The 56,270-nt window shown below is 74.1% G+C and carries 53 protein-coding genes (1 of these 53 running past the window's edge); 16 read left to right on the forward strand and 37 right to left on the reverse strand.

The annotated features are described in order from the left end of the window. Window positions 1-127: 127 nt before the first annotated feature. The 4 genes from ABZ452_RS30845 to ABZ452_RS30860 form a co-directional block, all read right to left on the reverse strand. Window positions 128-412, reverse strand: coding sequence for a GlsB/YeaQ/YmgE family stress response membrane protein (locus ABZ452_RS30845; protein ID WP_091269914.1), 285 nt, complete (start codon window positions 410-412; stop codon window positions 128-130). 261 nt (window positions 413-673) lie between these two features. Next, on the reverse strand, window positions 674-961 hold the full coding sequence (locus ABZ452_RS30850) for a GlsB/YeaQ/YmgE family stress response membrane protein (protein ID WP_357950471.1): 288 nt from the start codon (window positions 959-961) through the stop codon (window positions 674-676). A 247-nt stretch (window positions 962-1,208) separates the two neighbouring features. Next, window positions 1,209-3,086 carry a translation elongation factor 4 gene (gene lepA / locus ABZ452_RS30855; RefSeq protein WP_357950474.1) on the reverse strand — a complete coding sequence of 626 codons (1,878 nt, stop codon included), beginning with the start codon at window positions 3,084-3,086 and terminating at the stop codon, window positions 1,209-1,211. Window positions 3,087-3,209: 123 nt separating this feature from the next. Continuing rightward, complete coding sequence (locus ABZ452_RS30860) at window positions 3,210-3,746, reverse strand: DUF4240 domain-containing protein (protein ID WP_357950477.1); 537 nt, start codon at window positions 3,744-3,746, stop codon at window positions 3,210-3,212. A gap of 62 nt (window positions 3,747-3,808) precedes the next feature. On the opposite strand from ABZ452_RS30860, the gene ABZ452_RS30865 reads away from it, so the two are divergent. Beyond that, the gene (locus tag ABZ452_RS30865; protein WP_357950610.1) at window positions 3,809-4,780 is read left to right on the forward strand and encodes an aminoglycoside phosphotransferase family protein; all 972 of its coding nucleotides are present in this window, start codon (window positions 3,809-3,811) and stop codon (window positions 4,778-4,780) included. 175 nt (window positions 4,781-4,955) lie between these two features. Next, complete coding sequence (gene rpsT, locus ABZ452_RS30870; RefSeq protein ID WP_151464914.1) at window positions 4,956-5,222, forward strand: 30S ribosomal protein S20; 267 nt, start codon at window positions 4,956-4,958, stop codon at window positions 5,220-5,222. A gap of 220 nt (window positions 5,223-5,442) precedes the next feature. On the opposite strand, the gene ABZ452_RS30875 is transcribed toward rpsT, so the two are convergent. From ABZ452_RS30875 to ABZ452_RS30890, 4 genes are all read right to left on the reverse strand, one after another. Continuing rightward, window positions 5,443-5,898 carry a hypothetical protein gene (locus ABZ452_RS30875; RefSeq protein WP_357950479.1) on the reverse strand — a complete coding sequence of 152 codons (456 nt, stop codon included), beginning with the start codon at window positions 5,896-5,898 and terminating at the stop codon, window positions 5,443-5,445. After that, window positions 5,895-6,875, reverse strand: coding sequence for a DNA polymerase III subunit delta (gene holA, locus ABZ452_RS30880; protein WP_357950482.1), 981 nt, complete (start codon window positions 6,873-6,875; stop codon window positions 5,895-5,897). The genes ABZ452_RS30875 and holA overlap by 4 nt, the downstream gene beginning before the upstream one ends. A gap of 148 nt (window positions 6,876-7,023) precedes the next feature. Next, window positions 7,024-9,375, reverse strand: a complete 2,352-nt coding sequence (locus ABZ452_RS30885) for a ComEC/Rec2 family competence protein (RefSeq protein ID WP_357950484.1) — start codon at window positions 9,373-9,375, stop codon at window positions 7,024-7,026. Window positions 9,376-9,461: 86 nt separating this feature from the next. After that, window positions 9,462-10,250 (reverse strand): ComEA family DNA-binding protein, encoded by a 789-nt coding sequence (locus ABZ452_RS30890; protein WP_357950487.1) that lies wholly within the window; start codon window positions 10,248-10,250, stop codon window positions 9,462-9,464. A 403-nt stretch (window positions 10,251-10,653) separates the two neighbouring features. Here ABZ452_RS30890 and ABZ452_RS30895 point away from each other — a divergent pair, with 403 nt between their 5' ends. After that, window positions 10,654-11,289 (forward strand): class I SAM-dependent methyltransferase, encoded by a 636-nt coding sequence (locus ABZ452_RS30895; protein ID WP_357950490.1) that lies wholly within the window; start codon window positions 10,654-10,656, stop codon window positions 11,287-11,289. Window positions 11,290-11,331: 42 nt separating this feature from the next. On the opposite strand, the gene ABZ452_RS30900 is transcribed toward ABZ452_RS30895, so the two are convergent. The 7 genes from ABZ452_RS30900 to pepN all read right to left on the reverse strand — a co-directional run bounded on the left by ABZ452_RS30900 (window position 11,332) and on the right by pepN (window position 18,402). Continuing rightward, window positions 11,332-12,054, reverse strand: a complete 723-nt coding sequence (locus tag ABZ452_RS30900) for an alpha/beta fold hydrolase (RefSeq protein WP_357950492.1) — start codon at window positions 12,052-12,054, stop codon at window positions 11,332-11,334. Window positions 12,055-12,115: 61 nt separating this feature from the next. Beyond that, a complete protein-coding gene (locus ABZ452_RS30905; RefSeq protein ID WP_357950495.1) occupies window positions 12,116-12,901 on the reverse strand; it encodes an SDR family oxidoreductase in 786 nt (261 codons plus the stop codon). 241 nt (window positions 12,902-13,142) lie between these two features. Continuing rightward, window positions 13,143-13,994 (reverse strand): DegV family protein, encoded by an 852-nt coding sequence (locus tag ABZ452_RS30910; RefSeq protein ID WP_357950498.1) that lies wholly within the window; start codon window positions 13,992-13,994, stop codon window positions 13,143-13,145. Between the two features lie 48 nt (window positions 13,995-14,042). Further along, window positions 14,043-14,672: a histidine phosphatase family protein gene (locus tag ABZ452_RS30915; protein WP_357950500.1), complete on the reverse strand. Its 630-nt coding sequence runs from the start codon at window positions 14,670-14,672 to the stop codon at window positions 14,043-14,045. Further along, window positions 14,669-15,073 carry a ribosome silencing factor gene (gene rsfS, locus ABZ452_RS30920; RefSeq protein ID WP_030503099.1) on the reverse strand — a complete coding sequence of 135 codons (405 nt, stop codon included), beginning with the start codon at window positions 15,071-15,073 and terminating at the stop codon, window positions 14,669-14,671. Before rsfS ends, ABZ452_RS30915 begins: the two co-directional genes overlap by 4 nt. Window positions 15,074-15,183: 110 nt before the next feature. Next, complete coding sequence (gene nadD, locus ABZ452_RS30925; protein WP_357950504.1) at window positions 15,184-15,780, reverse strand: nicotinate-nucleotide adenylyltransferase; 597 nt, start codon at window positions 15,778-15,780, stop codon at window positions 15,184-15,186. Between the two features lie 105 nt (window positions 15,781-15,885). Then, on the reverse strand, window positions 15,886-18,402 hold the full coding sequence (gene pepN / locus ABZ452_RS30930; protein ID WP_357950507.1) for an aminopeptidase N: 2,517 nt from the start codon (window positions 18,400-18,402) through the stop codon (window positions 15,886-15,888). 66 nt (window positions 18,403-18,468) lie between these two features. Here pepN and ABZ452_RS30935 point away from each other — a divergent pair, with 66 nt between their 5' ends. Then, a complete protein-coding gene (locus ABZ452_RS30935) occupies window positions 18,469-18,687 on the forward strand; it encodes a DUF397 domain-containing protein (RefSeq protein WP_357950510.1) in 219 nt (72 codons plus the stop codon). A gap of 10 nt (window positions 18,688-18,697) precedes the next feature. On the opposite strand, the gene ABZ452_RS30940 is transcribed toward ABZ452_RS30935, so the two are convergent. After that, window positions 18,698-19,087: a hypothetical protein gene (locus ABZ452_RS30940; protein WP_357950513.1), complete on the reverse strand. Its 390-nt coding sequence runs from the start codon at window positions 19,085-19,087 to the stop codon at window positions 18,698-18,700. A 312-nt stretch (window positions 19,088-19,399) separates the two neighbouring features. Between ABZ452_RS30940 and ABZ452_RS30945 the strand changes: the two genes are divergently transcribed. After that, on the forward strand, window positions 19,400-20,647 hold the full coding sequence (locus ABZ452_RS30945) for a cytochrome P450 (RefSeq protein WP_357950515.1): 1,248 nt from the start codon (window positions 19,400-19,402) through the stop codon (window positions 20,645-20,647). Window positions 20,648-20,655: 8 nt separating this feature from the next. On the opposite strand, the gene ABZ452_RS30950 is transcribed toward ABZ452_RS30945, so the two are convergent. The 5 genes from ABZ452_RS30950 to ABZ452_RS30970 form a co-directional block, all read right to left on the reverse strand. Next, window positions 20,656-21,114 (reverse strand): hypothetical protein, encoded by a 459-nt coding sequence (locus ABZ452_RS30950; RefSeq protein WP_357950517.1) that lies wholly within the window; start codon window positions 21,112-21,114, stop codon window positions 20,656-20,658. A gap of 1 nt (window position 21,115) precedes the next feature. Beyond that, on the reverse strand, window positions 21,116-23,563 hold the full coding sequence (locus ABZ452_RS30955) for a molybdopterin oxidoreductase family protein (RefSeq protein ID WP_357950519.1): 2,448 nt from the start codon (window positions 23,561-23,563) through the stop codon (window positions 21,116-21,118). 3 nt (window positions 23,564-23,566) lie between these two features. Next, a complete protein-coding gene (locus ABZ452_RS30960) occupies window positions 23,567-24,097 on the reverse strand; it encodes an HPP family protein (RefSeq protein ID WP_357950522.1) in 531 nt (176 codons plus the stop codon). 63 nt (window positions 24,098-24,160) lie between these two features. Continuing rightward, the gene (locus ABZ452_RS30965; protein WP_357950524.1) at window positions 24,161-25,339 is read right to left on the reverse strand and encodes a zinc-dependent alcohol dehydrogenase; all 1,179 of its coding nucleotides are present in this window, start codon (window positions 25,337-25,339) and stop codon (window positions 24,161-24,163) included. After that, window positions 25,336-25,977, reverse strand: a complete 642-nt coding sequence (locus ABZ452_RS30970; RefSeq protein WP_357950527.1) for a cyclase — start codon at window positions 25,975-25,977, stop codon at window positions 25,336-25,338. The genes ABZ452_RS30965 and ABZ452_RS30970 overlap by 4 nt, the downstream gene beginning before the upstream one ends. A 141-nt stretch (window positions 25,978-26,118) precedes the next feature. Between ABZ452_RS30970 and ABZ452_RS30975 the strand changes: the two genes are divergently transcribed. Continuing rightward, a complete protein-coding gene (locus ABZ452_RS30975) occupies window positions 26,119-27,228 on the forward strand; it encodes a glycosyltransferase family 2 protein (protein ID WP_357950529.1) in 1,110 nt (369 codons plus the stop codon). A gap of 88 nt (window positions 27,229-27,316) precedes the next feature. Here the strand turns inward: ABZ452_RS30975 and ABZ452_RS30980 are convergent, their stop codons facing one another. Genes ABZ452_RS30980 through ABZ452_RS30990 form a run of 3 tightly spaced genes read right to left on the reverse strand, consistent with a single transcriptional unit; the run spans window position 27,317 to window position 29,242 of the window. After that, entirely contained in the window at window positions 27,317-27,967 is a 651-nt protein-coding gene (locus tag ABZ452_RS30980) for a DUF3618 domain-containing protein (RefSeq protein WP_357950532.1), read from the reverse strand. Next, a complete protein-coding gene (locus tag ABZ452_RS30985) occupies window positions 27,964-28,428 on the reverse strand; it encodes a phage holin family protein (protein WP_357950535.1) in 465 nt (154 codons plus the stop codon). The genes ABZ452_RS30980 and ABZ452_RS30985 overlap by 4 nt, the downstream gene beginning before the upstream one ends. Before the next feature lie 31 nt (window positions 28,429-28,459). After that, complete coding sequence (locus ABZ452_RS30990; RefSeq protein ID WP_357950538.1) at window positions 28,460-29,242, reverse strand: hypothetical protein; 783 nt, start codon at window positions 29,240-29,242, stop codon at window positions 28,460-28,462. Window positions 29,243-29,441: 199 nt separating this feature from the next. On the opposite strand from ABZ452_RS30990, the gene ABZ452_RS30995 reads away from it, so the two are divergent. After that, window positions 29,442-29,924: a DUF4383 domain-containing protein gene (locus ABZ452_RS30995; RefSeq protein ID WP_357950541.1), complete on the forward strand. Its 483-nt coding sequence runs from the start codon at window positions 29,442-29,444 to the stop codon at window positions 29,922-29,924. Window positions 29,925-30,045: 121 nt separating this feature from the next. Continuing rightward, complete coding sequence (locus tag ABZ452_RS31000) at window positions 30,046-30,705, forward strand: DUF6766 family protein (RefSeq protein WP_357950543.1); 660 nt, start codon at window positions 30,046-30,048, stop codon at window positions 30,703-30,705. A 9-nt stretch (window positions 30,706-30,714) separates the two neighbouring features. Here ABZ452_RS31000 and ABZ452_RS31005 read toward each other — a convergent pair whose 3' ends face one another. The 11 genes from ABZ452_RS31005 to ABZ452_RS31055 all read right to left on the reverse strand — a co-directional run bounded on the left by ABZ452_RS31005 (window position 30,715) and on the right by ABZ452_RS31055 (window position 43,707). Beyond that, window positions 30,715-31,164: a GNAT family N-acetyltransferase gene (locus ABZ452_RS31005; protein ID WP_357950545.1), complete on the reverse strand. Its 450-nt coding sequence runs from the start codon at window positions 31,162-31,164 to the stop codon at window positions 30,715-30,717. 70 nt (window positions 31,165-31,234) lie between these two features. After that, the gene (gene obgE, locus ABZ452_RS31010; RefSeq protein ID WP_357950547.1) at window positions 31,235-32,698 is read right to left on the reverse strand and encodes a GTPase ObgE; all 1,464 of its coding nucleotides are present in this window, start codon (window positions 32,696-32,698) and stop codon (window positions 31,235-31,237) included. An 89-nt stretch (window positions 32,699-32,787) separates the two neighbouring features. Further along, the gene (rpmA, locus tag ABZ452_RS31015; RefSeq protein WP_357950550.1) at window positions 32,788-33,045 is read right to left on the reverse strand and encodes a 50S ribosomal protein L27; all 258 of its coding nucleotides are present in this window, start codon (window positions 33,043-33,045) and stop codon (window positions 32,788-32,790) included. Window positions 33,046-33,056: 11 nt separating this feature from the next. Beyond that, entirely contained in the window at window positions 33,057-33,371 is a 315-nt protein-coding gene (gene rplU, locus ABZ452_RS31020) for a 50S ribosomal protein L21 (protein WP_357280013.1), read from the reverse strand. Between the two features lie 188 nt (window positions 33,372-33,559). Further along, window positions 33,560-34,033, reverse strand: a complete 474-nt coding sequence (locus ABZ452_RS31025; protein WP_357950553.1) for a hypothetical protein — start codon at window positions 34,031-34,033, stop codon at window positions 33,560-33,562. Window positions 34,034-34,148: 115 nt separating this feature from the next. Further along, window positions 34,149-37,142: an Rne/Rng family ribonuclease gene (locus ABZ452_RS31030; protein WP_357950556.1), complete on the reverse strand. Its 2,994-nt coding sequence runs from the start codon at window positions 37,140-37,142 to the stop codon at window positions 34,149-34,151. A 131-nt stretch (window positions 37,143-37,273) separates the two neighbouring features. Further along, on the reverse strand, window positions 37,274-37,993 hold the full coding sequence (locus ABZ452_RS31035; RefSeq protein WP_357950613.1) for a TIGR03936 family radical SAM-associated protein: 720 nt from the start codon (window positions 37,991-37,993) through the stop codon (window positions 37,274-37,276). A 245-nt stretch (window positions 37,994-38,238) separates the two neighbouring features. After that, window positions 38,239-39,615: a type VII secretion-associated serine protease mycosin gene (mycP, locus tag ABZ452_RS31040; protein WP_357950559.1), complete on the reverse strand. Its 1,377-nt coding sequence runs from the start codon at window positions 39,613-39,615 to the stop codon at window positions 38,239-38,241. A 10-nt stretch (window positions 39,616-39,625) separates the two neighbouring features. Beyond that, window positions 39,626-41,089, reverse strand: coding sequence for a hypothetical protein (locus ABZ452_RS31045; protein ID WP_357950561.1), 1,464 nt, complete (start codon window positions 41,087-41,089; stop codon window positions 39,626-39,628). 13 nt (window positions 41,090-41,102) lie between these two features. Then, entirely contained in the window at window positions 41,103-41,543 is a 441-nt protein-coding gene (locus ABZ452_RS31050) for a hypothetical protein (RefSeq protein ID WP_357950563.1), read from the reverse strand. 178 nt (window positions 41,544-41,721) lie between these two features. Further along, the gene (locus ABZ452_RS31055; protein ID WP_357950566.1) at window positions 41,722-43,707 is read right to left on the reverse strand and encodes a TIGR03960 family B12-binding radical SAM protein; all 1,986 of its coding nucleotides are present in this window, start codon (window positions 43,705-43,707) and stop codon (window positions 41,722-41,724) included. A 217-nt stretch (window positions 43,708-43,924) separates the two neighbouring features. On the opposite strand from ABZ452_RS31055, the gene ABZ452_RS31060 reads away from it, so the two are divergent. Both ABZ452_RS31060 and ABZ452_RS31065 read left to right on the forward strand, forming a co-directional pair. After that, window positions 43,925-45,592 carry a hypothetical protein gene (locus tag ABZ452_RS31060; RefSeq protein ID WP_357950568.1) on the forward strand — a complete coding sequence of 556 codons (1,668 nt, stop codon included), beginning with the start codon at window positions 43,925-43,927 and terminating at the stop codon, window positions 45,590-45,592. 88 nt (window positions 45,593-45,680) lie between these two features. Next, window positions 45,681-47,150, forward strand: coding sequence for a cryptochrome/photolyase family protein (locus ABZ452_RS31065; RefSeq protein ID WP_357950571.1), 1,470 nt, complete (start codon window positions 45,681-45,683; stop codon window positions 47,148-47,150). Window positions 47,151-47,154: 4 nt separating this feature from the next. Here ABZ452_RS31065 and ABZ452_RS31070 read toward each other — a convergent pair whose 3' ends face one another. Both ABZ452_RS31070 and ileS read right to left on the reverse strand, forming a co-directional pair. Beyond that, window positions 47,155-47,856: a lysophospholipid acyltransferase family protein gene (locus tag ABZ452_RS31070; protein ID WP_357950574.1), complete on the reverse strand. Its 702-nt coding sequence runs from the start codon at window positions 47,854-47,856 to the stop codon at window positions 47,155-47,157. Between the two features lie 129 nt (window positions 47,857-47,985). Then, the gene (ileS, locus tag ABZ452_RS31075) at window positions 47,986-51,132 is read right to left on the reverse strand and encodes an isoleucine--tRNA ligase (RefSeq protein ID WP_357950576.1); all 3,147 of its coding nucleotides are present in this window, start codon (window positions 51,130-51,132) and stop codon (window positions 47,986-47,988) included. 363 nt (window positions 51,133-51,495) lie between these two features. On the opposite strand from ileS, the gene ABZ452_RS31080 reads away from it, so the two are divergent. From ABZ452_RS31080 to sigJ, 6 genes are all read left to right on the forward strand, one after another. Next, window positions 51,496-52,515, forward strand: coding sequence for an ArsR family transcriptional regulator (locus tag ABZ452_RS31080; protein ID WP_357950579.1), 1,020 nt, complete (start codon window positions 51,496-51,498; stop codon window positions 52,513-52,515). Between the two features lie 139 nt (window positions 52,516-52,654). Further along, window positions 52,655-53,665 (forward strand): ABC transporter ATP-binding protein, encoded by a 1,011-nt coding sequence (locus tag ABZ452_RS31085; protein ID WP_357950582.1) that lies wholly within the window; start codon window positions 52,655-52,657, stop codon window positions 53,663-53,665. Beyond that, window positions 53,662-54,432: an ABC transporter permease gene (locus ABZ452_RS31090; RefSeq protein ID WP_357950584.1), complete on the forward strand. Its 771-nt coding sequence runs from the start codon at window positions 53,662-53,664 to the stop codon at window positions 54,430-54,432. The genes ABZ452_RS31085 and ABZ452_RS31090 overlap by 4 nt, the downstream gene beginning before the upstream one ends. 11 nt (window positions 54,433-54,443) lie before the next feature. Then, window positions 54,444-55,229, forward strand: coding sequence for an ABC transporter permease (locus ABZ452_RS31095; protein WP_357950587.1), 786 nt, complete (start codon window positions 54,444-54,446; stop codon window positions 55,227-55,229). Between the two features lie 125 nt (window positions 55,230-55,354). After that, window positions 55,355-55,795, forward strand: coding sequence for a carboxymuconolactone decarboxylase family protein (locus ABZ452_RS31100; RefSeq protein ID WP_357950590.1), 441 nt, complete (start codon window positions 55,355-55,357; stop codon window positions 55,793-55,795). Next, window positions 55,792-56,270, forward strand: the 5' portion of a protein-coding gene (gene sigJ, locus ABZ452_RS31105) for an RNA polymerase sigma factor SigJ (protein WP_357950593.1). 406 nt of this gene lie beyond the right edge of the window; the window shows 479 of its 885 coding nt (coding positions 1-479); its start codon is at window positions 55,792-55,794; its stop codon lies off the right edge, out of view. The genes ABZ452_RS31100 and sigJ overlap by 4 nt, the downstream gene beginning before the upstream one ends.

The raw sequence follows: 56,270 nt of genomic DNA on the forward strand, positions 1-56,270 counted from the left end.
CCGCGCTAAGTCGACCCCCCGCGGCCGGGGGGGGGGGGGGGGCGGGGGGGGGGCAGTTGGGGCTCCGCGGGGGGGGCGCCCCCCGGTTGTGGCGGCGCCCCCCCGCCGGCGCACTTGGGGGATGGGGTCAGTAGCGCGAGACGCCGCGGCGGCGCCCCACACCGGCCACCAGGGCCACGCCGATGGCGGCGAACAGGACCTGCAGCAGCAGCTCCCGCCAGTCGATGCCGGCCGTGTCGGCGAAGCCCGACGCCCGGGCGACGATCGTGCCCAGCAGCGCGGCGCCGACGCCGATCAGCATGTGCAGCCACATCGGCATGTTCTGGCGGCCCGGGACGACCAGGCGGCCCAGAGCGCCGACGATCAGACCAACGATGAGCGCGGTGATGATGCCCCAAACGGTGAGCTCCACGGTCGCCCTCCTTCTTCTGAATGAGTCACACGATGTCGTGTGGTTCCTGTCGTGACCGCTAAGTTCCCGACCCGCCGAAAATCCAAACCGACTCCGGTGACGAATTGCTCGCAACGGCTCTGAGCTGGCATTTCCTGGCCGGATCCGGGCGCGGGGAAAGGGTTTTGCCGACCCTTGGCGGCTGACCGCGTTCAATGCCCGAACGCCAGCGGGCGCCCGACCTGTCGGTCGGGCGCCCGCTGAGGCGCTTGGCGAGGTGCGTCAGTAGCGCGAGACGCTGCGGCGGCGACCCACGCCGGCCACCAGGGCCACGGCGATGGCGGCCAGCACGACCTGGACCAGCAGCTCCATCCAGTCGATGCCGGAGGTCTCGGTGGCGATGCCCATGGCGCGGGCCAGGACGGTGCCCAGCAGCGCGGCGCCGACGCCGATCAGCATGTGCAGCCACATCGGCATGTTCTGGCGGCCCGGCACGACCAGGCGGCCCAGCGCGCCCACGATCAGACCAACGACGAGCGCGGTGATGATGCCCCAGACGGTGAGGTCCACGGTCTTCTCCTTCTAAGAAGTTTCACACGGTCTGTGTGGTTCCTGTCGTGACCGCTAAGTTCCCGACCCGCCAAAAAACGAAACCGGCCCACCCTCGGGCCGCCGCGCGCCGTTTCGCGCCCCCCACGGTGATCGCGCAGGTGGGAGCGGTCCCGGGCCGCCCGCCCGGAAGAAAAAAATCTCCGGGTACGCGGAACGGCCGGCCCCCCGCCCGTGCGGGGAGCCGGCCGTCGTCGGCGCGGAGGCGTTACTTCTTGCCGGCGGCCTTGCCGTCGCCGGAGTCCGAGGAGAGCGCGGCGATGAAGGCCTCCTGGGGAACCTCGACCCGGCCCACCATCTTCATCCGCTTCTTGCCCTCCTTCTGCTTCTCCAGCAGCTTGCGCTTCCGGCTGATGTCACCGCCGTAGCACTTGGCGAGCACGTCCTTGCGGATGGCGCGGATGGTCTCCCGGGCGATCACCCGGCTGCCGATGGCCGCCTGGATGGGCACCTCGAACTGCTGGCGCGGGATCAGCGTGCGCAGCTTCGCCGCGATCGTCGTGCCGTAGTTGTACGCCTTGTCCTTGTGCACGATCGCGCTGAACGCGTCCACCGGCTCGCCGTGCAGCAGGATGTCGACCTTGACCAGGTCGGACGCCTGCTCGCCGGAGGGCTCGTAGTCCAGCGACGCGTAGCCCTTGGTGCGGCTCTTGAGCTGGTCGAAGAAGTCGAAGATGATCTCGGCCAGCGGCAGGGTGTAGCGCAGCTCCACCCGGTCGGCGGAGAGGTAGTCCATGCCCATCAGGCTGCCCCGGCGGCCCTGGCACAGCTCCATCACCGCGCCGACGTAGTCGTTCGGGGTGAGCACGGTGGCCCGCACCGTCGGCTCGTACACCTCGGCGATCTTGCCGGTCGGGTACTCGCTCGGGTTGGTCACCACGATCTCCTCGCCGTCCTCCTGCATGGCGCGGTAGACCACGTTCGGCGCGGTGGAGATGAGGTCGAGGTTGAACTCCCGCTCCAGCCGCTCGCGGATGATCTCCAGGTGCAGCAGGCCGAGGAAGCCGCAGCGGAAGCCGAAGCCGAGCGCGCCCGAGGTCTCCGGCTCGTAGACCAGGGCGGCGTCGTTGAGCTTGAGCTTGTCCAGCGCCTCACGGAGGTTCGGGTAGTCGGACCCGTCGATCGGGTAGAGGCCGGAGTAGACCATCGGCTTCGGGTCCTTGTAGCCGCCGAGGGCCTCCTTCGCCGGGTTGGCGTTGATGGTGACCGTGTCACCGACCCGGGACTGGCGGACATCCTTCACGCCGGTGATCAGGTAGCCCACCTCGCCGACGCCGAGCGCGTCGGCCTTCACCATCTCCGGGGAGATGACGCCGATCTCCAGCAGCTCGTGGACGGCGCCCGTGGACATCATCTTGATCCGGTCCCGGGCGCTGATCAGCCCGTCGATCACCCGGACGTAGGTGACCACGCCGCGGTAGACGTCGTAGACCGAGTCGAAGATCATGGCGCGGGCCGGGGCGTCGGCCTTGCCGACCGGCGGCACGAACTGCCGGACGATCTCGTCGAGCAGGTGCGGCACGCCCTCACCGGTCTTGCCGGAGACCCGGATGCAGTCCGCCGGGTCGCCGCCGATCAGGTGGGCCAGCTCCTCGGCGTACTTCTCCGGCTGGGCGGCCGGCAGGTCGATCTTGTTGAGCACCGGGATGATGTGCAGGTCGTTCTCGAGCGCCAGGTAGAGGTTGGCCAGCGTCTGCGCCTCGATGCCCTGGGCGGCGTCGACCAGCAGGATGGCGCCCTCGCAGGCCGCCAGCGACCGGGACACCTCGTAGGTGAAGTCCACGTGGCCCGGGGTGTCGATCATGTTGAGCACGGCGGACTCGCCCGCCCGGTCACCCTCCCGGATGGTCCACGGCATCCGGACGGCCTGGCTCTTGATGGTGATGCCGCGCTCGCGCTCGATGTCCATCCGGTCGAGATACTGGGCGCGCATCTGCCGGGGGTCGACCACGCCGGTGAGCTGCAGCATCCGGTCGGCCAGGGTCGACTTCCCGTGGTCGATGTGAGCGATGATGCAGAAGTTCCGGATGCGCGCCGGGTCGGTGGCACCAGGAGCGTTCGCGCCGGGATCGAGCGTCGGTGGCACAGCGGTCCGTTCTGGTCGGCTGACGTGAGCGGGCCGGCGCGCCGCCGGCCCCCTCTATGCTCCCACGTCGCCCGGGGCGCGCCGGTGCTCCCCCGGCACTCCTCCGGCGTCACTCCTCCGGCGTCACTCCTCGGGCGGCTCGACGAAGAGCGCGGCGAGCTTCGGCAGGTGGCGTCGCGCCTCGTCCTCGTCGTCGAAGTCCCAGAAGTCGTTCAGGTCCGGCGCCCGGACCGGCTCGCGGTCCGCCGGCAGGTCGGCCGCGGTGGCCTTCCGGTACGCCTCCCACGGCACCGCCAGCATGTCCTCGCACTCGAACTCCTCGCCGCTGAGCGCGGCGGCCCGGACCTGCGGCAGCTCCGCGAGGGAGTCCGGCTCGGCGACCGCCCGGGCGAACACGGCCCGGCCCTGGGTCATCAGCCAGCCCCGGAAGTGTTCGAAGCCGTCGTCCGAGGCGCCGCCGTTGATCAGGTACGCCGCGCCCCACAGGTCGACCTTGTACGACGCGGCGAGCACCCGCTGCTGGTGGTGGGCGTACCCGACGATCTCCTCCGGGTCCCGCTCGGCCAGCAGGGCGACCGCGCGGGCGGCGACCGCCGCGGGCTCGCCCCCGCCCCCGGCCCGGGCGCTGTCGATCAACTGCCAGAACTCGTCGGTCCTCATGGCCTCGCAGTCTGGCAGAGCGCACCGACGTCCCGGTGCGGCAACATGGGCGGGTGCCCGCCATGTCCCTGCCCCCGGTGCCGTACGACGCCACGGCCGACCGGCCGGACTGGGCCGAACTGCCGGCCGGGCTGCGTGCCGCGCTGGCCGCCCGGCTCGGCGGCACCCCGGTGACGGTCCGCCCGGCCGGGGCGGGCTTCACCCGCGGCTTCGCCGCCGTGCTCGCCGGCCCGTCCGGCGAGCCGGTCTTCGTCAAGGCGGCGGCCCTGGCCGCACAGCGGCACCTGGTCGACTGGTACGCCCACGAGGCCGCCGTCCTGGCCCGGCTGCCCGCCGGCCTGCCCGTCCCCCGCCCGCGCTGGGCGCTCACCGAGGCCGGCTGGTACGCGCTCGCCCTGGACGCGGTCGACGGGCACACCCCCCGGCTGCCCTGGGACCCGACGGAGCTGGACGCCACCCTCACCGCGTACGCCGAGGTGGCCACCGCGCTCGCCGCGCCGCCCGCGGACCTCGTCGCGCTCCGGCTGCCGCGCCTCGCCGACCTGGCCCGCGACGACATCCTCTGGTGGGGCGAGGTGGCCGCCGGCCGGGAACCCGCGCCGGCGCTGCCGCCCTGGGCCCCGCTGCCCGGGCTGGTCGCGCTGGAGTCCCGCCTCCCGGGGTACGCCGACGCCGCCCCCGGCCTGGCCCACTGCGACCTGCGGGTGGACAACGTGCTGCTGGACGCCGCCGGCCGGGCGTGGATCTGCGACTGGAACTGGCTCTGCCACGGGCCGGCCTGGTTCGACCTGGTCAGCCTGCTGATCACCGCACACGCCAGCGGCCTCGACGCGGACGCCGCCTTCGCCGGCCACCCGGCCGCCGCGGGCGCCCCGACCGACGCGCTGGACGTGACCCTCGCCGCACTCGCCGGCTACTTCCTCACCGGCGCCGCCGCCGGCCCGTCCACCGCCTCGCCGCACATCCGCGCACACCAACGCTGGAGCGGCGAGCAGGCGCTGTCCTGGCTCGGCGCCCGCCAGGGCTGGACGTGAGCGTGTTCCCAACCAGGGTGCCGGGCCGGGTTGAGCAGGGCGGACGCCCCGGGGCACCGGAGGCGTTTTGGCTCGCCGCCGGGCGACCTGGTAACCTGGCTTTTCGCGCGGCGATGACGCATGTCCGTCGTGCACGAAAGCAGACCAACCCGAGCTATCAAGACGAGGCTGTCGCGTGGCGAACATCAAGTCCCAGATCAAGCGCAACCGGCAGAACGAGAAGCGCCGGCTGCGTAACAAGTCGGTCAAGTCGTCGCTGAAGACCGCCATCCGGAAGTTCAACGAGGCTGCCGAGGCGGGCGACACCGAGAAGGCCACCACCCTGATGCGTGAGGCCACCCGCAAGCTGGACAAGGCTGCCAGCAAGGGTGTCATCCACGCCAACCAGGCGGCCAACCGGAAGTCGGCGATCGCCCAGCGCGTCGCCTCGTTCTCGGCCTGACCAGCGCCTTAGACCTGACCGGAAGCCCCGGGGGACCTCCCCCGGGGCTTCCGGCCGTCTGCGTTCCCCCAGCCGACCGACCCTCGGTCATCCACCGCCGGCCGACCCGGTTGATCATGAAGTTATTGCCCTGCGCCTCGGCGTGTCGCGACAATAACTTCATGATCAACACCCCGAATCGGCGCAGACGCCGGCGCGGCGGTGGGCCGTCGGGGGCGGGTCAGCGGTACGGGTTGTGGTGGGTTGGCCGGGGATCGCCCTTGCCGGGTGGGTCGGTGGGGTGGGTTGCCCGGAGCGTCGGGTCGCCGGCCAGAGTCACTCCGCCCGGCAGGGCCCGGGCTGTGGACGGCACGCTCGCCCGCCCGACGACCGGCTCCATCTGCCGGCGGAAGCGGTCCCGCTCCTGCTCCGGCACCTGCGCCGCGCCGCGGATCACGATCTCGGCGACCAGGTCGTTGAGCTTCACCATGGCCGCCACGGCCGCCGGCAGCACCAGCACGGCCCACCAGGTGACCAGCTCGGCGAGGGCGAGCAGCACGGCCAGCGCCACGGCGCCCTCGAAGAAGAGGAAGCAGAGCACGCCGCCCGGGTTGACGAAACGCAGCCCGAGGACCCGGGCGTAGAGCGGCCGGTACCGCTCCTCGTCCGCCGGGACCGTCGACCACGTTCGGGTCACCGGCCGCCACCCTGCCGCGCCGCGGCCACCGAGAACACCGCCCGCTCCAGCGCGTACGCCCGGTCGTCGGCACCGCCCTTGACCGCGGCGTTGCACTCGGCGGCCGCCCGCATGGCCTCCACGAGGCCCTCCGGCGTCCAGCCCCGGCCCTGCCGCTGGGCCCGCTCGATCTTCCACGCCGGCATGCCCAGGCTGCTCGCCAGCTGGTAGGGGCTGCCCCGCCCCGCCGAGGCGACCCGGGCCACGGTCCGCACGCCGTCGGCGAGCGCGTCGGCGATCGGCACCGGGTCGACACCGACGTGCAGCGCCCAGCGCAGCGCCTCCAGCGCCCCCGGCACGTCGCCGACCATCGTCGCGTCGGCCACGGTGAAGCCGGTCACCTCGACCCGCCCCCGGTAGTAGCGGGACACCGTGTCCGCCCCGATCCGCCCGTCGGTGTCGGCGACGAGCTGGGAGCAGGCGGCGGCCAGCTCACGCAGGTCGGCGCCGACGGCCGCGATCAGCGTCTCGGCCGCGTCCTCGGTGCACTTTCCGCCGAGGCGGCGGATCTCGTCCCGGACGAACGCGACCCGCTCCCGGTGGCCCTTGAGCTTCGCCGCCGGCACCACTGTCGCGCCCGCTGCCCGCAGCCCGTCGGCGAACGCCTTGCCCTTGGCCCCGCCCAGGTGCAGCACCACGAGCTGCACCTCCGGGTCGGGGTTCTTCGCGTACCCGAGCAGGGCGGTGACCAGGTCCTTGCGGGCGTCCTGGCCGGAGCGGAGCACGAGCACCCGGTGCCCGCCGAACAGCGACGGGCTGAGCATCTCGGCGATCTCCCCCACCGCCAGCGAGCCGGCCTGGTATTCCCGCACGTCCACATCCGGGTCGACGCTGCGGGCCCGGGCGACGGCTTCGGAGACGGCTCGCGTGGCGAGCAGCTCCTCGTCGCCGAGAACGAGCAGAATAGGGGGCAGGCTGGCGGGGGTCACGTCGCCCATATTCGCACGGCCCCCGACCGGATCGTGCCTGCTCATCGAGGACTGTGACGGCAGAGCCCGCAGTCAGCGCAAATCCCGACATTCGAGTCGATCTACCAGCTATACCAACAAGCTCCCTCGATCGCCCGGGAGGTTTCCCGAACCGGTCTCACGGCCGCCGCCCCGGACCAATTCCCCGGGCCACCACCGCCAGCCCGGCGGCGCTGTGGACGGCGGCGACGTCGCCGTCGGTGTCGGTGCGCAGCACCCGTGCGCCGGCCCGGGTGAGCCGGTCCAGCAGGCCCGGGTTGGGGTGCCCGTAGTCGTTGCCGGCGCCCACGCAGACCAGCGCGACCGCCGGGCGGACCGCGGCCAGGAACTCCGGATCCTGGTACGCGGACCCGTGGTGGGCGACCTTCAGCACGTCGGCCCGGATCGCGGCGGTCGGCACCGCCTCCAGCAGCGCCCGTTGCTCCTCGGTCTCGGCGTCGCCGGGCAGCAGGATCCGCACCCCGTGCACCGTGGCGGCCAGCACCAGCGAGTTGTTGTTCGGGTCCGACCGGCTGCCGCGCAGCGGGTACGGCGGCCCGACGGCCACCAGCTCGACCGCCCCGGCCCGCCAACGCCAGCCCGCCGGCACCGGCGCCAGCACGCTCCCGCCCCGGCGCGCTGCGTCGCGTACCTGGGCGACCCCGTAGGGCGGCTCGGTCCACTGCGGGGTGGCCACCGCCGCGACCCGCCGGCCGCGGAACACCCCGGCGATCCCGCCCACGTGGTCGGCGTGGAAGTGGCTGACCACCAGCAGCGACACCTCGCGTACGCCGAGCCGGCGCAGGCACCCGTCCACCCCGGACGGATCCGGGCCGGCGTCGATCACCACCGCCCGACCGGCGTCGACCGGCAGCACCACGGCGTCCCCCTGTCCCACCGCGCACGCCACGATCACCCAGCCCGGCGGTGGCCAACCGGCGGCGAGCAGCCGGACGGGCAGCGTGCCGAGCACCACCGCGACCACGACGACCGCGACCAGCCGCCGCACCACGGGACGCCGCACGGCCACCAGCAGCGCCACGCTGACGGCGGCCAGCAGCACGGCGCCGGTCACCCCGCCCGGCCAGGGCAGCGTCCCGGCGGGCATCCCGGCGCCCTGCGCGGCCACCAGCACGAGCCAGCGCGCCGGCCAACTCGCCAGCCAGGCGGCGAACTCGGCGCCGGCCGGCCAGACCGGCGACAGCACCGCCGCCGTCACGCCCAGCACGGTGGCGGGCGCCACCACCGGCACGGCCAGCAGGTTCGCCGGCACCGCGACGAGGCTCACCGTCCCCGAGATCCCCGCGATCACCGGACCGCAGGCGAGCTGCGCGGCCGCCGGCACCGCCAGCGCCTCGGCCAACCCGGGCGGTACGCCCCGCCGGCGCAGCCCGTCCCGCCAGCCGGGGGCGAGCAGCAGGAGCCCACCGGTGGCGCACACCGAGAGCGCGAACCCGGGGTCCCCGGCCAACTCCGGGTCGACGAGCACCAACACGGTGACCGCGGCGGCCAGGGCGGGCAGCGCGGCCCGGGACCGCCCGGTGGCGAGCGCGGCCAACCCGATCGCTCCCATCGCCGCGGCCCGGACCACGCTCGGCGAGGGCCGGACCAGGATCACGAACCCGACCAGGGCGAGTACGCACAGCGCGGCAGCCGTCCGCGGCCCGGCCCGGGCCCAGCGGGCGAGCAGCAGCACCGCCCCGACGACGATGGCCACGTTGGACCCGGACACCGCGTTGAGATGGGTCATGCCGGTGGCCCGGAAGTCCTCCTCCACCTCCGGCGGCAGCCGGCTGGTGTCCCCCACCACGAGGCCGGGCAGCAGCCCACCCGGCGCGTCGGGAAGCGGCGCGCAGGCCCGTTGCAGCCCCGTGCGGAGTGTGCCCGCCGCCCGCTGCGCCCACGGGGCGGCACCGTGCCGGCTCGGCGGCCCGGTGGCCGACAGCACCGCCGCCGTCAGGTCCCCGCCGCGCGGGGCCGACAGCCGACCCCGAGCGGTCGCCCGCTGCCCCGGCAGCAGCGTGCGCCAGGCCGGATCGGTCGCCAGCACCAGGCCGCGCACCGTGCCGGTGACCTGGCGGCCGGTGGGGTCGGTGAGCCGGCTCAGGTCGGCGCGCACCAACAGGGTGGCGGGGCGGCCGGCGGCGCCCCGGATCGGGCGGGGGTCGTCGCGGACCACCAGGTCGGCGGTGACCAGGGTCCGGTCGGCGAGGAGCGCCCGCACAGGGCCGGCGTCGCGGACCGCGACGCGGGCGGCGGTGGCGGTCGCGCCGCAGACCACCCCGAGCAGCACGGCGACCGCGATCCAGCCGTGGCGGCGGACCGGGGCGGCCGGGCGGCCGAGCAGGCCACACAGGTGGGTGGCGGTGAGGAGGGCCAGGACCGCGGCGACGGCGGCCAGGGTGGCGCTCGCCGTCGCGGTGAGGTGCAGGCCGGCCAGCGCGGCGAGCCAGGCGGCCACGGCCAGCCCGGCCAGTCTCAGGTCGGGCACGTCGCCGACCGTCGCGGCGCCGCCTCCGGCCTCCGGTCCGCCTCGACCGCCGAGGTCCCGCTCCGGTTCGGAGATACGCCGGCCGTTCACACCGTCACCAGGTCCTTGAGCTGCTCGTAGCGGGCGTCGCCGATGCCGTCGACCTGGCGCAGGTCCGAGACCGACCGGAAGCCGCCGTGCTGGTCGCGATGGTCGAGGATCCGCTGGGCGAGCACCGGACCCACGCCGGGCAGGGCGTCGAGCTGGGCCAGGGTGGCCGTGTTCAGGTTGACCGGGCCGCCGCCCGGAGCGGCGCCACCGGCGGCGGGTCCACCACCGGCCGCCGGGCCGGCCGGGGCGGCCTGGCCGGGCGCGGCGGCGACGCCGACCAGGATCAGCTCGCCGTCGGTCACCTTGCGGGCCGGGTTGAGCAGGGCGACGTCGACGCCGGGCAGGGCCCCGCCGGCCGCCTCGATGGCGTCGGCCACCCGCGCACCGGCCGGGAGGCGGACCAGGCCGGGGCGGCGGACCTTGCCGGCCAGCGCCACCACCACCTGGCCGGTGGAGGCGGTGGGCGCCGGCGCGGAGGTCTCCGGTGCGCCGGCCGCCGCGACCGGACGGACCGGCTCTGCTTGTGGCCGGGAGCGCCAGGCCCAGACTCCGGCGACCAGCACCACGACGACCGCCACGGCGGCGAGGGCCCGGACACCCCGCCGGCCGGGATCGAAGGCGCCCGGCCCGGGCAGCCGGGACGCCAGAGAAGGCCGCCCGCCGGTCTCGTCGGCAGCGCCCCCAGGTTCGTGCCCGCGTCGACCACCTTCGCCCTCCACCGGCAGGGCCTCGCCGGAAAAGCTTGTCAACGGCCGCCTCCCGCCCGCGTCAGGGTCCGGATTCATCCGGCGCGAATCGGGCGGGCGGCCGGACGGACGCACGGGAACCGAGCCCGCGACCGCCGCGAGTGGCCGAGGATCGGCAGCGAAGGAAGCCTGCGCAGCCCATGGCGGATCAGGGTCGAGATCCCAACCGAGCTGGGAGCCCTCCGCCGGCATGGCGGCACCGGCGGGCGGGGCAAGACCGTCGACCGGCTCGAACAGCCGGGACAGCCGCCGCCGCACCGTCGTCTCCTCGTCGTCTGGCACGGCTGGAAGCTACGGCGCCAACCCGGCCCGGGGCGGACGCCAGCGCTCGCCTGTGGACGACGAACGGCCTTGTGGACGACCCCCCGGACCATCCCCAGCTGTGCTACCCGGGCCCTTGTGGGGCAGGCCGGGACGTCGCGACCGCCCCGGCTCGTTGACAATGGTCGCCATGACGGTCCGATACGCCGAGGTGCTCCGCCCGCTACGAGAGGCGTACGATACGCGCGCGGCATGGCGTGAGGGGCTCACCAAGGAGCCGTGGAAGGTAGCCGAACGGCAGGCGTTCCGTGACCGGCTGGCGGCGGGCGCGCGGCTGCTGGAGATCGGTGCCGGCACCGGACAGGACAGCGCCTGGTTCCAGCGAGAGGGCTTCGGCGTTGTCGCGGCTGACCTCTCGCCGGCGATGGTCGAGCACTGCCGGGCCAAGGGCATCGAGGCCCACGTCATGGACTTCCTGCGGCTGGATTTCCCGGCCAGCTCGTTCGACGCGGTGTTCGCGATGAACTGCCTGCTGCACGTGCCCAACCAGGACCTGCCCGCGGTCCTGGCGGCGATCCGGGCGATCCTGCGCCCCGGCGGGTTGTTCTTCGTCGGCGTGTACGGGGGCACCGAGAGCGCCGAAGGCCCCATCAGCGACGACGAGCACGAGCCGCCGCGCTTCTTCTCATTCCGCACCGACGAGCAACTGCTCACGTTCGCCGCCGCGTCGTTCGACGTCGTGGACTTCCATCCCGTGGACGTCGGCCGCGGTTACCGGTTCCAGTCGCTGACGCTGCGCCGCCCGGACCTGGACTAGCGGGACCGACGACCTGACCGGCGCACCGCCGGGAACCACCTGCTAGCGGGCCGGGGACAGCTCCCGGGCGAAGCGGCGTACGGCGTCGGTGACCGCGGCCGGGTTGTCGAAGTTGGCCAGGTGCGCGGCGGCCGGGATCAGCTCGATCCGGGTGCCGGGGCGAGCCCTGGCGAACTCCCGCTCCCCCGAGCGGAACAGCCGGTCCCGCTCCCCGTTGAGGATGAGCACCGGGGCGCGCACCGCCGCCAGGCTCGACGCGTCGAACCGGCCCAGGACGTCACGCCAGGCGACCGAGAGGGTGTGGAACGCGTACCCGTCGGCGATGGTGGCGTCGACCACCTCGGGCGGGTAGAGGCGGCGCAGCAGCCGGTCATTCCAGCGGGTGAGCCGGGCGGCCGGCAGGCGGGCGACCAGCGACGCCACCAGCCGGTACGGCACGGTCAGCGGGCCGGTGGTGACCAGGCTGGCGCCCATCAGCACCAGCCCGGCCAGCAGGTCCGGGTGCCGGCGGGCGAAGTGCAGCGACACGTACCCGCCGAGGGAGTGCCCCACCACCAGGGCCGGGCCGGCGTCGAGGTCGCGGACCGCCTCCGCCACGATGTCGGCCGCCCGGTCGAGGCTCCAGGGTTCGGCCGCGCGGCGGCCGTGCCCGGGCAGGTCGACGGCCGCTACCGGAAAGTCGGCGGCGAGGGCGGGCAGTTGCGGCTGCCACTGGCCGCTGGCGAAGCGGGTGCCGTGCACCAGGACGATCGCGGGACGATCCACAGTGCCCAGTCTGCCTCCCGGGACCGGAGCCGGCGCGGGCCGCCCCCGTCCACCACCAGGGTCACCACGCCGACCGTGCCTCCGGGTCCGGGCCGAGCGCCGCGCGGCCCCCGTCGACCGGCAGGGTCACCCCGTTGACGAAGGCCGCTCCCGCCGACAGCAGGAAGGCGACCACCTCGGCCACCTCCCCGGTACGCCCGATCCGACCCGCCGGGTGCAGCCGGGCGAGTTCCGCCTCGACCCGGTCCGCCTCGGCCGGGTCCAGGCCGGCCAGGTACGCGGCGTGCCGCTCGGTGTGGATCGAGCCGAGCGCGACCGCGTTGGTGCGGATCCCCCGGCCGCCGTAGTCCACGGCGAGGGCCCGGGTCAGCCCCTCGACGGCCGCCTTGGCGGTGGCGTACGGCAGGGCGCCCGGCACGGCCCGGCGGGCCTGGTGAGAGGAGACGTTGACGATGGCGCCGCCGGTGCCGGCCGCGAGGAACCGGCGTACGGCGGTGCCGGCGCCGACCACGGCGGGGCGCAGGTTGGCGGCGATCAGGTCGAACACCTCCCCGGCCGGCGCGCGGTGCAGGGCGGCGTCCCGGAACACGGCGGCGTTGTTGACCCAGCCGGCGAGCGGGGCGGCCGCCTCGGCGAGGTCGGCGGCCCGCCCGGTGACGTCCTCGTCGGCGGCGTCGCCGGCCACGGCGCGCAGCCGGTCGGCGGCCGGATGCCCGCCCACCCAGTCCAGCGCGGACTCGTCCCGCTCGACGACGACCACCGTGCCACCACCGGCGGCCAGCCGCTCAACGATGGCCCGCCCGACGCCCCGGCCCCCGCCGGTCACCACGTAGGACAGTGCGCTCATCCGGCCACCCGAGTCCCGGCAATCCTGGCGAGTTGCCGTTCGAGAGGAACAGAAACTCGCCGAGATCCGACCATTCGGGGCGCGGCAGCCAGCCGTCTTCCCCGCCAGGTCGGCGAAGGGGCGGCAAGCCAGGGCCGCGGGCTCGCCCACCCCGCCCAGCTCGCGCCGACCCCACCGAGCACGGCGGCGACCATGGCACCGCCCACGCCGACCAGGGCGGCAGCTGCGGCAGCGGACGCGGTCATGGACGGCGGTGGAGGACGACGCAGGCGAGACCGGGGCCGGCGTGCGCGGCGACCACCGCGCCCGCCTCGGAGACGTACGTGTCGTGCAGCCGGTCGCCCAGCCGTTCGGTCAGCGCCGCCAGCAACTGCTCGGCGCGCTGCGGCGCGGCCAGGTGGTGCACCGCGAGGTCGATGTCGGCGTCGCCGGCCGCCTCGACCGCGAGGTCGACCAGGCGGGCCACGCCCCGGCTGGCGGTCCGGACCTTGTCCCGCACCACGATCGCGCCGTCCGGCATGTGCATGATCGGCTTGACCGAGAGGGCGGTGCCGAGCAGCGCCTCGGCGGCGTTGATCCGGCCGCCCCGGCGGAGGAACTCCAGCGTGTCGACGTAGAAGAAGATGGTGGTGCGGTCGACGGCGTCGAGCGCCGCCCGGCGTACCCCGGACAGGTCCGCGCCCTGCGCGGCGGCCGCGGCGGCGGCGAGCACCGGGAAGCCCAGGCCCATGCCGGTGGAGCGGCTGTCGACCACGGTGACCCGGTCGTCGCCGACCTCGGCGGCGGCCAGCCGGGCCGCCTCGACGGTGCCGGAGAGCTCGGCGGAGAGATGCACGGAGACGACCCCGTCGGCGCCGGCGGCGAGCAGCTCCCGGTAGACCTGGGCGAACTGTTCCGGGGCGGGCCGCGAGGTGCTCACCGTGACCCGCCGGCCGCTGAGCGCGCGGGTGGCGTCCTCCGGGAACGTCTCGACGCCTTCCAAACCTTCGGCGCCGTTGAGCACGACGGTCAGCGGGACGACGGTGAGCCGGTGCGCGCGGACCAGCTCGGGTGGCAGGTAGGCGGTGGAGTCGGTGACGACCGCGACGGGCATGCCCGGCACGCTAGCCGATCTCACGGCGGCGCGCCGGGGCCGAACGGCTCAGACCGCGTCGGTGAGCGCGGGCTGGGTGATCAGCCCGACGTTGTGTGCCCGCAGGTGCCAGCCCCGGACGTCGTCGTGACGCAGCTCGGTCCAGTGGCAGTTGGCCAGCGACCCGAGGCTGCGCAGCACCGTGTGGTCCCAGCCGAGCAGGTGGCCGACGCCCTGCCGGGCGCCGCCGCCGTGCGTGGTGACCACCACGGTGCCGCCGGCGGCCAGGTCGGCCGCCTCCTGGAACGCGGCACCGAGCCGCCGGCCCAGGTCGTCGAGGCTTTCGATGCCCGCGCCGGGGTCGGGGTCGCCGGCCCGCCAGCGGGCGTACTCGTCGGGGAAGCGCTCGGCGACCTCGGTGAGGGCGAGGCCCTGCCACTGGCCGAAGTGCCGCTCGCGCAGCCGGGCGTCGGAGCGGACCGGCAGCCCGGTCAGCGCGGCGAGCGCGGCGGCGGTGTCGGCGGCCCGGCGCAGGTCACTGGCGACGATGGCGTCGGGGCGCAGCGCGGCCAGCACGGGGGCGGCCACCCGGGCCTGCTCCCGGCCGAGGTCGTTGAGCGGCACGTCGGTCTGCCCCTGCACCCGGCTGGCGGCGTTCCAGTCGGTGTTGCCGTGCCGCCAGATGATCAGTCGGGTCATTCCGCGGTGGCGGTGCCGGCTGCCGAGTCGGCGAGGTCCCGGTCCACGAACGGGATCTGCGGGCAGTCCTTCCAGAGCCGGTCGAGGGCGTAGAACTCGCGCTCCTCGGTGTGCTGCACGTGGACCACGATGTCGACGTAGTCGAGCAGCACCCAGCGGCCACCCCGCTCGCCCTCGCGGCGGACCGGCTTGGCCTTCTCCGGCAGCTCCAGCAGGCGCTCCTCGATGGCGTCGACGATGGCGAGCACCTGACGCTCGTTCGGAGCGGCGGCCAGCAGGAACGCGTCGGTGATCGCGAGCTGGTCGCCCACGTCGATGATGACGATGTCCTGCGCCTTCTTGTCGGCCGCGGCCTGGGCGGCGGCCATCGCCAGCTCGTGAGCGCGTTCGGAAACTGTCACCGTTCTCCTTCGATCAACCGTGCGACCCTCCAAGCCTCTCACACCCGGGCGGGCGACGACTTGTGAGTTCTGGTCGATTACGCGGACAAAGGCGCACGTTCCGGGCGGATTCAGCGCTGGTAGAGCCGCCGTTTGGCGATGTACTGCACCACACCGTCGGGCACCAGGTACCAGACCGGCTCACCCCGGGCCACCCGCGCCCGGCAGTCGGTCGAGGAGATCGCCATGGCGGGGACCTGCACCAGGCTCACCGTGTCGGCGGGCAGGTGCTTGTCGGTGAGCTCGAAGCCGGGCCGGGTCACCCCGATGAAGTGGGCCAGCTCGAACATCCGGTCCACCTCCTTCCAGGACAGGATGCGTTCGAGGGCGTCGGCGCCGGTGATGAAGAAGAGCTGCACCTTGGGGCCGTACTCGTCGTGCAGGTCCTGGAGGGTGTCGACCGTGTAGGTGGGGCCGCCCCGGTCGATGTCGACCCGGCTGACCTGGAAGCGGGGGTTCGACGCCGTGGCGATCACCGTCATGAGGTAGCGGTCCTCGGCCGAGCTGACCGGTTCGTCAGCCTTCTGCCAGGGCTGCCCGGTGGGAACGAAGACGACCTCGTCCAGGCCGAACCGGTCCGCCACCTCGCTGGCGGCCACCAGGTGCCCGTGGTGGATGGGGTCGAAGGTGCCGCCCATGATCCCGATTCGCCGGATGTCTTCCTCCACCCAGCGATCGTAGGCCGGGGCCCGCCGGTGGTCCGGCGGGGCCGCCGGGCGTCCCACGGACCGCGCCGGGCGGGGGTCACGCCCCGCCCGGCGCGGTCACCGTGGTCAGGCGCCCGCGGCGGCCACCGCGGTCCGCGCGACCAGGGCGCGACGCAGGTCGTCGTCGAGGTCGACGACCCGCCGGCGCAGCCCCGGCGTGAGGTCGTCGCGGGCCAGCAGCGCCGCGGCCAGCTCCCGGGTGGTCTGGGCCACGGCGTAGCGGGGGAAGGCCAGGGTGGCGACGCGGTCCGCCGTCCAGGGGGTACGCAGCCGCGCGGCGGCCGGCATGTCGGTGAAGTAGCGCTCGACGTAGCCGGCGGTCAGCTCGGCCTGCTCCGGCTGCCAGAAGCCCTCGGCGGTCGCCTCCACGAGGCGGTTGGAGAGGTCGGTGTTGCGGGTGACGATCTCCCAGGCGGCCCGCTTGGCGTCGGCGTCGGGCAGCGCCCCGCGGCAGCTCGCGGCCCGCTCGGCCCCGGTGGCGCTGCGGTCGGTGGCCGCCTCGGCGGCGATCTCGGGCTCGCCGGCCGCACCGAGCACCACGAGGCGGTGCAGCAGCGCCCAGCGCAGGTCGGCGTCGACCGCCAGCCCGGCCGGCACGCCCTCGCCGGCCAGCCAGCCCGCGAGCAGCCCGGTGTCGGTGGTCGCGCCGATCAGCCCCCGGGCCGCGGCGAGTTGCAGCGAGCCGCCGGCCGGGGCGCCGGCCAGCAGGGTGGCGCAGGCCCCGGCGACGCGGAGCAGGGCCGCGTCGCGGGCCAGCGGGTCGAGGTAGCGGTCGACCAGGTTGCGGCTGAGGCTGAGCACATCCTCCGCGATGATCACCTCGGTCTCGGCCGGCAGCGCCGCCTCGATCAGCGCGACCACCGAGGTCACCGGTCGCTCGCCGTCGGTGGCCGCGTCCAGCGCCTCGCCCCAGAGCAGCGCCCGGGACAGCGGGTCGGCCAGCCCCGGGAGCACCATGGGCACCGCGTCCGCCGAGGCGGGGTCGAGCCGGATCTTGGCGAAGGTCAGGTCACCGGCGTTGGGCAGCAGCAGGCCGGTGGCGGGCTGCCCGACCAGCTCGGCCAGCACGGTGCGGCCCCGCTCGGCGGCCGGATCGAGGTCGACCTCGAAGCGGCGCACCGGGGCGTCGGGGGCGTGCCGGGCCACGCCGATGCGGTGCGGGCGCAGCACCGGGTGGGTCTCCGGCGCGGTCTGCACCACCGCCGCCTCGCTCCACCGGCCGTCGGCGTCGACCGCGGTCTCCATCCGCAACGTGTTGACCTGCGGACGGCGCAGCCAGCGCTCGGCCCAGTCGGCCAGGTCGCGCCCGCTGGCGGCGCTGAGGCTCTCCAGCAGGTCGGCGAGGGTGGCGTTGCCGAACCGGTGCTTGGCGAAGTGCGCGTTCAGGCCGGCCAGGAACGGCTCGTCGCCCACCCAGGCCACCAGCTGGCGCAGCACGCTGGCGCCCTTGGCGTAGGAGATGCCGTCGAAGTTGAGCAGCGCCTGGGCGGCGTCGGCCACCTCCTCCGGGGCCACCGGGTGGGTGGAGGGGCGCTGGTCGGCCGCGTAGCCCCAGGCCTTGCGGCGCATGGCGAAGGTCGTCCACGCCCCGGTGAAGCGGGTGGCCTCGGCCGTGACCCGGGTGCCCAGGTATTCCGCGAAGGACTCGTTGAGCCAGAGGTCGTCCCACCAGCGCATGGTGACCAGGTCGCCGAACCACATGTGCGCCATCTCGTGCGCGATGGTGGTGGCCCGCAGCTCCCGCTGGCTGTCGGTCACGGCCGAGCGGAAGATGTAGTCGTCGCGCAGGGTCACCAGGCCCGGGTTCTCCATGGCGCCGGCGTTGAACTCGGGGACGAACGCCTGGTCGTACTTGCCGAACGGGTAGCGCTCGGCGAAGAGCTGGTGGAACCGGTCGAGGCACTGCTTCGTGACGGTGAAGATCTCGTCGGCGTCGGCGTCCAGGTGCGCGCCGAGGGACCTGCGGCAGTAGACGGCGAGCGGGATGCCGTCGTGCTCGTCCTGCCGGACGTGCCAGGGGCCGGCGATCAGCGTGACGAAGTACGTCGCCAGCGGCGCGGTGGGCGCGAACTCCCAGCGCCCCGGCGCCGGCCGGTCGGCGACCTGGCCGTTGGCGGCCACCGTCCACTCCGGCGGCGCGGTCACCGCGAGGGTCACCGGGGCCTTGAGGTCGGGCTGGTCGAACGCGGCGAAGATGCGCTGCACGTCGTCGAGAAAGGACATGGCGTAGAGGTAGGTCTCGCCGTCGGCCGGGTCGACGAACCGGTGCATCCCCTCGCCGGTGTTCGAGTAGGCCATCTCGGCGCCGACGGTCAGCGTGTTGGTCGCGGCCAGCCCGGTCAGCGGCAGGCGGTTGTCGTCGAGCAGGGCCGGGTCGAGGTCCCGGTCGTTGAGGCGTGCCCCGAGCAGTCGCAGGGGTTTGACCTCGGCGAAGGTCTCGGTGCCGGGGGTCGCCCGGAACCGGATGGTGACGGTGGAGCGGAACCGCTCGGCGTCGCCGGTCAGGTCGAGGTCCACGTGGTAGGACTCGACGGTAATCGACGCGCCACGCGCGGTCGCCTCTACACGGGTCAGGCTCGGCATCCGCTTATCCTGCCCGATGGGGTCCGAGCGGGCTCCCCCGATACGCGTGGCGATGGAGGAACAACGATGGGTCAGCACCCCAAGGGCGATTTCGACCTGTCTCGGGCGGTCTGGCAGCGGGCCGAGGGCGACACGTCCGAGAGTGCGGTCGAGGTGGCCTTCGTCGGCGACCTGATCGGGATGCGGAACTCGGCCGAGCCGGACGGGCCGGTGCTGGTGTTCACCCAGGACGAGTGGGACGCCTTCGTGGCGGGCGCCCAGGACGGCGAGTTCGACCTGGACTGAGCCCGCGCGCTCAGTCACCGTCGCCCCAGCCGAGCCCGCCGGGGCCGGGCGCGTGGTGGAAGCCCGGGTGGCCCGCCACGTCCGCGCAGCGCTCGCCGTCGGGCCCGACCGCCCCGCAGAACAGCCGCTCGGCGCGGTGCCAGGCGTCGGCCGGGGAGAGCGCCGCCGCGCCGAGCACCAGCTCCGGGCGGAGCAGGCCGAGCGCCTCCGCGTAGGCGACCGCCAGCTCCCGCGCCGTGCCCGGGTCGGCCGCCTCGAAGCCGAGGTGCACGGTGAAGTGCCGGGGTGGCCGGGCCGTGGCACGCCGCGGCGGCCCGACCAGCGGCTCCTCCCGGTCGCCGGGCCGCAGCCCGGTCACCGCCCGCCGGTGCCGCCGGTGGATTGCCCTGTTGTCCCGCATCCGTCCTCCCCCGTCGCCGGTGGCCGCCCCGCCGGGAGTCCCGCCGGCGGGTGCGGGGCCGGCCGCCGCCGGCCCCGTTCCGAAGCGAACCAGCTTTTCCGCGTCCTGGGAGGGGCCAGCGTGCGCGCTCGCCGCCGGCCCCCCCACGGCGCCCCGCCGGCCGGACCCGGGCCCGGGCGGCACGGGCCGATCGCGGGTCGTGGGGGCACGGATTCCCCGGTCACGAGGTCGCGGGCGAGGATTTGCGCACGCCGGCACGGGTAGGTAGCGCAGCGACCGCACAGGGCCGCCGAGCCGCGTCAGGAGCAGCCGATGAGCACCATCCCCAGCGACCGCAGCCCGGAGAGCACATTGGCGTTCCTCCGCGAGGGCTACCGGTTCGTGGGCACGCGGTGCGACCGGCTCGGCAGCGACATCTTCCAGACCCGGCTGCTGCTGGAACCGACGATCTGCCTGCGGGGCCGCCCGGCGGCGGAGCTGTTCTACGACAACGAGCGCTTCGTCCGGCGCGGGGCCATGCCGATGCGCGGGCAGCGCACCCTGACCGGCGTGGGCGGCGTCCAGGGCCTCGACGGCGCCGAGCACCGGAACCGCAAGGCCATGTTCATGTCGATCATGACGCCGGCGGCGGTCCGCCACCTCGGGCAGCTCTTCGACGACGAGTGGCGGGCCCGGATCCCGGTCTGGGCGGAGTCCGGGCCGGTGGTGCTCTACGACGAGGTGGGCCGGATGCTGACCCGGGCGGTCTGGGCCTGGGCCGGGGTCCCGCTGGCCGACGCCGACGTGCCCCGCCGGACCGCCGAGATGCACGCGATGATCGAGGGACCGGCCGTGCTCGGTCCGGGGCACTGGCGGGGCCGGCTCGCCCGCCGCCGGGCCGAGCGGTGGGCCGGCGAGGTCATCGAGCGGGTGCGCTCCGGCACGCTGCCGGCGCCGGAGGGCAGCGCGCTGCGGGTCGTCGCCGAGCAGCGCGACGAGCGGGGCACCCCGCTGCCCCGCCGGATCGCCGCGGTGGAGCTGCTCAACGTTCTCCGCCCGACCGTCGCGGTGGACCGCTTCGTGGTCTTCGCGGCGCTGGCGCTGCACGACCACCCGCACTGGTGCGACCGGGTCCGCGACGACGACGCGGCCACCGAGAGCTTCGTGCAGGAGGTACGCCGGTACTACCCGTTCTTCCCGCTCGCCGCGGCCCGCGTCCGGCGCTCGTTCGAGTGGCAGGGGTACGTCTTCCCGCAGGGCCGGCGGGTGCTGCTCGACCTCTACGGCACCAACCACCACCCGCGGCTCTGGCCGGAGCCGGAGCGGTTCCGGCCGGAACGGTTCGACGGCTGGCGGGATGACCCGTTCCGGCTGATCCCGCAGGGCGGCGGCGACCACCTCACCGGCCACCGGTGCGCCGGCGAGTGGATCACGATCGAGCTGATGAAGCGGGCGGTCGGCAACCTCACCGGCGCGATGAGCTACCGACTGCCGCCGCAGGACCTGGCCCTGGACCTCGGGCGGATGCCCGCCCTGCCACCCAGCGGCCTGGTCCTCGACGGCGTCCGCCGTACCGCTTGATCAGCCCGTCACGACGCCACCACGAGCGCCTGCGGGGCGGCCTGCTTCATCCGGGTGCGCAGCCACTTGAGCTGGATCGCGGTCTCCTGCTCGCAGGCCCGCACCACCCCGAGCAGGTCCTCGTCCCGGGCCCCGTACGCGGCCTGCCCGACGACGGTCCAGCAGATGTCGCACTCGGCGGCCATGAGGTAGAGGTCCTGGAGGTCGCGGAGCAGCCCGATCGGCCCGGTACGCGTGCCGGCGAACAGCTCGGAGTGCAGCCGGTCCGGCTCGGCCGGGGCCTCCTCGGCGTACCGGCGGGCGAAGGGGGCCAGCTTCTCCGCATGGGCACGGCACTGGGTGGCCAGCTTCTCGCAGGTGTGGAAGACGTCCGGCTCGTCCCCATGCGCCTCGCCCACCTCGGTGAACGCGTCCCCGAGCCGTTCCTGGGCCTTGTGCAGCAGGCCGAGATAGTGCGCCAGGTGCATGTCACTCCCCCCTCGACGACGCCTCGGCGGCGGGCCCGCCGACCGTGGCCGGGATCCCCGAACCCTCCGGCGGGGCGGAGCCGCCCACCGTGGGGGCGGGCGAGGGCCGGCCGCCCGAGTCGGCCTCCTTCACCACCCGCACCGCCGCCACCTTGAAGATCGGCTGCTTGGAGACCGGGTCCCACGCGGTGATGGTCAGCTCGTTGGCCGCCCGGTCGTGGCGCCCCGCACCCGGTGCGGCACCGTCGGCCGCGTCCCAGTAGCCGTAGTGGAAGGGAAGGAAGACCACGCCGGGGCGTACCCCGCAGATGCGGGCCCGGGCGCGGACGACGCCGCGCGGCGACTCGATCCGGACCAGGTCCCCCTCGCCGACGCCGAGCCCCTCGGCGTCGGCCGGGTTGAGCTCCACCCACGACTCGGGGGCGGCGTGCACGAGCTGGGTGGCCCGGCCGGTCTTGGTCCGGGTGTGGAACTGGTAGACGGTCCGCCCGGTGGTCAGCAGCAGGGGGAAGTCCCCGCTCGGCACCTCCGGCGACGGCTGGTACGGGGTGGCGTGCAGGAACGCCCGCCCGGCGGGCTGCTTGGCCCGGTACTCCTCCGGCAGCAGCTCGGCGCCGGTGGCGAGGTCGTGACCGTACGACTCGCAGTAGTCCGGGTCGGTGTTGAACACCCCGTCGGTGTAGAGCCGCTCGGTGCCGTCCGGGTGCTCGTCGGTGCACGGCCACTGGACACCGCCGGTGCGCAGCTTGTCGTAGGTCATCGCCGTGTAGTCGCAGGGCCGGCCGCGGGAGCACTCCTTCCAGGCCTCGAAGACCTCCTCCGGCCCGGTCCAGGTGATCAGCGGGTTGCCGTCGGCGTCGCGGAAGTCCATCCGGCGCGCGTAGTCGAGGAAGATGTCCAGGTCGGGGCGGGCCTCGCCGGGCGGCTCGACGGCCTTGTCGGAGATGTGCACGGTCCGGTCGACGCTGGTGAACGTGCCGGTCTTCTCGCCCCAGGTGGCCGCCGGCAGCACCACGTCGGCCAGCTCGGCGGTCTCGGTCAGGAAGAGGTCCTGCACCACCACGAACAGCTCCGGGTTGGCGAGGATCCGGCGGATGCGGGCCAGGTCGGGCAGGGAGACCGCCGGGTTGGTGGCCGAGATCCACAGCAGCTTGATCGAGCCCTGCTCGGCGTACCGGAAGATCTGCATGGCGTGCGTCGGCGGCGCCCAGTGCGGGATCTTGTCGACCTCGACGTTCCACAGCCGGGCCAGCTCGGCGATGTGCTCCTCGTTGGCCCAGTTGCGCAGGCCGGGCAGGTCGCCGTCGGCGCCGCACTCGCGGTTGTTCTGCGCGGTGGGCTGGCCGTTCATCTGGTAGAGCCCGGCGCCGGGCCGCCCGAGCATGCCCCGGATCAGGTGCAGGTTGTTCACCTGGCAGGAGGCCGCGGTGGCCTGGTTGGACTGGTAGAAGCCCTGGAGGACGGTGGAGAGCAGGCGCTCCGACCGCCCGAGCAGTTCGGCGGCGCGCTCGATGTCCGCGGCCCGCAGGTCGCAGATGTCGGCGACCTTCGCGACCGGGTAGTCCTCCACCACCTGGCACAGCTCCTCGAAGCCGAGCGTGTGTTCCCGGACGTACGCCTCGTCGTACCAGCCGCGGTGGATCACCTCGCGGAGCAGGCCGTTGAGCAGCGCCTGGTTGGTGCCGTTGCGCAGCGCCAGGTGCACGTCGGCCTCCCGGGCCACCGGGGTGGCGCGCGGGTCGACCGCGAGCATGGCCGGCGGGTTCGGACCGCGCCGCCGGTCCAGCATCCGCATCCAGAGCACGGTCTGGGTCTCCGCGACGTTGTGTCCCCACAGCGCGATGGCGTCGCAGTGGTCCACATCGGTGTACGACCCGGGCTGCCCGTCGGTGCCGAAGGACGCCTTGAGCGCCGCGGCGGCCGTGGCCGTGCAGAGCCGGGTGTTGCCGTCCATGTGCGGGGTGCCGATCCCGGCCTTCCCGATCACCCCGAGCGTGTAGTACTCCTCCAGGAAGAGCTGCCCGCTGGTGTAGAAGCCGAAGTGCCCCCAGCCCCCCGGGCCGTCCAGCAGCTCCTTCGACCGGGCCACGATCCGGCCCATGGCGGTGTCCCAGTCGGTCTCGACCAGCCGGTCCCCCTCTCGGACCAGGGGCCGGCGCAGCCGGTCCGCGCTGTGGTTGGCCTGCCAGCCGTAGAGGTCCTTCGGGTCGACCCGGCCGTGGTTGATCCGGTCCCCGGCGCGGCCCCGGACCCCGACGATCCGGTCGTCGACCACGGCGATGTCCATGGCGTCGCCGTTGGAGTGCAGGATCGAGGCGCTGGGCACCCAGCGCCGCACGTCGGCCTCGGTGTGCCCGTCGGCCAGGAAGGTGTCCACCCGCACCGGCCAGCGCTCCCCCGGCCCGTACGGCGTGCGCGGCCCCCAGGGGTCGGCGATCCGGTCCACCACGGCTCATCCCTCCTTCGGCGCCGCCCACAGCGGCATCGGCCGGCCGGTCGCCCGGTTGACCAGCAGGTCCACCGCGGTCACCAGCAGCACGGCGGCGAGCGCCACGACGAGCTGGACCGGAGTGTGCAACAGCCCGAGGCTCACGATCAGTGTGGTCGCGCCGGCCGGCGGATGCGCGGCCTTCAGCAGCACCAGCACCGCGGCGGTGACCGCGAGCGAGCCGGCCGCGGCCACGATCCGCGCCCCGGACACCCCCTCCTGGAGGGCGGACGGGTGGTCGGCCAGCCCGGTGACCACCAGGAGCGCGTACCCGGCGAGCAGCGCCACCAGGTGCCCGATCACGGTGTTGCGCGGCGAGGACTCCGGCTTGCCGGGCTGCTCGATGTGCAGCATGATCGCCGGTCCGAGGCTCGGGAACAGCCACGGCTGCCGGGTCAGCAGGGCCACCGCGCCGGCAACCACCACGGCGACCGCGCTGCCGGCGAAGGCCCGCGCGGCGGGCCGGGACGGCGTCTCATCGATCTCGGCGGGCATGTGGTTGCTGTACCCCGCCGTGGAACTTCGAATCGACGCGCGTCCCGGCCGTTGCGCGTCCGGTCAGGCCGGCTGCGGGTGCAGCACGGTCCGCAGGCAGCCGTCCTCCTTCTTCTGGAAGATCTCGTAGCCCCGGGCCCCCTCCTCCAGCGACATCGGGTGGGTGGCCAGGTAGGCCGGGTCGATCTCGCCGATCGCGACCCGGTCCAGCAGCATCGGGATGTAGCGCTGGGCGTGCATCTGCCCCATCCGCAGCACGAGCGCCTTGTTCATGGCCGCACCGAGCGGGAACTTGTCCACCAGGCCGCCGTACACCCCCACGATGCTCACCGTGCCGCCCTTGCGGCACGCCATGATCGCCTGCCGGATCGAGGTGGGCCGGTCGCTCTGCAGCCGGGCGCTCTGCTTGGCCTTGTCGTACGCGTAGACCGGCCCGACGTCGTGGGCCTCCATGCCGACCGCCTCGATGCAGGCGTCGGGCCCGCGCCCGGCGGTCAGCTCGCGCAGCGCCTCCAACACGTCGGTCTCCGCGTAGTTGATCGTCTCGACGCCGAGCCGCTGCGTGGCCGTGGCCAGCCGCTCCGGCAGCCGGTCGATGACGATCACCCGCTCGGCGCCGAGGATCTGCGCGGACCGGGCGGCCATCTGACCCACCCCGCCGGCGCCCCACACGGCCACCACCTCGCCGCCCTTGAGTCCGCAGAAGTCGGCCGCCATCCAGCCGGTCGGCATGGCGTCGGAGGCGAACACCACCGAGTCGTCCGGCACACCGTCCGGCACGGTGAACGCGCCGACGTCGCCGAACGGCACCCGGATGTATTCGGCGTGGCTGCCCGAGTAGCCGCCGGCCGCGTGCGAGTAGCCGAGGATGCCGGCCGGCGAGTGGCCCCAGAGCTTCTCGGTGAAGACCGGCTGCGGGTTCGAGTTGTCGCAGAGCGAGTACTGCTCGGTGCGGCAGTACCAGCAGCCGCCGCAGGCCACCACGGAGCCGACCACCACCCGGTCGCCGACCCTGATCCGCCGCACGTCGGGGCCGGTCTCCACCACCTCGCCCATGAACTCGTGGCCGAGGATGTCACCCTCGCGCATCGCCGGCAGGTACCCGTTGATCAGGTGCAGGTCGGAGCCGCACACGCTGCTGGCCCGCACCTTGACGATGATGTCGCCGCCGGACCGGATGGTCGGCTCCGGCACGTCGCGCACGGCCAGCTTGCCGACGCCCTCCCAGCACAGCGCCCTCACGGCCGGCCTCCCGCCATCAGCTTCTCCCGAACCCGGTCGGTCGCCTGCTCCTGCTTCGGGCTGCGCCCCGACGGGTCGTGCCGGGTGTCCAGCACCTGGCCGGTCTCGATGAGGGACTTGATCCGGCGCAGGCCGCTGCGCAGCGCGACGTCCGGGTCGTCCCCACCCGTCAGGCCGAGCGCCCGGCGTACCGGGCCGGACCGCCAGCGCATCTCGGCACGGATCTCGGTGCCCCGGTCCTGCGGTGCCGGCACCAGCTCGACCCGCCCCTCCTGGGCCACCGGTCCCTCGGTGACCCGCCAGCTCAGCCGGCCCGGGCCGGCCACGGTGATCTCGGCCCGCCATTCGGTGCCGCCGCCGGCCGGGTCCCTCGCCACGCAGCTCCACCGGTTGTCGTCGAGCTGCTCCAGCGTCGCCCACTCGGCGAGACCCCGGTCCAGCCGTTCCCGGTCGGTCCAGAAGCCGATCACCGCCTCCAGCGGCCGGTCCACGGTGATGCCGCGGTGGACGACGTACCAGCCGTCCGCCCGGTCGGGTTGATGCCGGCGCCGGCGCCGGGCCACCACCCGGCCGACCCCGAGCGCGGTCACCGTGGCCGCGCCGGCCAGCGCCCACCTCGTCGCGTTGCTGCTGCTCATCACGTCTCCTCCGCCGGGGCGCCTCGGACCGCCCGCATCCCGGTGCGCTACCCGGCCCGGCGGCGTCGAAACGGCGAAACGGTTTGATCACCGAAATTTCGGGCACGCTGCCGTCCCTGCCCGACCGAGAGGGGCGCACCCGTGGTCATCGACCCCCGCCAGTCCGGCCGGCACCGTCCGGCCGGCGGCATCCAGGAGGCGCCCGCCCGCCTCGACCCCGGCGCGGCGTCCACGCCGGACCGGCTACCGCTGGCGTACGTCCTGCCGCTGCGGGCGGACTCCGACAGCGGCGGCGGGCTGACCGGGTACCTGCGCGAGCTGAGCCGGTGGGTGGACGTCATCGTGGTCGACGGGTCGCCGCCGGAGGTGTTCGCCCGGCACGCCGCCGCGTGGCGGGGCCTGGTCCGGCACGTCCCGCCCGATCCCGCGCTGCGCGGTCGCAACCCCACGGCGCTCGGCGTGCTGACCGGCGTCGGCCTGGCCCGTCACGAGCACGTGGTGATCGCCGGCGACGACGTCCGCTACGACCTCGCGGGGCTGCGCGCCGTGCACGGGCTGCTCGACCGGGTGGACCTGGTCCGGCCGCAGCACCACGTCGACCCGCTGCCCTGGCACGCCTGGCGGGACACCGGCGGGACGCTGCTGCGCCGGGCGGTCGGCGGCGACCGGCCGGGAACCCTCGCGGTGCGCCGGAGCACCTTCCTGGCCATGGGCGGCTACGACCCGGACGTGCTCGCCGGGAACCTGGAGCTGGTCCGGACGGTCCGGGCGTACGGGGGTGCCACGCGTGCCCCCGCCTGGCTGTACGTCCGCCGGCTCCCGCCGGCCGCCGCGCGCCGCCAGTCGTACGACGAGGTGGCCCGGCCGGGATGGCTGCTGGCCGCGCTGGCGGTGCTGCCGGCCGCGGCGGCCGCGCTCGCCGCCCGCCGGCCGGGGCTGCTGCTGCGGGCCGGGGTGGCGACGGTGGCCGTGGCGGAGCTGGGCCGGCGACGGGCCGGCGGCGCCCGCGTCTTCCCGGCGCACACCTCGCTCGCGGCGCCGCTGTGGCTGCTGGAACGCGGGGTCGGCGCCTGGCTCGCCGTGGGCCGGCGCCTGCGCGGCGGCGCGCCCGGCCCCGACGCCGGTCAGGCCGCGCACTCCATCCGGGCGCTGCGCCGGCGGCTCGCCGAGCGCCGCCCCGACGACCTGGTGCTCTGGGTGGAGACCGGCGCCGCGCCGGCCCCGGCCCGGTCGGACCGGCTGCCGCGCTGAACCGGCGACCCCGCACACGACAGCTCGCGGCCACTCCCCGGCGTGCTGCCGGGAGTGGCCGCGAGCTGCGGCGTACGGATGTCGGCGGTCAGTACCGCACCTGGTCGCGGGACTGCTGCGCGGTGTCCTTGACGTCCTGCGCGGCGGACTTCGTGTCGTCCTTGACGGCGTGCACGGCGTCCTGCGCGGTGGACTTCACCGACTCGGTGGCCTGCTGCGCCGGCTCGCGCAGCTCCTCCTTCAGCTCCCCGGCGACCTCGCTGAGCTTCTCCTTCACCACGCCGCCGTGCTCGGCGGCCTTCTCCTTGACCTGCGCGGCGACCTGCTGCTCGCGGCGGGTGGCCGGGATCAGCGAGGACACCAGCATGCCGACGCCGAAGGCGATCACGCCGGCCGCGATCGGGTTGCCCTCGGACTTCTCCAGCAGCACCTGCGGGGCCCGGTGGGCGGCGTCGCCGACGGTCGAGGCGGCGGCGTGCGCCTTGTCGCCGACCGTGGACGCCGCCGAGGAGGCGTGGTCGCCGACCGAGTGGGCGGCGTGGCCGGTGCTGTGGCCGAGGTCCGATGCGGTTCCCATCACCTTGTCCTTCACGTTCGTCAGCGCGCTGCGGACGCGCTGCTTGCGGTCGTCGACGATCCGGCCCGGGCTGACCTTGTACGCCAGGGCGTCCACGTCCGAGCTCAGGTTGCTGCGAGTGGCTTCGATCTCCCGGCGGATCTGGTCGGGATCGGTGCTCATCGGGTGACTCCCTCCGGGTGCGGCTTCAGCGCGTCGGGGATGCGCTGCACGCTGTCGTTGGTCTGCTTGAGGCCGCGGATCCGCTCGGCGTTCTTCTTGGCCATCGAGTAGAGGACCGCGGCGATCACGGCCCAGATCACGGCCACGATCAGCGCGGCCAGGCCCGAATCCATCACGTTGTCCAGGAACTGCCACAGCGCGATGGAGACGAAGAGCGCCACCATGTAGCCGCCGAAGCCGGCGCCGCCGAAGAGGCCGGCGGCCTTGCCCGCCTTCTTCCCCTCCTGGCGGATCTCGGCCTTGGCCAGCTCGACCTCCTGGCGCATCAGCGTGGAGAGGTCGGTGGTGACCTGGCGCATCAGCTCACCGAGGGAGCTGCCGCGGACCTCGTCCGCGCTGTGCGGCGCGCCCGCCGCGTCGTAGCCGGAGTCCAGCCCGGACCCCTGCGTCGGCATGCTCATGCCGTCGCCTCCCTTCTGCCGCTTCGGCCGTTCACGGACGGTTGACGCCGCTCGACGGCACGCCCGGCAGCGGGTCGGTCCGGCTCGGCGGGGGCAGCGGCTGGCCGGTGCCACCCTCCGGGTCGGCCCAGGTGTTCGGGGCGCCGCCGCCCGGGTAGGTCGCACCCGGCGCGGAGTAGCCCGGGTCCGGCTCGGCGTACGTGCCGGGCGTCGGGTCGAGGTAGCCGCCCGACGGCACCTGCTCCGGCACCGCCCGGGAGGTCGGGATGACCGCGGTCCGGTCCGGGTCGTACGACGGCTGCACGGCGTTGCCGTCGCCGACCGCCGCGATGTTCCGGGTCAGCCGGCCGGCGACCACACCCAGCAGGGCGGCGCCCACCAGGAAGGTCCCCGGGTTGCGGCGGGCGTAGTTCTTCACCTCGTGGAGCAGGTCGCCCGGCTCGCGCTGCTCCAGCCAGCCGGCCACGCCGTGCACCCGGTCGGCGGCCTGGTGGGCCAGCTCGGTGACCGGGCCCGCGCCGCCGCCGTTCTGCGCCATCGAGCGCATCTCCTCGGCCAGCGACCGCAGCCCGCTGGCCGCGCGCTGCTGCTGCTGGCTGGTCTGGGCGGTGACCTGGTTCCGGGCCTCGCCGTAGAGGTTGCGGGCCTGGCGCTTGGCCTCGCCCACGACCTCCTGGCCCTGCTCCTTGGCGGTCTGGGCGACCGCGCCGCCCGCGTCGGCGGCCTCGCTGCCGACCTGGCGGGCCTGGTCGCGGACCCCGCCGCCGTTGGTCGACTGGTACGTGCCGGACGTGGATGAGAGATCGTAAGTCATGATGTCCCTTCCGCTCGGAATTCGTAGCGGTTGTGCTGGGGGGATCACGCCGGCGTTGCTGCCGGCGTGTCGGAATCCCTACCCCCGGTCGCCGGGTCCATGCCTGATTCGTCATTTCTCTGCGGAGCCGCCCCGCGCCGGTCACACAATGGAGGGTCTGCCCGCCCGGGTGGTGGTGTGCTCCACGGAGGTGACAGCGATGGCACGTGACGTGCGCGGACGCGCCGCGGCCCGGTCCCGGCCGCCGATCCAGAAGGTCGCCCTCGCGGTGGCCGCCGTCTTCGTGCTGATCGGTGTGCTCGGCTTCGTCCCCGGCTTCACCACCCACTACGGCGACCTCCGGTTCGCCGGCCACCACTCCGAGGCCAAGCTCATCGGCCTGTTCCAGGTGTCGATCCTGCACAACCTGCTGCACCTGCTCTTCGGCCTGGCCGGCCTCGTGCTGGCCCGGCGGGTCGCCGGGGCGCGGCTGTTCCTGGCCGGCGGGGGCGCCGCCTACCTGGGCCTCTGGCTGTACGGCTTCGCCATCGACCGGGAGACCGCGGCGAACTTCGTGCCGTTCAACGACGCCGACAACTGGCTGCACCTCTTCCTCGGCTTCGGCATGCTCGCGCTGGGCCTGCTGCTCAACAACGACGTCGGCAGCGGCGGGCGGCCGGACACGCCCCTCGACCGGCCCTGACCAGCGCGTCACCCGTTCGGGCGGCACCGGCCGCGACACACCGGCCCGCGTTTGCCCGCGCGGCGGCGGGGGCACAGGACCACCACGGGGAGTGACCCCGGCGGGACGAGGAGGTCCGGCGATGCCACGGTTGTTGCGGGACAACGCGCTCACGGTCGCCATGCTCGGCGCGTTCGTGGTCTTCCTGGTGTTGCAGAGCGTGTTCGGCTGGCAGGTGCACAACGAGGAGTTGGCCGAGTACGGCGCCGCGCCGCTGAGCTGGTGGACGTACCTGGGCACCGGGCACTTCGCCGAGGCGGTCTTCGAGAACTGGGAGTCGGAGTTCCTCCAGATGGGCGGCTACGTGCTGCTCACCGCGTACCTCGTGCAGAAGGGCTCGGCCGAGTCGAAGCCGGAGGGCCAGACGGACCGCCCCGAGGACGACCCGCGGCACGGGACCCCGGACTCCCCCTGGCCGGTGCGGGCCGGCGGCCTGCCGCTGGCGATCTACCGGAACAGCCTCTCCATCGCGCTGTTCATGATCTTCGCGGGCTCGTTCCTCGGTCACCTGTTCGGCGGCGTGGCCGCCTACAACCAGGAGCAGGCGTTGCAGAGCGGCGCCGCACCCATCAGCGCCTCGCAGTTCCTCGGCACCAGCGACTTCTGGTTCCAGTCCATGCAGAACTGGCAGAGCGAGTTCCTCGCCGTGGGCGTGCTGATCCTGCTCAGCATCGTGCTTCGCCAGCACGCCAGCCCCGAGTCCAAGCCGGTCACCGCGGCCCACGCCGAGACCGGCGCGTAGCTGTCCGCCTCAGGCGGCGACCGGGAGCCGCTTGGCGAAGCACACGCTGTACGGGTTGTGGACGTACTCCCCGTACACCGGGATGGGCCGGTAGCCGCAGGACCGGTAGAGGCCGATGGCGGCCGGCAGGTAGCTCCCGGTCTCCAGGCACACGGTGGTGTGCCCCTGCTGGAAGGCCAGCTCCTCCAGGGCGGCCAGCAACTGCCGGGCGATCCCCCGCCCCCGGTACGCCGGCCGGACGTACATCCGCTTCAACTCGCCGGTGCGAGCGTCGAGGGCCTGGAGGCCGCCGCAGGCGACCGCCCGGCCGCCCTCGACCACCGCCAGGTAGCGGATGTCGTCGTGGGTGATCGTCGCCTGCCCGTCCAGGCCGCCGTCGGCCTCGCGCAGCTCCCGCTGCTGCGCGACGACCAGGGCGGCGACCTCGGGATCGGTGGCGGGACGGGATTCGATCAGCATCCCGTCACGGTAGGTCGGCCGGATTTCGCGGAGGTTTCCGACGAACATCCCGAACGCGGACGGAGCGGAACTAGTCCCAGTCCTCGTCGTCGGCGTCGTCCTGCGGGGCGGCCGCCTCCAGCTCGTCCTCCGGGCGCACCCGGCGCGCCTTGCGCGCGGCCAGCCGCTCCGCGGCGGAGACCCGGGTCGACTTGTCCTCCAGCCGGACGTCGGTGCCCCGGTTGCCGGGAACGAAGTCCACCCCGGCGTAGAGGGTCGGCTGCCAGTCGAACTCCCGGTCGCCGATCCGGACCAGGTCGCCCGCCTGGGCGCCGGCCTTGGCCAGCTTCTCCTCCACGCCGAGGCGGGCCAGCCGGTCGGCCAGGAAGCCCACCGCCTCGTCGTTGTCGAAGTTCGTCTGCTTGACCCAGCGCTCCGGGCGGCTGCCCCGGACGGTGAAGGACCCGTCGTCCTCCGCCTCGATGGTGAAGCCGGCGTCGTCGACCGCCCTCGGGCGGAGCACGATCCGGGTCGGCTCGGCCGGCGGCGCGGCACGGCGCGACTGGTCGACCAGCTCGGCCATCGCGTACGTCAGCTCCCGCAGCCCCTCGCGGGTGGCGGTGGAGACGTCGAACACCCGGAAGCCACGGGCCTCCAGGTCGGGCCGGACGATGTCGGCGAGGTCCCGCCCGTCCGGCACGTCGATCTTGTTCAGCGCCACGAGGCGGGGGCGGTCGGTCAGACCGCCGTACTGGGTCAGCTCCGACTCGATGGCGTCGATGTCGGCGAGCGGGTCCCGGCCCGGCTCCAGCGTCGCCGTGTCGACCACGTGCACCAGCACGGCGCACCGCTCGACGTGGCGGAGGAACTCCAGGCCCAGCCCCCTGCCGGTGGCCGCACCCGGGATGAGCCCCGGCACGTCGGCGACCGTGAAGGTGTGGTTGTCCACCCGGACGACGCCCAGATTGGGCACGAGCGTGGTGAACGGGTAGTCGGCGATCTTCGGCTTGGCGGCGGAGATCACCGAGATCAGGGAGGACTTGCCGGCGGAGGGGAAGCCCACGAGGCCGACGTCCGCGACGCTCTTCAGCTCCAGCACCACGTCGAGCCGGTCGCCGGGCTCGCCCAGCTCGGCGAAGCCGGGGGCCTTGCGCCGCGCGTTCGCCAGCGAGGCGTTGCCCCGGCCACCGCGACCGCCCCGGGCCGCCTCGAACGTGGTGCCCACACCCACCAGGTCGGCCAGCACCTCACCGTCGAGGGTCTGCACCACGGTGCCGTTCGGCACCTTGATCACCAGGTCGCGGCCGTTGGCCCCGTCCCGGTTCGAACCGGCACCGCCCTTGCCGTTCTCGGCCTTCATGTGCGGCCGGAAGTGGAAGTCGAGCAGCGTGGTCACCTGCGGGTCGACGACCAGCGAGACGCTGCCGCCGTGCCCGCCGTTGCCGCCGTCGGGGCCGCCGAAGGGCTTGAACTTCTCCCGGTGGATGGAGACACAGCCGTGCCCGCCGTCGCCGGCCTGCATGTGCAGGACGACCCGGTCAACGAACGTCGTCACGACGCAATCCTTCCAGCGGGGCACGCCCCCGCGTGCGAAAAGACGAAGCGGGCCGGGACACGAGGTCCGCGGCCCGCTTCGCCGGAGAATTACTGCTGCGGCACGATGATGCTGACGGTCTTGCGACCGCGCTTGGTGCCGAACTGGACCGAGCCGGCGGCCAGCGCGAACAGCGTGTCGTCGCCGCCACGGCCGACCAGGTCACCGGGGTGGAACTTGGTGCCACGCTGACGGATGAGGATCTCACCCGCGCTGACGACCTGACCACCGAAGCGCTTCACGCCGAGCCGCTGGGCCGCGGAATCGCGACCGTTACGCGAGCTGGACGCACCCTTTTTGTGAGCCATTGGAGGACGACCTACTTCCCGCTGGAGATGCCGGTCACCTTGACCTGGGTCAGCGGCTGGCGGTGACCCTGGCGCTTGTGGTAGCCGGTCTTGTTCTTGAACTTGTGGATCCGGATCTTCGGGCCCTTGGTGTGCGCGGCGATCTCGCCGGACACCGCGACCGTGGCAAGCTTCGCCGCGTCGGTCACCAGGTCGTCACCGTCGACGAGGAGCACCGCGGTGAGCTTCACCGCGTCGCCGGGGGCACCGGCGAGCTTCTCGACCTCGATCACGTCGCCCTCGGCGACCTTGTACTGCTTGCCGCCGGTCTTGACGATCGCGTACATCGGAGGCGGACTCCCTGTCGTTGAGGCTGCTGGCGTCTTCACCCACCGTTACCGGTCGGTTGTTCCCACGGCGTCTCGCCGGGAGCCGTGACACCGGCGGCGCGGGCACGCGGGAACTCGGCACACCAAAGTGCGCCGCAGGCAAGCGTACGCCATACCCGGCCCGCCACCCAAACCGGGCCGCCCGGTCAGGCCGGACAGAGCTCGTCGAGCCGCCCCTGGAGCCGGTCGAACTCCGTCTCGTCGATCGACTGCACGTCCGTGCCGAGCCTGCCGACCTCCGTGGCCAGGTCCGCCAACAGGGTACGCAGCCGCGGGTCGGCCGCCTGCCCGGACTGCTCCCGCAGCGTGTCCCGCCAGCCCGCCAGGGCCGTCTCCGCGTCCTTCCGGGCGGCGTCCGCGGTCTTGCGGTCGCCGCGGCCCGTGGCGCGCAGCATCTCGGCCAGCTTGAACACGTACGTCTGCACGGCGGCGGACCCGGCCTGCTTGGCGCGGGCGCAGACACCCGGGTCCCCGGTCACCGTCGGGGCCGGTGTGGGGGCGGTGGGCGGTGGGGCCGGTGAGGCGAAGCCCACCGCGAACGGGTCCTGGCCCCGGTCGGCGCAGCCGGCGCCGGCCAGCAGGACCCCGGTCAGCGCGGTGACCACGAACACACGACGCATGTCTCCTCCTCCGGGGCGGCCGTCCCGACCGGGGGTCGACGGAGACGGCAGGGCCCCTGCCCCGGACTCTGTTGCCGGTGCAGGGGCCCTGTCAAACGCCGTGCAGGTCAGCGGCTCACGGCCGGGTACGCCGCCGCGCGCCGCCGCGCCGGGAGCGCCGGCGGCCGGCGCCGGCCTCGGCGCCCTCGTCGTCACCGATGGCGTCCGGGTCGTCCGCGGCGGCCAGCCGGGCCGAGTCGCCCTCCTGGCTGTCCGCGACCGCCGGGGCGGCCGCCGTCTGAGTCTCGAACCGGGACAGGTCGTAGCCCTGGGTGTCGTAGTAGTCGTCGTCCGACACCTCGACCACGGCCTTCTCCGGCGCGGCCGGGGTGGGCTGCTCCGCGGCCTCCGCGGCGGGCTTCTCCGCGGCGGCCTTGCGGCCCCGGCGGCGGCCCTTCTCCTCGGTGGCGGGGCTGGTGACGGCCGAGGCGACCGCCTTGACCTTCTCGCCCGCGCCGCCGCGCGGCTTCTCCGGCACCGGCTCGGTGTGGATGATGACGCCCCGGCCCTTGCAGCACTCGCAGGTCTCGCTGAACGCCTCCAGCAGGCCCGCGCCGATCCGCTTGCGGGTCATCTGCACCAGGCCGAGCGAGGTGATCTCGGTGACCTGGTGCTTGGTGCGGTCCCGGCCGAGGCACTCGGTGAGCCGGCGCAGCACCAGCTCCCGGTTCGACTCCAGCACCATGTCGATGAAGTCGATCACCACGATGCCGCCGAGGTCGCGCAGCCGGAGCTGGCGCACGATCTCCTCGGCCGCCTCCAGGTTGTTCCGGGTGACCGTCTCCTCCAGGTTGCCCCCGGAGCCGGTGTACTTGCCCGTGTTCACGTCGATGACGGTCATCGCCTCGGTCCGGTCGATCACCAGCGAGCCGCCGGACGGGAGGAAGACCTTCCGGTCCAACCCCTTGAGGATCTGCTCGTCGATCCGGTACTCGGCGAACACGTCCGTGGTGCCGGCGTGCCGGCGCAGTCGCGCCACCAGGTCCGGCGAGACGTGCGACAGGTAGGACTCGACCAGGTCGTACGCCGGCTCGCCCTCGATGACCAGCTCGCGGAAGTCCTCGTTGAACAGGTCCCGGACCACCCGGATGACCAGGTCGGGCTCCTCGTAGAGCAGCACCGGGGCGCCACCCTCGGCCGCCTTGGCCTGGATCTCCTCCCACTGCGCCTGGAGCCGCTTGACGTCCCGGGCCAACTCGTCCTCGCTGGCGCCCTCGGCGGCCGTCCGGACGATCACCCCGGCGCCGTCCGGCACCAGCTTCTTGAGGATGTCCCGCAGCCGCTTGCGCTCGGTGTCCGGCAGCTTCCGGCTGATGCCGGAGGCGTTGCCGTTCGGCACATAGACCAGGTGCCGGCCGGAGAGCGCGATGTGGCTGGTCAGCCGGGCGCCCTTGTGCCCGATCGGGTCCTTGGTGACCTGCACCAGCACCGAGTCGCCGGACCTGAGCGCCTGCTCGATCGAGCGGGCCCGGCCCTCCAGGCCGGTGGTGTCCCAGTTGACCTCGCCGGCGTAGAGCACGGCGTTGCGGCCACGCCCGATGTCGACGAAGGCCGCCTCCATGCTGGGCAGGACGTTCTGCACCTTGCCCAGGTAGACGTTGCCGGCCATGGTGCCGGACGAGTTGCGGGTCACGTAGTGCTCGACCAGCACGCCGTCCTCGAGGACCGCGATCTGCGTCCGGTCGCCCCGCTGGCGGACGGCCATCACCCGGTCGACCGCCTCCCGGCGGGCCAGGAACTCCGACTCGCTGAGGATCGGCGGGCGGGTACGCCGCTGCTCGCGGCCGTCCCGGCGGCGCTGCCGCTTGGCCTCCAGCCGGGTCGAGCCCGAGACGCCCTGCACCTCGTCGACGGCCTTGCGCGGCTCGCGGATCTTGACGACGGTGGGCACGCCGTCCTCGGCGGCGGTCTCCGCCTCGCCCGCGCCCCGGCGGCGGCGACGACGGCGGCGGCGGGTCATCCCCTCGCCCTCGGCCTCCTCCTCGTCCTCGGCCTCCTCGGCCTCAGCCTCGGCGGACTCGGCCCGGACGGCCTCCTCGGCCTCCTCGTCCTCCGCCTCCTCGGCGCCCCGGCCGCGGCCACGGCCCCGGCGGCCCCGACGGCGACGGCGCCGCATGGCGGCCTCGTCCTCGTCCTCCTCCGCCTCGGCGACCTCGTCGGCCTCGACGGTCGGCTCCTCCTCGACCTCGACCTCGACCTCGGCCTCCACCGGCTCGGCCTCGCGGCGACCCCGGCGGCGGCGCCGGCCGGTCTCCGCCGGCTCCTCGACCGGCTCCTCGGCGACCGGGTAGGTGACCCGGACGACCGGGGCCTCCTCGGGCTGCGGAGGCATGAACAGGACGGTCGGCGCGGAGAGCGCGGCGCGGCGCCGACGGCTGGTCGGCGCGGGCTCCTCGACCGGCTCCTCGACGGGACCCGGCACCGCGGCACCCGGCGACACCTCACCGGTCCGGTCCTCCGGACCGCCGGCGCGGGCCAGGACGGCCTCGTCGGCGGTCGGCTCGTCCTCGGCGTCCTCGCCGACCGCGTCCTCGTCCTCCGGCTCGCCCTCGGCGAGTGCCGGAGCGGCGGGCGGCTCGGTGTCGGCCTGCGGCTCGGCGACCGCGTGCGGCTCGGCCGCCGCCCCGGTGGGCGTGTCGGTCGGCGCCTCGTCCGCGGCGGCCTCGGCCGCCGGCGGGGTGCTCTTGCGGCGGCGGGTGCGGGTCACCTTGACCGGCGGCACCACCTCGTCGGAGGCGGCCTCCGCCCCGGCCGCGACCACCGGCTCCTCGGCCGCCTTGGCGGGCGTCGCCTTGCGCCGCCGCCGGGTCTTCGGCGCGGCCTCCAGGTCCCCCGCGACCGGGGCGAACACCTCGGCCTGCGGCGTCTCGCCGGTGCCGGTCGCCGTGGTGTGCGCCTCGACCGGCGCGTCGGTCTGCTCCGGCTGGTTCAGCGGCGCGGCCTTGCGGCGGCTGGCCCGCTTGCGGGCCGGCGGCTTGACCTCGGCGGTGCTGTCGGTGCTACTGGTGGCGGTTGCCTCGGCCGGCTCTGCGCCGGTCCGTTCGCCGCCCTCGGGCTCGTTCTCGAGCATGGACGTTCTCCAGTTCTGGCTGCCCCGGGCGCGGGTGAGCGCTGCCACGCAGGGTCGCCGCAAAAGGTGTTTCCGCCGGTCGCGCAGGCGCGCGACCGCCGAAGTCTGCCTGCCAGAACACTGACCGACGGTCAGCGTTCTCCGATGGCTGCCCCGTCGCGATCCGCGTCCAACGGATCGACGATCTCGCCCTGCGCGGTCAGCGTGCCCTGTGCCAGCCGGATCACCCTTGGGGAGACCGGCGGCTCCAGGTCGGCCACCACGCGGAGGCCGGAAAGGACGTCATCGGGTCGTACGGAGGGGGTGACCTGCCGCACGACCAGTTCGAGTATCGCACACGGTACGGCCGTCGCCCCGGAAGGCGTCTCGGATGGCGGCAGCGTATCGATGGTCATGACGGCGGCGCGGGCGTCGAACGTGCGCCGCCCCTGCTTGGTCATCCGCTCGACCTGGATCTCCTCGGCGGCCGTGAAGGCGCTCACGGCCCGCTCCAGGGCGGCCGGGTCGACCTCGGGCAGCTCGATCCGCCAGCGGGAGGCCTCGATCCGGTCGGCCAGGCTCCCGCCGGTGGCCTCCACGGCGTCCAGCACGTCGAGCCCGGGCGACAGGGCGGCGTCCAGGGCCGCCCGCAGCTGCCCCGGGTCGACCGGCTCGCGCAGGCCGATCTCCAGGTACTCGGCCTCGCTGGCCACGCCGGTCGGCGCGGCCGACGCGTACGAGATCTTCGGGTGGGGGGTGAAACCCTGGGAGAAGGCGATCGGTACGCCGGCCCGGCGCAACGCGCGCTCGAAGGCCCGGGCGAAGTCCCGGTGCGAGGTGAACCGCAGCGGTCCACGCTTGGCGTACCGGATCCGGACCCGCTGGACGACCGGCGCCTGGCCGCCCTCGGGTTGAGGCTTTCTGGCGATCGTGAGCTCCTCGGCTGTGCCTGCGTGTCGGTTCCATCCTGGCGCAGCGGCCGGCACGGCCCGCAGCCGGGGCGGCGGAAGCGGCCGGACGAACCGCCCCGAACCGGTCGGCGAGGGGCTGCCCGCCCCGCCCGGAGACGCCGGTGGCCGGCCGGCGACGCACAGGTCGCCCGGCCGGCCACCGGCGTTCAGGACCGGTTGCCGCCGCCCGGTGGCGGGTACGACCCCGGCGGCGGCACGTGGCCGGGCGGCGGAGCGTAGGGGCTGGCGCCGGGCGGGGCCTGGCCACCACCCGGCGCGCCCGGCGGGGCGTGGTAGCCGGCCGGGACCGGCGGGGTGCCGTAGCCACCACCGGCGCCCTGGTCGAGCAGGTGATCCGGCACGGCCGCCGCCCGGGCCGCCTCCCGGCGGTAGCGGCGCCGGTTCCAGATCAGGAAGACCACCAGCGCCACCAGCACCAGGAGCACCACGCCGATGCCGATGCCGATGACCATGACCTGCTGGTCCGTGGGGCCACCCCGGTCGCCGTGCTCGGTGACGTCGAAGTCGTCGTCCTCGGCCGCCTGCGGCGGTGCCGGGCTGGCCGCGGCCGGGTCCAGCAGCGGGTTCGCCGAGACCGCCGGCACCCTCGCGGTCAGCGCCGCCACCGGGTCGATCCGGCCGAAGCCGTACTGCGGGTCGCGGCCGGGCGGGCCGGCGTCCCGGGCGGTGCGGATGATCCGGTTGATCACGTTGGGCGCGGAGAGGTCCGGGTACTTCGCCCGGATCAGCGCCGCGATGCCGGAGACGATCGCGGTGGCGTCGGAGGTGCCGTCACCCCAGCCGTAGCCGTGGTCCGGGCCGGCGTTGTAGATGGCGTCGCCGGGTGCGGCCACCACCGCCTCGGGCCCCTGGGTGGAGCCGGACCAGAAGCGCCCGCCCCGGGTGGTGCCGGTCACCGCGATCACCCCGCGCACGTTCGCCGGGCTGGTCACGTCGACCTCGCCCTTGGCGGTGTTGCCCGCGGCGGCCACCACCACCACGTCCCGGTCCAGGGCGTACTTGATCGCGGACTCCTCGTCGGCGGAGGCCGCGCCCGCGGCGCCGTAGGACAGGTTGATCACCTTGGCGCCGCCGTCGACGGCCATCCGGATGCCCTGGGCCGACGCCGCCTCGCTGATCTCCCCGTCGCCCGGCTTCGTCTTGATCGGCAGGATCCGCACGCCCGGCGCGATGCCGGTCACCCCGTCCCGGCCGGCGTTGCGCGCCGCGATGATGCCGGCCATGTGGGTGCCGTGGCCGTCCACGTCGGAACGCCCGTCGCCGGGAGCGCCGTAGCTGCGGCCGCCGGGAAGCACCTGGCCGGCGAGCTCCGGGTGCGTGGCGTCGACGCCGCTGTCCACCACGGCGACGGTCACCCCGCGCCCCGTGGAGAGCCGGTGCACCTGGTCGATGCGCAGCTCGTCCAGATACCACTGCTCGGCCCGTCGCGGCGCGGCGGCCGCCGGTTGGGCGGCCCCCAGCACCATGAGCCCGGCCACCAGGCCGGCCGCGACCGGCCGGAGCGCGCCCATGTGCAACCTCATCCGTCCGTCCTCAGCGCAGGATGCCCGGGGACGCGGCGTCACCGCTGCCCCACGGATCGTCGTCCTCAGTCAACCACGACGAGTGCTCGCCACCCGAGCCGCCGTGCCCCGCGCCGCCGTGCCCGCCCATCATCCCGCCGCCCATCATGCCGGCGCCGCCACGGACGCCACCCGCACCCGCGCCCGCGCCGGCCGCGTTGCGCAGCGCGCTGGCCGCGCTGGTCATCGGGGGCACCTTGCCGTTGCCGCCACCGACCATGCCGGGGATGCCGCCCATGCCGACCCCGCCGGCCGCGCCGACACCGCCGCCACCGATGCCGCCGGCCGAGCCGAGGCCGGCCCCGCCACCCCCGAAGCCGCCACCGGCGCCGCCGAGGCCCGCGGAGTTGACGCCGCCACCGAGACCGCCGGTGCCGCCGTAGCCACCGCCGATGCTCGGCCCGCCGGCGCCGGCGAGGCCGCTGCCGTAGTCGTGGTCGCCGGTCCCGCTGCCCGGGTAGCCGGCGCCGGTGGACGGCGGGGTGTAGGTGCCGCCACCGCCCCCGCCACCGAACTCGGGGCCGCCGGTCGTGGGCGGGGGCGTCAGCGACCCGCCCCCGAAGGAGCCACCACCGCCACCACCACCGATGCCGGTGCTGCCCAGGGAGGGCCCGCCGCCGCCGAAGCCACCGCCCGCGCCGCCCCCACCGACGCCGCCACCACCGCCCGGCAGGCCGGACGGCGGCTTGCGGTCGTCGGGACGGTAGCCGTCGGATTCGGTCTTCGGGTTCGGCACGACCAGCTTCGGCCGCTCCGTCTCCACCGCGGCGGGCAGCGGCGACATCGCCGAGTTGGCCGCCTGCTGGTTGTCCCGGTACCAGTTGTCCAGGTGCGACTTGGTGTCCCACCAGCCGCCGCGCTTGCTGTCGCTGGCGTTGCCGTCGACCTTCATGGTCGCCTCGAGGTCGTCGGCCTTGTCGCGGAACGCGCCGTCGGCGTACGAGGCCGGGTTGCTCTGGTAGTCCTTGCGCAGCGCGGCCAGGAAGCCCGACGCGCTCTCACCGTCGCGGGCATCGTCGAGCTCGGTGCCGTTGGGCAGGCTCCACTCGTTCCAGCCGAAGTCGTCCATCAGCGGGATCGGGATGCTCGCGACCGACTTGCGGATGTCACCCTCGATCCGCGACAGCGCCCCGCTGACGTTGCTCGCGTGGGTGATCAGATCCTCGATCTCCTTGCCGATGTCGCCCAGGTGCTCGCGGTACGCGTCGCCGCCGCTGCCCTTCCACCCGCTGAGCAGGCCGGGCAGGCCGCCGCTGTGCGGGCGCTCCTGGCCGGGCGCGATCGGGCCGACGAACGACCGCCCGACGAGCGCGTCCCGCAGGTAGCCCAGGCCGGTGGAGAGGTTGCTCCACCCCACCCCGACCGTACCGACCGTCTCCGGGTCCGCCGACAGCGTCACCTCACGGACGCAGCGCTCCCAGGTTCCTCCAGCCATGACCCTCTCCCCCTCAGGCCGTGTACGGGTAGGTGGGCTGCTCGCCCGTCGCCGGCGGCGGGGCGGCCGATTCCAGCAACCGCTCGATCTCCTTGCCGTTGGCGGCGTTGCGGGCCTCCGTGTCGCGGAACGCCTTCGCGATGTCCTCGGTGCCCTGCCGCAGGGTGGCCAGCTTGGTGGAGAGCGCCTTGAGGTGGGCCTCCATGTTCGCCGTCGACCTGGTCAGCGCCTGCCACTGCATGCGAGCGTCCTCGTACGCGCCGAACGGCGTGCCGTTGGGCACCGTCTGCGCGTTGTTGCTGTCGCCCTTCATCCGCTCCTTGATGCGTTCCATCTCGTAGCTGATGGTGTCGTCGACATACTGCTTGAGGCGCTCGACGTAGTCCGCCGCGGCGTCCAGGTCCTCGACGCTGACGTGCAGATCGCCGGTGTCCGGCGGCCTGATGTCACCCATGCTGCTGCCCTCCCCGCTGCCGGCCCCCGGCCGGTCCAATACGGACGCAGCGTATCGAGAGACGGCCAGTCGGGGCACCCCCACCCCGCGTCACGGGACATCGACGGGCGACGCGTCCCGGAATGTGACGGAGCGCGGAACCCCGAAGGGTTCCGCGCTCCGCTGTGCGTCGGCGGTGCTACTGCTGCGCGCCGGCGGGCAGCTTCAGACCGTTCACCGGGGTCAACGGCAGCAGCTTCCGGCCGGTCGGGCCGATCTGGATCTCCGTGTCCATGGTCGGGCACACGCCGCAGTCGAAGCAGGGCGTCCAGCGGCAGTCGTCCTGCTCGTACTCGGCGAGCGAATCCTGCCAGTCCTGCCACAGCCAGTCCTTGTCCAGGCCCGAGTCGAGGTGGTCCCAGGGCAGGACCTCCAGCTCGTCACGCTCCCGGGTGGTGAACCAGTCCAGGTCCACCCCGAAGGAGGGCAGCACCTCGGCCGCCGCGTCCACCCAGCGCTGGTAGGAGAAGTGCTCGCTCCAGCCGTCGAACCGGCCACCGTTCTCCCAGACCCGGCGGATCACCGCGCCGACCCGGCGGTCACCCCGGGACAGCAGGCCCTCGATCAGCGACGGCTCGCCGTCGTGGTAGCGGAAGCCGATGGCGCGGCCCAGCGAGCGGTCGCTGTTGATGGCCTGCTTGAGCAGCTTCAGCCGGCCGTCGATGACCTCCGGGCGCTCCATGGCGGCCCACTGGAACGGGGTGTGCGGCTTCGGCACGAAGCCGCCGATCGAGACGGTGCAGCGGATGTCCTTGGACCCGGTGGCCGCCCGGCCGGCCCGGATGACCTCGTGCGCCATGTCGGCGATCTCGAGGACGTCCGAGTCGGTCTCGGTGGGCAGGCCGCACATGAAGTAGAGCTTCACCTGCCGCCAGCCGTTGGTGTAGGCGGTCACCACGGTGCGGATGAGGTCGTCCTTCGACACCATCTTGTTGATGACCTTGCGGATCCGCTCCGACCCGCCCTCGGGGGCGAAGGTCAGGCCGGTCCGCCGGCCGTTGCGGGACAGCTCCTGCGCCAGGTCGATGTTGAAGGCGTCCACCCGGGTCGACGGCAGCGAGAGCGAGACGTTGGTGCCCTCGTACTGCTCGGCGAGCCCGGAGCACATGTCGCCGATCTCCGAGTGGTCGGCCGACGACAGCGACAGCAGGCCCACCTCGTGGAAGCCGGAGAACTCCAGACCCTGCTGCACCATCTGGCCGACCGTGGTGATCGAGCGCTCCCGCACCGGGCGGGTGATCATGCCGGCCTGGCAGAACCGGCAGCCCCGCGTGCAGCCGCGGAAGATCTCCACCGCGTACCGCTCGTGGACCGTCTCGGCCAGCGGCACGAGGGGCTTCTTCGGGTACGGCCAGGCGTCCAGGTCCATGGTCGTGCGCTTGTGCACCCGGAACGGCACGTCGGGGCGGTTCGGCACGACCCGCTGGATCCGGCCGTCGGGCAGGTAGTCCACGTCGTAGAAACGCGGCACGTAGATGCTCTCGGTGCGGGCCAGCCGCAGCAGCAGCTCGTCCCGGCCGCCCGGGCAGCCCTCGGCCTTCCAGTCCCGGACGATCGCGGTGATCTCCAGCACCGCCTCCTCGCCGTCGCCGAGCACGGCGGCGTCGACGAAGTCGGCGATCGGCTCCGGGTTGAACGCGGCGTGGCCGCCGGCCACGATCACCGGGTCGGCCTCGGTGCGGTCGGCGGCGAGCAGCGGGATGCCGGCCAGGTCGATCGCGGTGAGCAGGTTGGTGTAGCCCAGCTCGGTGGAGAAGGAGACGCCGAACACGTCGAAGTCGCGCACCGCACGGTGCGCGTCGACGGTGAACTGCGGCACGCCGTGGGCGCGCATCAGCTTCTCCAGGTCCGGCCAGACCGCGTACGTCCGCTCGGCGAGCACGTCGGGCAGCTCGTTGAGCACCTCGTAGAGGATCTGCACACCCTGGTTGGGCAGGCCCACCTCGTACGCGTCGGGATACATCAGCGCCCACCGGACGGTCGCCGCGTCCCAGTCCTTGACCACCGCACCCAGCTCGCCACCGACGTACTGGATGGGCTTGGTCACCTGGGGCAGCAGCGGCTCCAGCCGGGGCCACACGGAATTGGCCGCGGTCGGGCGCGGAGTCGTCGACGGGGCACTCATGATGCCCAAGGGTACGCGGTCCCCGACCACCGACCACGCCGCACCGCCACCCACCCCACCACCCCCTGCCTGGGTTGATCAAGAGGTTTGCGTCGGGATCCGGGCCGACCCCGACGCAAACCTCTTGATCGACGAGCGGGGTGGGTGGCGCTGGGGATTCGTCGGGGGTGGCGGGGCGGTACTAACCTCGCAACGGGCGCGAGAGGAGATTGCCGCGATGTCGCAGCCGCAGCCCGGCGCGGACCGGCCGGCCGACGGGGGCACCCCGGCCACCGGCCGGAACGGGGATCCGGCGGTCACCGAGCCTCCGGCCGACGTTCCACCGCAGGCCGACGCCGCGCTCCCGCCCACGACGGACGCGTCGTCCGCGCCGGAATCCGCGGCGCCCGACACCGAGGCGCGGGCCGGCGCACCGGCCGAGCCGGCGCCGGAGGGTGAGATCACCGCGCGGGCCGAGGCCGCACCACAACCCGAGCCCGCCCCGCAGGACGAGCCCGCCCCGCAGGACGAGGCCGCGCCGCAGGACGAGGCCGCGCCGCAGGACGAACCGGCGCACGCCGAATCCGGCGCGCGGCCGGAACCGGCCGTGGAGTCCGACTCGGACGCGGACGCCGACTCGGCCGCGCAGACCGACCCCGACACCCAGGCCGCGACCGAGGAGCAGGCCGCGCCGGACGCCGAAGCCGCGCCCCGGCCCCCGGCCGCCCCGGACCCCGACACCACTCCGGTCTCGCCGGCCCGGCCCGCCCGAGGTTCCGCCGCCGTGCCCGGCCCCGCCCGCGCCGCCGGGTCCGCCCCGGTCGCGCCCCGCCCCGACCCGACCCGGGTGGAGCGGCGGCCGGACCCCACCCGGGTCGAGAACCAGGCCGGCGTGGAGACGCCGGCCCAGCCGCCCGCGCCCCGCTGGAGCGGCTCCGCCGCGGTACCGCCCCCGCCGCCGCGCAAGCGCGCCTGGGGCGAGTCGGCCGAGCCCACCCCGGTGCCGCCGGTCGACTCGCCGGAGCACCAGGTGCCGGTCGACCCGTGGGCGGGCGTGGACACCACCGGCTGGGACCTGCACTCCGCCGACTTCCCGGCGCTGCCGCCGACCCTGCCCTACACGGCGCCCTACCCGGTGCCCCACCCCGCCCCGCCGGTCGCCGCGGCGCCGCCGCTCGGCCCGCCGGCCGTCCCCGCCCGGCCGCCGGCGGTCGCGCCGCCCCGGCCGGTGTCGCCGCCGCCGGGCCCGCCGCCCGCGCCGCCGAAGCAGCGCCGCGCGAGGAAGACCCCGCCGCCGGTGGCCGCGCCGCCCGGGTGGGGGCCACCCAAGGGGTACGTGGCCGTGCCGGTCCGCCGCCGGCGCCGCTGGCCGTGGGTGCTGCTGCTCAGCGTGGCCTGCTGCTGCGGCGTGCCGCTCTGGTGGGCCCAGCCGCTCTCCGCCCAGTACCCGGCCAGCGCGAGCCTGCCCGACCAGCTCGGCTCGATGCGGCTGCGCCAGGACGAGCGCAGCCAGGCCGCCGCCGCCGAGTTGCAGCAGCAGGTACGCCAGGCGCATCTGCTCGCCGAGGACACCTTCGCCGGCATCTACACGACGGGCGACGGCAAGCGGGTGACGCTCTTCGGCGGCACCGGGTTCCGGCTGAGTCCGGAGTCGGACGCGAAGGCCGAGCTGGTGCGGCTCACCGACCGGTACGCCCTCGACCCCTCGGTGGCGGTGGAGACCGGTGTCCGCGGCCGGTACGAGCGCTGCGCGGTGGGCCGGTCCGACGGCGACTCGGTGGTGGTGTGCACCTCGGTCGACCACGGGAGCCTGGCCACCGGCGTCTTCACTCGACTGTCCGTGGAGGACAGCGGCCGGCTGCTGGACGACCTGCGCCAGAAGGTGGTCACCCCCGAGCAGTCCTGAGCGATCGTCACCGTTCGCAACGTATCGAACACGTAAAGGTTCCGTCTTCCTCCCGGGTCGGATCGGTCCGAGGGGTGACAATCAGGACATGTCGCGGCGTTGGCTCTTCGCTGACCAGCTGGGGCCGCACTTCCTCGACGAGCGGAAGCAGCCGGTTCTCCTCATCGAGTCCAAGGCGGTCTTCCGGCGGCGGGTCTTCCACCGGCAGAAGGCCCACCTGGTCCTCTCCGCGCTCCGGCACCGCGCCGCCGAGCTGGGCGACCAGGCGATCTTCCTGCGCGGGGAGACGTACGGGCAGGCGCTGGAGCAGGTCCGCGAGCCGTTGGAGGTGTGTCATCCCACCTCGCGGCGGGCGCTGGAGTTCGTCCGGAAGCAGGATGCGGTCACCGTGCTGCCGGCCCGCGGCTACGTGACCAGCCTGGCGGACTTCGCCGACTGGGCCGACGGCCGGCGGGGCGCGCTGCGGATGGAGGCGTTCTACCGGTTCGCCCGGGAGCAGCACGGGGTGCTCATGGACGGCCACGAGCCGGCCGGCGGCCGGTGGAGCTTCGCCACCGAGAACCGGGATCCGCCGCCGAGGGACGGCCGGCTCGACGTCCCGGCCCCGTCCATGCCGAAGGAGGACGACATCGACGCGGAGGTCCGGGCCGACCTGGACCGCTGGGCGCGGGAGGGCATCCGGTTCGCCGGGCGGGACGGGCCGCGCCGCTTCCCGGCCACCACCACCGAGGCGAGGTCGCGGCTGCGGCACTTCCTCCGGCACCGGCTCGCCGCGTTCGGCCGGTACGAGGACGCCATGCTCTCCACCGACCCCTGGCTGGCGCACAGCGTGCTGTCGTCCTCGTTCAACCTGGGCCTGCTGGACCCGGTGGCGGCGGTCCGGGACGCCGAGCGGGCGTACCGGCGGCGGGAGGCGCCGCTGGCCGCCGTGGAGGGGTTCGTCCGGCAGGTGATGGGCTGGCGGGACTACATCTGGCACACCTACTGGTATTTCGAGAAGGGCTGGCGGAACAGCAACGAGTTGGGCGCCCGCGGCTCCCTGCCGGAGTGGTGGCGCGACCTGGACGCGGACTCGGTCGACGCGCGCTGCCTGCAGGACGTGCTCACCGGCGTCCGCGACCGCGGGTGGGTGCACCACATCCCGCGGCTCATGGTGCTCGGCAACTACGCCCTCCAGCGCGGCTGGCGCCCGTCGGAGCTGGTCGAGTGGTTCCACACCCGGTTCGTGGACGGATACGAGTGGGTGATGACCGGCAACGTGGTCGGCATGAGCCAGTACGCCGACCTGGGCCGGATGACCACCAAGCCGTACGTCGCCGGCGGCGCGTACATCAACCGGATGAGCGACTACTGCGGCGGCTGCCGTTACGACCCGCGCCAGCGGCTCGGCGCGGACGCGTGCCCGTTCACCGCCGGCTACTGGGCGTTCCTGGCGGGCAACCGCGACCGGATCCCCGCGAACGCGCGGATGGCGCGGGCCATGAAGCAGCTGGCGCTCCTCGGCGACCTGGACGCGGTGGTCGCGCAGGAGGGGCGGCGCGGCGGCGACCCGCCGTGACGGCTCAGGCGGCCGGGTCGGCGGGGGGCTCGGCGGGGGGCTCGGCGCGCTTGGGCGCGTAGCGCGGCACGTACTCCTGGCCGGTGAGCTTCTGGATCTCGGCCATCATCTCGTCGGTCATCGCCCGCAGCGACGTGCGGTCGTCCGAGCGGCCGGTGAAGTCCAGCGGCTTGCCGAACCGGATGGTGATCTCCGCCCGGCCGGGCCGGGGCACCCGCGTGCCGATGGGCTGCGCCTTGTCGGTGCCGGTCACGCCCACCGGGATGATCGGCACGCCGGCCGCCACCGCCAGGCGGGCCGCGCCGGTGCGCCCCCGGTAGAGCCGGCCGTCGGGCGAGCGGGTCCCCTCCGGGTAGACGGCCACCAGGTCGCCGGCCTTGAGCACCGGGATGGCGGCGTCGAACGCGGACAGCGCCGCCCGCCCGCCGGCCCGCTCGACCGGGATGGCGCCCAGCCCGGTGAGCACGAACTTCGAGAACGCGCCCTTCACGCCGGTGCCCTTGAAGTACTCCGACTTGGCCCAGAAGGCCAGGTGCCGGGGCACCACGGTGCCGAGCAGCAGCTCGTCGGCCACGGAGAGGTGGTTGCCCGCGAAGATCGCGCCGCCGGTCGCCGGGATGTGCTCCAACCCCTCCACGTGCGGACGGAAGGCCAACCGCAGCGTGGGCGCCACGGTGAGCTTGCCGATGGTGTAGAGCAGGGGCACGGGTCCTCCGGCGGTCGTACGTGAGCAGGCGCTGTCACGGTAGCGGACGGGTCGGCATCCGGCGGATCGGGTGGTCAGCCGTCCGCGGGGTGGTCCGGCGGCGCGGACGCCGCCGGACCTGCCACGACCTCATACCCGCCGGACCGCCACCGTCACCCGCTCGCCCTCGCCGACCTCGCCGGCGAAGCCGTCGACGCCCTCGGCGAAGTCGACCGTGTCGGCCAGCACCTCCCGGGCCACGAACTCGGTGTACGCGGCGACCGCCGCGCGGACCTCCTCCGAGGCGGAGACGGCCACCACGATCCGGTCCGAGACGTCCAGGTCGGCGTCCCGGCGGGCCTGCTGGACCACCCGGACCACGTCCCGGGCCAGCCCCTCGGCGGCCAGCTCCGGGGTGACCTCGGTGTCCAGCACGACCACGCCCTCGCCGCCGGGCAGCGGCGCGGAGTGCTCGGCGTCGGCCGCGACCAGGCGCAGCTCGTACTCGCCCTCGGCGAGGGTGACCCCGGCGGCGACCGGGGCGCCGTCCACCAGCTCCCACTCCCCCGCCTTGACCGCCTTGATCACCTGCTGGACCGCCTTGCCGACGCGCGGGCCGAGCGCCCGGGGCACCACGGTCAGCACCTGCTGGCAGTAGGCGGACACCTCGTCGGTGAACTCCACCGCCTTCACGTTGACCTCGTCGGCGACCAGGTCGGCGAAGGGCCGCAGCTGGGCCGCGACCGGCGAGGCCACGGTCAGCTTCGACAGCGGCAGCCGCACCCGCAGCCCCTTGGCCTTGCGCAGCGACAGCGCCGCCGAGGCGACCGCCCGCACGTTGTCCATGGCGGCCACCAGCTCGTGGTCGGCCGGGAACTCCTCCGCCGACGGGAAGTCGGTCAGGTGCACCGACCGCTCGCCGGTGAGCCCGCGCCAGATCTCCTCCGCAGTCAGCGGCGCCAGCGGCGCCACCACCCGGCAGAGCGTCTCCAGCACCGTCCACAGAGTGTCGAACGCGTCGGCGTCGCCCGCCCAGAACCGGTCCCGCGAGCGGCGCACGTACCAGTTGGTCAGCGCGTCCAGGTAGGACCGGACGGTGGCGCAGGCGCCCGAGATGTCGTACGCGTCGAGCTGACCCTGGACCGTCGACACCAGCTCGTTCGTCTTCGCCAGCACGTACCGGTCGAGCAGGTGCGTCGAGTCGGTGCGCCGCTTCGCGGTGTAGCCGTCCGCGTTGGCGTAGAGCGAGAAGAAGTACCAGACGTTCCACAGCGGCAGCAGCACCTGACGCACGGCGTCCCGGATGAGCGTCTCGGTGACCGCCATGTCGCCGCCGCGCAGCACCGGCGAGGACATCAGCATCCAGCGCATCGCGTCCGACCCGTACGCGTCGAACACGTGGTAGACGTCCGGGTAGTTGCGCAGGCTCTTGGACATCTTGCGCCCGTCGGAGCCGAGCAGGATGCCGTGGCTGAGGCAGTTGCGGAACGCCGGCCGGTCGAACAGCGCGGTGGCCAGCACGTGCATGGTGTAGAACCAGCCGCGGGTCTGCCCGATGTACTCGACGATGAAGTCGCCCGGGTAGTGGTGCTCGAACCACTCGCGGTTCTCGAACGGGTAGTGCACCTGGGCGAACGGCATCGAGCCGGACTCGAACCAGCAGTCCAGCACCTCCGGCACCCGGCGCATCATCGACTTCCCGGTCGGGTCGTCCGGGTTGGGGCGGACGAGGTCGTCCACCGCCGGCCGGTGCAGGTCGGTCAGGCGTACGCCGAAGTCCCGCTCGATGTCGGCGAGCGAGCCGTACACGTCGACCCGCGGGTAGTTCGGGTCGTCGGACTTCCACACCGGGATCGGCGAGCCCCAGAACCGGTTCCGGCTGATCGACCAGTCCCGGGCGTTGGCCAGCCACTTGCCGAACGAGCCGTCCTTGATGTGCGCCGGCGTCCAGTTGATCTGCTGGTTGAGCTCGACCATCCGGTCCTTGACCCGGGTGACCGCGACGAACCACGAGGACACCGCCTTGTAGACCAGCGGGGTGTCGCAGCGCCAGCAGTGCGGGTAGGAGTGGGTGTAGGTGTCCTGCCGGAGCACCACCCCCCGCTCCTTCAGCTCCCGGATCACGGGCTTGTTCACGTCGAAGACCTGCTCGCCCTGGTACGGCGGGACCAGCCCGGTGAACCGGGTGTGGTCGTCGACCGTGACGACGGTCGGGATGCCGGCCGCGTTGCAGGTGTTCTGGTCGTCCTCACCGAAGGCCGGGGCCAGGTGGACGATCCCGGTGCCGTCCTCGGTGGTGACGAACTCGGCGCCGAGCACCTGGTAGGCGTTCTCGCCGGCCTGCTCGACCAGGAAGTCGTAGAGCGGGGTGTAGCGGCGCCCGACCAGGTCGCGGCCGTGCACGGTGCCGACCTGCTCGTACCCCTCCAGCTCCTTGGCGTACGCGCCGAGCCGCGCGGCGCCGACCAGGTAGCGGTCGCCGTCGCGTTCCAGCACCGCGTACTCGATGTCGGGGCCGACGGCGAGCGCCAGGTTCGACGGCAGGGTCCACGGCGTGGTGGTCCAGACGCCGAGCCGCACCGGGCCGCGCACCAGCTCGGGGGCGGACGCGTCGGCGGTCAGCTCGAACCAGACGGTCAGCGTCGGGTCGTGCCGGTCCTTGTAGACGTCGTCCATCCGGGTCTCGGTGTTCGACAGCGGGGTCTCGCACCGCCAGCAGTACGCCAGCACCCGGAAGCCCTCGTAGACCAGACCCTTGTCGTGCAGGGTCCGGAAGGCCCACATGACGCTTTCCATGTAGTCCAGGTCGAGCGTCTTGTAGTCGTTGGCGAAGTCGACCCAGCGGGCCTGCCGGGTGACGTACCGCTCCCAGTCCTGGGTGAACTCCAGCACCGACGTGCGGCAGGCCTCGTTGAACCGGGCCACGCCGAGGTCGAGGATCTCCGCCTTGGTGGTGATGCCGAGCTGCTTCTCGGCGACCACCTCGGCCGGCAGGCCGTGGCAGTCCCAGCCGAACCGGCGCTCGACGTGCCGGCCGCGCATGGTCTGGTAGCGCGGCACCACGTCCTTGACGTACCCGGTGAAGAGGTGGCCGTAGTGCGGCAGGCCGTTGGCGAACGGCGGGCCGTCGTAGAAGACGAACTCGTTCTTCCCGTCCTCGCCGGCGGGGCGGGCCTCGACCGACGCCTCGAAGGTCTTGTCGGCCGTCCAGTGCTCCAGGACCCGGCGCTCGACCGCGGGCAGGTCCGGGCTCGCCGGGACGCCGGCGGCGGTCGGGTCGTGCAACGGATAGGCCATCGGGGGTCGCTCTCCTCAGCAGCTCACATGTCCGTGTGGGTCTGCGAGGACGAACCCGTTCCCGGTGCGCCGTGCCGGCGCGCCCGGGGCAAGGCCCGCGGTACCACCCCGCTTGGCGGTCAGAGGTGCGACCGCCCGCTCGTTGGCCGGCTGTGACGGGCCGTCCCGTCCGGTTCTACTGAGCCGGTCGCCCGGCCGTTCTTCCGGAGGCTCACCGGTGATGGCCGGGTCGTCGCCTGTGTGGCGTCAAGCGTACTCGACCGGACGGGTGCCCCGCCGCCGAGTATCCGCGGGACAGGAGGGGTTCCTCCGGACACCTGGCGGCCCGGCCGGCACGGCCACGCCCCCGACTAGGCTGCCCGGGTGATCCGGATCGAGTTGGACGAGCCCACGCTGACCCGCACCCGGATCGCCACCAGCCCGCTGTGGGAGGTCAAGTGCAGCCTCTACCTCCTGCAGCGCTACCGGGACGAGGCGCCCTGGCCGTACACCGGCTGGGCCCGGCACGCCTGGCGGGTGCTCGCCGAGCAGCCCGCGACGGCCCCGGTCCGGCTCTACACCCGGACCGGCCCGTGGTACCCGGACTTCCTCGGTCCGGTGCCGCCCAGCGCCAGCCCGACCATCGAGGAGGAGCTGGCCGCGCTGCGCGCCACCCCGGCCGAGGTGATCGCCGAGCAGATCCCCCGCTACCACGACCCGGACGACCTGCCGGAGTGGCTGCGCCCGTTCGTCACCGACCGGCAGGCGGCGCTGGACCGGCTGGCCGACGGCGTCCAGGCGTACTGGGACGCGGCGCTCGCGCCCTGGTGGCCGGCGATGCGGGCGGCGCTGGACGAGGAGGTGCTGCACCGGGCGCGGGCCCTGGCCGCCGACGGCCCGGACGCGCTCCTGGCCGACCTGCACGAGCGGGTCCGCTGGGAACGGCCGGTGCTGACCCTTGTCAAGCCGTCGGACCGGGCATTTCGGGCGGTCGACCAACGGCTGCTGCTGATCCCGTTGATCTTCTCCCGGGGTGCGCTGACCCACTCCACCGACCACCCCGAGGTCATCGCGGTGTCGTACCAGGCCCGGGGCTCGGCCCTGCTGGCCGAGGGACGGCCCGCCCCGGCGGCGGTCGAGCCCGGCACCGACCGCCTCGCGGTGCTGGTCGGGCGGGGCCGGGCCCAGGTGCTCCGCGCGCTGGCCCGGCCGGCCACCACGGCCGGGCTCGCCGCGACCCTCGGGCTCGCCCCGAGCACCGTCTCCGAACACCTCGCCGCGCTGCTCGCGGCCGGGGTGGTGCACCGCCGCCGGGTGGGCCGACGGGTGCTCTACGGCTTGGAACCGGCGGGTCTGGCGCTGGTCACGCTGATCGGCGCCGGCACGGCGTCCGCCTCCGCCTGAGGATTCGGCGCGCGCCGAATCCGTTTTCCCGCCCCGCCGGCGTCCCTAGATTCGCGGCCATGAGCGAGCGAAGCGAGCGAATCATCCGGCTCAGTGCGGTGGAGCCTCATGACGGCCCGGAGCAAAGCGGAGGGCCGGCATGAGCGATTACGCGATCGAGGCGGTCGGGCTGCGGCGCACCTACCGCAGCCGGACGGGATGGTTACGACCCCAGCGCCGGGAGGTGGAAGCGGTCCGCGGCGTCGACCTGACGGTCGGCAACGGGGAGCTGTTCGGCCTGCTCGGACCGAACGGCGCGGGCAAGACCACCACCATCAAGCTGCTGAACACGCTGCTGATCCCGACCGCCGGCAGCGCGCGGATCCGCGGCCACGACGTGGTCACCGAGACGCGGGAGGTCCGCCGCCGCATCGGGTACGTCTTCGGCGGTGACCGGGGCCTGTACGAACGGCTGTCCGCCCTGGACAACCTGCGCTACTTCGCCGAGCTGTACGGCGTGCCGGGGCGGGAGCAGCAGCGGCGCATCGCCGAGCTGCTGGAGCTGGTCCGGCTGGCCGGCCGGGAGCGCGAGCGGGTGGAGGGCTACTCCCGGGGCATGCGGCAGCGCCTGCACATCGCCCGGGGTCTGCTGCACCGGCCGCAGGTGCTCTTCCTCGACGAGCCGTCGATCGGGGTGGACCCGGTGGCTGCCCGGGAGCTGCGGCAGACCGTCGCCGACCTGGCCGCCACCGGCACCACGGTGCTGTTGACCACCCACTACATGGCCGAGGCGGACGAACTCTGCGACCGGATCGCGGTGATCGCCAACGGCACCATCCAGGCCCTCGGCACGCCGGCCGAGCTGCGACGGCACGCCGACGGCCGGCAGGTGCTGGAGGTCGAGGCGTACGGGGTGACCGACGCTCAGCTCGCCGCCATCCACACCCTGCCCGGGGTACGCGAGGCGAGTGTGACGGTCACCGGCGCCGCGCAGGTGCTGACCGTGCAGTCCGACGCGGGGGTGGACGTGCAGGCCGGCGTGCTGCGCGAGCTGGACGGCGTACGGCTGGGGCGGGTGGCCGCCCGCCAGCCCACCCTCGAGGACGCGTACGTGGCGATCGTCAACCGGGTCGACACCCCGGCCCGCCCGGTCGAGGCGGTGGCCGCGTGAGTCTGCTCCGCATGATCGGGGTGGGGGCCCTGCTGCACACCAGGCAGCTCAGCCGCTCCCCGTTCGAGATCGCGACCGCGCTGATCGTGCCCGTGGTGCAGGCGACCCTTGCGGTGTACCTCTTCCGGGCCGGCGGCGAGCCGGGCCGGCTGCTGGAGGCCGCGGTGGGCGCCGGGCTGATGGGGGTCTGGTCGTCGGTGCTCTTCGGGTCCGGCGGCGCCATCCAGAACCAGCGCTGGCAGGGCACCCTGGAGATGCTCATGCTGGCGCCGCGCCCGCCCGCGCTGGTGATCTTCCCGATCACCCTGTCCACCGCGGTCACCGGCACCTACGCCATGCTCGCCACCCTGCTCTGGGGTTGGCTGCTCTACGGCGTGCCGCTGACCTTCGCGCACCCGCTGCTCTTCCTGGTCGCGGCGCCCGGCTGCGTGCTCGGCCTGGGCATGTTCGGCCTGCTGCTCGCCAGCACGTTCGTGCTGATGCGCAACGCCAACGCGCTGGCCAACACACTGGAGTACCCGATCTGGCTGGTCTCCGGGATGCTGGTGCCGCTCACGGTGCTGCCCGGCTGGACCGGCCCGATCGCCGCCGCGCTGCCCACCACCTGGGGCGCCCGGGCGGTGCACGAGGCGGCCGGCGGCGGCCCGGTCTGGCCGTCCCTGGGCATCTGCCTGGCGATCAGCCTCGGCTGCCTGGCCGCCGGCGCCCTGATGATGACGTACGTCGAGCGACGGGCCCGCGCCGCGGCGACCCTCGCGCTGGCCTGAGGAGGACGACGATGGCACTCTTCCGGCTGATCGGCACCGGCGGCGTGATCGCCTACCGGGCCCTGTTCAACTGGACCACCCCGGCGATGTTCATCGGCTCGCTGCTGGTGGGGCCGATCTTCCAGCTGCTCTTCTTCGCCTATCTGGGCCGGCAGCTCGGGGTCGCCGACGACCGCTTCTACATCGTCGGCAACGCGGTGCTCGCCGCCTCGCTCTCGTGCGTCTTCGGCGGCACCATGGCGGTCGCCAACGAGCGGCGCTTCGGCACCCTCGGGCACGTGCTGCTCTCCCCGCGCAGCCGCACCGCCGTCTTCCTCGGCCGGGTCCTCCCGTACGCCGGCAACGGCCTGCTCATCGCGGTGAGCACGCTGACCGTCGGCGCGCTCCTGCTCGGCCTGCGGGTGCCACCGCAAGCCCTGCCGGGGCTGCTGGCCACCCTGGCGGTGGCGGCGCTGTCCTGCGGCTTCTTCGGCCTCACCCTGGGTGCGCTCGGCCTGCGGTTCCGGGACGTCTGGGTGGTCTCCAACGTCTCGGTGGCGCTGCTGCTCCTGCTCACCGGCGTGAACGTGCCGGCCGCCGGGCTGCCCGGCTGGATGCGTGTGGTGGGCGAGGGCCTGCCGATCACCCACGCCGTCCGGGCCGCCCGCCAACTGGTGGCCGGCGAGGGCTTCGCGGCGGCCGGGCCGGCACTCGCCGCCGAGGTCGCCGTCGGGCTCGGATACGCGGTCCTGGCCGCGGTCCTCCTCAAGGTCTTCGAGGCCGAGTCCCGCCGCCGCGCCTCCCTGGACACCCTCTGACCCACCCACCCCACCGGTCAGGAAGGGCACGGATCACCATGACCACCGTCACAACGCCGCGCCGTCACACCGGGCCGGTCCCGATCCGTCGTGTGGGCGTACCTACCGACATGAAGGAGGCGGCGATGAGCCGGATGGACACGGCGGCGGTGGCGCCGGAGGCGTACCGGGCGGTTCTCGGCCTGGAGAAGTACGTCCAGAAGAACGTGGACCACACCGTGCTGGAGCTGGTCAAGCTCCGGGCGTCGATGTTGAACGGGTGCTCGTTCTGCGTCGACATGCACAGCCGGGACGCGTTGGGGTCGGGCGAGTCCAGCCGGCGGCTGTTCGCCGTCGCGGCGTGGCGGGAGGCGCCCTTCTTCGACGAGCGGGAGCGGGCGGCGCTGGCGCTGACCGACGCGGTGACCCGGCTCGGCGAGCACGGCGTGCCGGACGACGTGTGGGACGCCGCCGCGAAGGTCTGGTCGGAGAAGGAACTCGCCGATCTGTTGGTCGCGATCGCCACAATCAACGTGTGGAACCGGATCTCGGTGAGCACCCGTACCGAGCCGCCGGTCGAGGTGTGACCTCACCCTCGGCGGCGGCGCAGGCGGCCGGTGCGCTCACCGCGCACCGGCCGATGCTGCTCGGGCTGGCGTACCGGCTGCTGGGCAGCCTGCACGACGCCGAGGACGTGCTCCAGGAGGCGTACCTGCGCTGGCTGGACGTCGACCGGGACAGCGTGGCCGAGCCGCGCCGCTACCTGTCCCGGGTGGTCACCCGGCTGGCCCTGGACCGGCTGCGCGCCCGGCAGGCCGCCCGGGAGACGTACGTCGGGCCCTGGCTGCCCGAGCCGGTGCCGACCGACCCGTCGCCGTTCGGCCCGCTCGACACGGTCGAGCAGCGGGAGACGCTCTCCACCGCGCTGCTGCACCTGCTGGAACGGCTCACCCCGCCGGAGCGTGCCGTGTACGTGCTGCACACCGCCTTCGCCCTGCCGTACGCCGAGATCGGCGAGGTGCTGGACCGGTCCGCGGCGGACTGCCGGCAGCTGCACCACCG

It is taken from the genome of Micromonospora sp. NPDC005707 (genome assembly GCF_040631005.1).
Classification (GTDB): Bacteria; Actinomycetota; Actinomycetes; order Mycobacteriales; family Micromonosporaceae; genus Micromonospora.

Bases quoted from the DNA above. Each gene is read 5' to 3' on its own strand.
- rpmA (WP_357950550.1), bottom strand. From the start codon at position 33,045: ATGGCTCACAAAAAGGGTGCGTCCAGCTCGCGTAACGGTCGCGATTCC.
- ABZ452_RS30940 (WP_357950513.1), bottom strand. From the start codon at position 19,087: ATGCGGGACAACAGGGCAATCCACCGGCGGCACCGGCGGGCGGTGACC.
- ABZ452_RS30990 (WP_357950538.1), bottom strand. From the start codon at position 29,242: ATGACTTACGATCTCTCATCCACGTCCGGCACGTACCAGTCGACCAAC.
- rplU (WP_357280013.1), bottom strand. From the start codon at position 33,371: ATGTACGCGATCGTCAAGACCGGCGGCAAGCAGTACAAGGTCGCCGAG.
- ileS (WP_357950576.1), bottom strand. From the start codon at position 51,132: ATGGCCTATCCGTTGCACGACCCGACCGCCGCCGGCGTCCCGGCGAGC.
- ABZ452_RS30905 (WP_357950495.1), bottom strand. From the start codon at position 12,901: ATGAGCGCACTGTCCTACGTGGTGACCGGCGGGGGCCGGGGCGTCGGG.
- ABZ452_RS30895 (WP_357950490.1), top strand. From the start codon at position 10,654: ATGGTCGCCATGACGGTCCGATACGCCGAGGTGCTCCGCCCGCTACGA.
- ABZ452_RS31055 (WP_357950566.1), bottom strand. From the start codon at position 43,707: ATGAGTGCCCCGTCGACGACTCCGCGCCCGACCGCGGCCAATTCCGTG.
- ABZ452_RS31045 (WP_357950561.1), bottom strand. From the start codon at position 41,089: ATGGCTGGAGGAACCTGGGAGCGCTGCGTCCGTGAGGTGACGCTGTCG.
- ABZ452_RS30910 (WP_357950498.1), bottom strand. From the start codon at position 13,994: ATGCCCGTCGCGGTCGTCACCGACTCCACCGCCTACCTGCCACCCGAG.
- holA (WP_357950482.1), bottom strand. From the start codon at position 6,875: ATGGGCGACGTGACCCCCGCCAGCCTGCCCCCTATTCTGCTCGTTCTC.
- ABZ452_RS31050 (WP_357950563.1), bottom strand. From the start codon at position 41,543: ATGGGTGACATCAGGCCGCCGGACACCGGCGATCTGCACGTCAGCGTC.
- ABZ452_RS30945 (WP_357950515.1), top strand. From the start codon at position 19,400: ATGAGCACCATCCCCAGCGACCGCAGCCCGGAGAGCACATTGGCGTTC.
- ABZ452_RS30860 (WP_357950477.1), bottom strand. From the start codon at position 3,746: ATGAGGACCGACGAGTTCTGGCAGTTGATCGACAGCGCCCGGGCCGGG.
- ABZ452_RS30935 (WP_357950510.1), top strand. From the start codon at position 18,469: ATGGGTCAGCACCCCAAGGGCGATTTCGACCTGTCTCGGGCGGTCTGG.
- ABZ452_RS30980 (WP_357950532.1), bottom strand. From the start codon at position 27,967: ATGAGCACCGATCCCGACCAGATCCGCCGGGAGATCGAAGCCACTCGC.
- ABZ452_RS30915 (WP_357950500.1), bottom strand. From the start codon at position 14,672: ATGACCCGACTGATCATCTGGCGGCACGGCAACACCGACTGGAACGCC.
- ABZ452_RS31000 (WP_357950543.1), top strand. From the start codon at position 30,046: ATGCCACGGTTGTTGCGGGACAACGCGCTCACGGTCGCCATGCTCGGC.
- ABZ452_RS31060 (WP_357950568.1), top strand. From the start codon at position 43,925: ATGTCGCAGCCGCAGCCCGGCGCGGACCGGCCGGCCGACGGGGGCACC.
- pepN (WP_357950507.1), bottom strand. From the start codon at position 18,402: ATGCCGAGCCTGACCCGTGTAGAGGCGACCGCGCGTGGCGCGTCGATT.
- ABZ452_RS30865 (WP_357950610.1), top strand. From the start codon at position 3,809: ATGTCCCTGCCCCCGGTGCCGTACGACGCCACGGCCGACCGGCCGGAC.
- ABZ452_RS31065 (WP_357950571.1), top strand. From the start codon at position 45,681: ATGTCGCGGCGTTGGCTCTTCGCTGACCAGCTGGGGCCGCACTTCCTC.
- ABZ452_RS30890 (WP_357950487.1), bottom strand. From the start codon at position 10,250: ATGAATCCGGACCCTGACGCGGGCGGGAGGCGGCCGTTGACAAGCTTT.
- ABZ452_RS31095 (WP_357950587.1), top strand. From the start codon at position 54,444: ATGGCACTCTTCCGGCTGATCGGCACCGGCGGCGTGATCGCCTACCGG.
- ABZ452_RS31025 (WP_357950553.1), bottom strand. From the start codon at position 34,033: ATGCGTCGTGTGTTCGTGGTCACCGCGCTGACCGGGGTCCTGCTGGCC.
- ABZ452_RS30950 (WP_357950517.1), bottom strand. From the start codon at position 21,114: ATGCACCTGGCGCACTATCTCGGCCTGCTGCACAAGGCCCAGGAACGG.
- ABZ452_RS31085 (WP_357950582.1), top strand. From the start codon at position 52,655: ATGAGCGATTACGCGATCGAGGCGGTCGGGCTGCGGCGCACCTACCGC.
- ABZ452_RS30985 (WP_357950535.1), bottom strand. From the start codon at position 28,428: ATGAGCATGCCGACGCAGGGGTCCGGGCTGGACTCCGGCTACGACGCG.
- mycP (WP_357950559.1), bottom strand. From the start codon at position 39,615: ATGAGGTTGCACATGGGCGCGCTCCGGCCGGTCGCGGCCGGCCTGGTG.
- ABZ452_RS30970 (WP_357950527.1), bottom strand. From the start codon at position 25,977: ATGAGCAGCAGCAACGCGACGAGGTGGGCGCTGGCCGGCGCGGCCACG.
- ABZ452_RS31100 (WP_357950590.1), top strand. From the start codon at position 55,355: ATGAGCCGGATGGACACGGCGGCGGTGGCGCCGGAGGCGTACCGGGCG.
- ABZ452_RS30960 (WP_357950522.1), bottom strand. From the start codon at position 24,097: ATGCCCGCCGAGATCGATGAGACGCCGTCCCGGCCCGCCGCGCGGGCC.
- ABZ452_RS31005 (WP_357950545.1), bottom strand. From the start codon at position 31,164: ATGCTGATCGAATCCCGTCCCGCCACCGATCCCGAGGTCGCCGCCCTG.
- ABZ452_RS30995 (WP_357950541.1), top strand. From the start codon at position 29,442: ATGGCACGTGACGTGCGCGGACGCGCCGCGGCCCGGTCCCGGCCGCCG.
- ABZ452_RS31030 (WP_357950556.1), bottom strand. From the start codon at position 37,142: ATGCTCGAGAACGAGCCCGAGGGCGGCGAACGGACCGGCGCAGAGCCG.